Here is a 45,782-nt window from a genome sequence, read left to right as displayed (position 1 = left end):
TTGTTTTTATGAAACTAAACCTGCCGCTTTTATTAAAAAATAATCCCGAACTCACGTTAAGTTTAATTTTCTCAGTGCTATTGCCTAAGCTATTGAACGGATTACAGACTACTATTGATAGGCAAAAAAAATTAGAGAATGACCTAAAGATGCAACAGGATATTCTGGAAGGGAGCGGAAAACGATTTCGTTTATTAGTAGAAAATGCAGGAGATATAATTGCTACATTCGATTGTGAAGGGAATTTTATTTATATAAGCCCTGCTTTTGAAAGAATAACAGGATATACTATTGAAGAGTTAATAGCTAAATCCTTTATCGGAATTATGAGTCAGGAGCAGGAGGAGCGGTCGAGACAATTTTTTGAGAAAATTCTATTAAGTCCGAATGTTCCTGTTCATACTATTTTCCCTTTAAATCATAAGAATGGACAAATATTGTGGATGGAAGGCATTGTTACTAATTTATTGAATGAAAAGAATATCAGTTCTATTATAGGTAATTATCGTGATATTACAGAAAAGAAAGAAGCTGAAGAGAAAAAAAGAATCAGTGAGATAAGGTACCAGACACTTTTCGAACAGGCACCTGATGCTATTTCTATAACTGATGCAAGTGGCCGGTTTATCGAAGTAAACTCCAGTAAGTGCACTCTACTGGGGTATTCGAATGAAGAATTTAAGCATTTGAAAATAAGAGATATCCTTTTTGAAGAAGATTTACTATTGAATCCGCCGAGAGTACAAAATCTAAAGCCGGGCGAGAAGATTCGATATGAGCGACGCTTAAAAGCTAAGAATGGTACAACAGTATATGTAGACTTAAGTGGCGGAACAATGAATAATGGTCAGCATTTAGTTTTTGTGAGAGATGTGACAGAGAAAAAAATCGCCGAACGCCAGAAAGAGTTTGACCGGAAGAATTTCTATGCTCTGATTAACAGCACTGATGACCTGATGTGGAGTGTAGATAAAAATATGGAATTAATTACCTCTAATAAGGCGTTTGATCAATTAATTCAGCAAGTAACCGGAAAGGCGCTTTCGGAAGATAATTCTATCATTAAATCTGAATTCACTAAAGAGCAGCTTAATCGTTACAGTGCTTTTTTTGAAAGAGCTTTTGCCGGAGAGGTGTTCAGTGCGATTGACCACCTGGCTACTCCTATTGAAATATGGTCGGAAATTTCTTTTTACCCAATTATACAGGATAATGAAATCATCGGGTGTGCTTGTTACTCCAGAGATATCACAGCACTAAAAATGGCTGAACAGGAACGTGTTAAAATGACAGATGATATCGTTATACGTAACAAGAACCTGGAACAGTTTGCGTATATTGTCTCTCATAATCTCCGGGCACCTGTAGCCAATATCAGCGGGATAATCTATGTTCTGCAAACGATGAATTTAGACAAAAGGCAGGGGAAACTCATGATAGACGAGCTTTCTAAATCAATCAATAAACTGGATGAAGTAATTCTGGATTTGAATGATATTCTGCTCAGGAAAGACGGGCATCTGTATCAGTTAAAGGAAACAGTTTATTTTTCAGAATTGGTTGAAAATATACAATTGAGTATTAGCAATATGATTGTCGAAGGGCAGTTTGCTATCGTCAGTGATTTTTCAGCAGTCAATGAATTTATGACGACCAAGAGTTATTTATATAGTATTTTTTATAACCTTATTTCAAACAGTATCAAGTATAGAAGATCAGATATTGATTCTTTTATAAATATTAAAAGTAAGCTTGGCAATAATAAGCTTATACTCATTTTCGAAGATAATGGCCTTGGGATAGATTTAAATAAGAAAGGAGATCAGGTATTTGGATTATATAAGCGCTTTCACGACCATACCGAAGGAAAAGGCATGGGACTGCACATGGTGAAAACGCAGGTCGAAGCCCTGGGTGGAAAAATATCTTTAGAAAGTGAAGTCAATAAAGGAACTACATTCATGATTGAATTCGAAAGGAGTAGTCTCACCTGATTATATAATTAGATGACATCTTCATTTTCTGGTTTGTATATTTTGTTTGTCTCACACTTTTTGATACGATTTCTATTTTTGGTAATAAACCCATAATTATTCTTTGTGAGGTTATTTTAGCATAATTTTCCATTAATTAACGCTTTGGCAACCATTAATTAATAGTTTCTTTATATAGGAGAAGTAGTTTTGCAAGTAGAAGTTTATGGAAATCATACATATAGGATTTTCATTAGATTATTTTAATTTTACTATACTTATTCTAATAAATCCTCAAATCCAGCCGTATAAGTCCTCCATTAATCTGATTTGGTTCTGTTCGCTTTAAGAAACTTTAAATACATGAAAAACGCAGTCATAATTCTAATAATTTTAGGCCTCATAATAGGCTGTAAAAACCAGAAGACAAACAGTCCGGGTGGCTCTGTTAGCAGCTCGACTGTTAAAAAACTGGGCTTAAAAAGAGTGAAACTCAGTAATGGTTGGTCATTAACCCCTGTTGGCAAAAGCCTGAAATTGCAGGATTTACCACTAAACTTAGTAGTTTCTCCTTCAAAAAAATATCTGGCTGTCACTAATAATGGGCAAAGCACGCAAAGCATTTCACTGATTGATGTGGCAACAGAAACAGTTTTAGATGATGAGATTATCGAAAAATCATGGTTAGGTTTGGCTTTTAGCCCTGATGAGAAATTCCTTTATGCCTCAGCAGGGAACGACAATAAAATCAATATCTATAAAATTGAGAACAACCAGTTGCAGAAAGATGGGGAGATTATTCTGGATAAGCCCTGGCCTGTAAAGGTTTCTCCGGCAGGACTTTGCGCAAATGAAAAGAATATTTTTGTAGTGGCTAAAGATAATAATACCCTTTATCAATTGGATATTGCCTCCAGAACTATTGAGAAAAAAATACCTTTGGCAGCCGAAGCCTATACCTGTATACTTTCACCTGATAAAAGTATGCTTTATGTATCTCTTTGGGGAGGGGCAAAAATCTTGATTTATGATATTGCTGCTTCAAAAATCATCGATGAAATTGCAGTAGATAAAAATCCGAATGACATGGTACTTACCAAAGATGGCCAGTACTTATATGTTTCTCACGGGAATGATAATACGGTATCTATCATTGATACCAAGCAAAAACAACGTATCGAAACACTTTCTTGTGCATTATACCCTGAGTCACCTATTGGTTCAACACCTAATGGAGTGGCTTTGAGCGAAGATGAAGAATATCTTTTCATTGCCAATGCAGATAATAATTGTTTGGCTGTTTTTGAGGTAGAAGAAAAAGGCAAAAGCCGTTCTTTAGGTTTTATTCCTACGGGTTGGTATCCGACTTCTGTCAAAACAATCGGTAATAAAATTTATGTAACCAACGGCAAAGGGTTTTCTTCTTCGCCTAACCCGAAAGGCCCCAATCCGGTAAGTTCTAAGAGCCCGCAATTTAAAGGTGCCAATCCTGAGGCTGTTCGAGGTACACAATATATTGGTGGTTTATTCAAAGGTACATTGTCGATTTTTGATTTTCCGGACGAAAAAACTTTAGCTGAATATTCAAAAATTGTTTACGAAAATACACCTTATACCAAAACCAAAGAACTCGAAACCGAAGGCCAGAAAGGCAATCCGATTCCAACAAAATTAGGTCAGAAATCACCCATCAAATATGTTTTTTATGTCATTAAAGAAAATCGTACTTATGATCAGGTATTGGGTGATGTAAAAACCGGAAATGGAGATACAACCTTATGTTTGTTCCCTGAAAGAATTACACCAAATCAACATGCTTTGGTAAATGAATTTGTTCTGTTGGATAATTTTTACGTAGATGCCGAAGTAAGTGCAGACGGACATAACTGGTCGACGGCTGCCTATGCCAACGATTATGTAGAGAAAACCTGGGTAACTAGTTATGGTGGTCGTGGTGGTACGTATGACTATGAAGGAAGCCGCGAAATTGCCTACCCGAAAAATGGCTTTATCTGGGACTTTGCGCATCGTGTAGGTGTAACTTTCAGATCTTATGGTGAATTTTCTGAGCAACGCGCAAAATTGCCTAATCTGAAAGAGAATTGTAGTCTGAAATTCCCCCCATATAATCTTTCTGTCAAAGATATTACGCGCGTTGAGGCATGGAAAGCCGATTTTGATTCTTTATTGGCTATAAACAAGGTGCCTAAGTTAAGCATTGTTCGTCTTGGAAATGACCATACTGCTGGCGCAAGAGTAGGAATGCCAACTACCGAGGCTATGGTTGCCGACAATGATCTGGCAGTTGGGAAACTGGTAGAGCATATTTCCAAATCAGGTATCTGGGAACAATCGGCTATATTTATTCTGGAAGATGATGCGCAGAATGGTTCAGACCACGTAGATGCGCACCGCTCAACAGCCTATGTTGCCGGAGGATTTGTGAAACGCGGCTACGTTGACCATACGATGTACTCAACCTCAAGTATGTTACGTACAATGGAGCTGATTCTGGGAATTCCTCCGATGAGTCAATACGATGCAGCAGCTACACCTATGTGGCGTAGTTTTAGCAAAACGGTGGATAGCAAAGGATTTGTGGCGCGAAAAAATAATATTGACCTGAATGAACGCAATGTGGCAGTGAATAGAAATTCAATCAAATCGGCTGAGTTTGATTTATCTAAACCTGATTTAATTAATGATCTGGAATTCAGCAGGATTGTATGGCAGACGATAAAAGGCTTAAACAGCCCAATGCCTGCTCCTAAGAGAAGCGCCTTTCTGGTGTTGAAAGAAGGAGATGACGACGATGATGATGATGATTGAGATGATACATCGGTTAATATTAAGCAAGGAACTCTTTCAATAGCACTGAAACGATTATGCTAAAAAAAGAAAGGGTTTTCTAAATGATACAATAGCCTTTTAACAAGTATACATTATTTGTTAAAAGGCTATACTTTTTATAAGGTAGCTTTAGCCTGACTTTCAATTACACTCATCTGTTTCAGCCTTAAAAACATTGCTTGTCTTGTTGTAAAATATAACTTGTAAGAATATCCTTTTACTTATAGCAGTACTTAACCTGCCGGAATCGTTTGTGTAGTGGTGATACTATCATGATTTTTATTAAATCAGATTTTCCTGTATAGGTATCTATATTATTGCTATACTGAAGATGAGTAAGTTAACTCTTGAGTCAAATAAAATATAAACTGGGGTGACACCTTTCCAATAAATTAATTCGAAAAGTGTTAACTTCGTATACCATTGAAAACACTAAACTATTTAAACATGAAACTCCTTTTGCACTATGCCCTCTGTCTGATTATCTTTCTTTCAGCTTGCCAACAAAAAACTGAAAATACTAAGGATACAACCTCTGCTTCAACCATGTCAGTCTGTACCTTACCTGAAGTGATTGATAAAAAATGGTATTCTTCTAATAAAAAGGCGCCGCTTTTACCTGGTCTGGAAGGGATTGATTTTACCATCACTACCAAAAGTGCTGAGGCGCAAAAATACTTTAATCAGGGGCTTATGCTGGCTTATGGATTTAATCATGCCGAATCGGCCCGGTCTTTTTATGAAGTGACGCGACAGGATTCAAGCTGTGCTATGGGTTGGTGGGGTTTTGCTTATGTATTGGGGCCTAACTATAATGCAGGAATGGAGCCGGATAATTTCCAGCGGGCTTATGATGCTGTGCAAAAGGCTCTGGTGCTTGTTGGCAATTGTACGTCCAAAGAGAAAGATTTGATTCAGGCATTAAGTACGCGTTATGCTAAAGATTCAAGCATTCCACGTTCCAGACTTGATTCGACTTATTCGGTTACCATGAGAAGAGTTTATAGAAAATACCCGAACGATGCAGATGTTGCCGCACTTTATGCTGAGTCAATGATGAATTTACACCCGTGGCAGTTATGGAAAAGTGACGGAACTATACAGCCCTGGACGCCCGAAATTATAGCTGTACTGGAAAAAGCTTTACAGGTAGATCCGAAACACGCTGGTGCCAATCACTTCTATATTCATGCGCAGGAGATGTCGCAGCACGCCGAAAAAGCTTTGACAAATGCCAAACTGCTTGAAACACTTGTGCCCGGAGCAGGTCATTTGCTCCATATGCCCTCTCATATTTATATCAGGATAGGAAAATATCATGAGGGGGTATTGGGCAATCAGCAAGCTTCGCTGGTTGATAGTTTATATGTCGAAGCTTGCCATGCACAAGGGGCTTATCCATTGGGATATTATCCGCATAATTACCATTTCATTGCGGCTTGTGGCACTTTAAGCGGTGAAAGCAAGAGTGCCATGATTGGTGCGATGCAAACGGCTAATCATGCGCATAAAAAACTGATGTTAGACCCTGTCTGGGGTACTTTGCAGCATTATTATACGATTCCGTGGTACATTCAGGTAAAACTGGGTTTGTGGGAGAATATTCTGAAATCTAAGGCTCCGGAGAAAATCTTAAAATATCCTTCAGTAATCTGGCACTATGCAAATGCAATGGCTGCGCTTTCACAGAATAAAACAGCTCAGGCTAAGCAACATTTAGCTGAAATGAAAACCATTCTGAAAGACACTAGCATAAAAGCCATAACCATCTGGAATATCAACAATGTATACGATTTATGTATGATTGCTTCAAAAACAGTAGAGGGAGAGATAAATGCAAAAGAAAAGAATTATGCGCAAGCAATTGCTTTTTTAAGAGAGGCGGTTGCCAAAGAAGATGCGCTCAATTATAATGAACCTGCTGATTGGTTCTTTTCCATCCGTCACCATTTAGGGGCTGTATTGATTGATGCCGGGAAATATGAAGAAGCTATTACCGTTTATGAACAGGATTTAAAGACATATCCTAAAAACGGGTGGGCCTTGAAAGGCCTGACGAATGTATACGAAAAAACGGGAGACAAAAAGAAATATAACCAGATAAAACAACAGTTTGACGAGGCCTGGAAATATGCTGATATTAAAATTGCCTCTTCACGACTTTTGTAAACTTGATTCTACGCGCAATAAAAAGACCGATGAATCGCTCCATCGGTCTTTCTTATATTTATGAAATGAATTTCCTTATTTAGGAAGCGTTGTGTACATTTCCTTACGATTCTGATAAGGATTCTCAGATTCGTTTACTTTTAATGCTTCAGTTTTCATTTCGGTAACGGATACACGAGCATTAGGTGCTATTTGTTGCGTAGCTACCTGACCAGTGATTAACTCCAATGCTTTTTTCAACAATGTTTCGCTTTCATCACCCCATGCTTTATACGGAATCACATTATCAGTTACTGCGTAGTCAGGAGAAAAACCCTCTTTTGTGCCGTAGTTTGATTCTCCTTTTGAGTTGACTGTTTTTAATACGATTGGTTGCATACCCCATTTCCAGCGTTTTTGTGAATCTGTTATCGTTACTGAACCTACATTTTTACCATAAGTATGCGCACCAATCAGGTATACATCCATATAAGGTTTTAATCCGTTAATTACCAATTCACTGGCTGAGGCTGTTCCGGTAGAAGTCAATACAAATACACGGCTCAATGTACCCAAGTTATTCGGCTCATTTCTGAATTTGGATGGAGTAGAATAAGAAGGACGATCTTTGGTTACATTGGCATTCCAGAGGTCGGTATGAATCACATTATCTGTATTAAGGTTCTTTACAATCAATGAAGCCAGAACATCAGCAGAAGAAATATATCCACCCGGATTCAATCTTAAATCAAGTACCAATTCATTGACACCTTTGCTTTTAAACTCAGCAAATACCTGGCGAAGATTATCGTCGAAAGTACTGATAAACTGGCTATAAACCAGATACCCAATCTTCTTATTCCCTTTTTCAAAAACTGTCCAGTAGTGAACCGGATTATCCTGTACTTCGGCTTTGGTTACTTGCACAGTTGTACCTGTTGTAGAGAAAACACCACTGGCAACTTTACCTAATCCGAAAGTAGCGGTTTCGGCAGTAGTTAGTGTGCTGTAATTATTTTTATCCAACTGTGTGCCATTCACTGTTAAAATAATGTCACCACGTTTTAATCCGGCTTTTTCAGCAGGGCTACCTTTGATTACATAAGTAATAAAAAAGCCTACATTAACCTGCGAATTATCCAGATAGTAGATGGTATATTTCATGCCAAATACCTTATTGATACCATTAAGCGAGTTGGTTAACTCATCTGAGCTTTCCTGAATCCACGAAAAACGGTCTGTATTCGGATAATCGTTCAACAAAGTATAGAAATAATCGTCGGGAGCATCGTTCGTAGTTTTCTTGGCAGGCATATTGTCTGTCCAAAGATACCAGTATTTCAAATTATCGTAAATCCAGGCATTTACAGCTTCGTTCGCATTATCGGTACCGGTAGGCGTAGGGTCAGTCGTTTTATCTACTTTACAAGACAAGATACTTCCTGTCAAAAATAGACCCAAAATCAGAGATTTTGCAGGTGTAAATTTCATATTCAAAAGTATTATTTAGCGTTCAGTTATATTGACGTAAGTAATTAACGATAAGTTGCGACAATTGTTTTATTTTAGTAAATATACTTGAGTTCGGCTGAAATAACTATAATATTTCTGCCAGATTGCCCTTTATATTTTTTACCATTTTATCCAGCTCTAAATCATTCGGATCAGTTCCGAAAGGCTCTTCTATTTCTTCGGCCATAATTTCTATTCCGGCAAATGCATAAAATACCAATGTAACGATAAAAACCGACCAGAATTTGAATTCCAGAACGGCTGTAATCGGCATGGTAAATACATAAATAAATATTATCTTCTTGATAAAAATATTGTAAGAAACCGGAATCGGGGTGTTCTTAATACGCTCGCAGGCGCCAAGGTTATCCGTAAAAGATGAAATTTCGTTGTTCAGCACAATCAACTGGTCTCCATTGATAATGCCTGATTGATGTAATTGATGAATTTCATTATAAATAGCCTGAAATACTCTATTCGGGATATGCTTGAAATCCTTATAATAAGCATCATTATACGTTTCAGTAAAAACCAGATGCTCTATATGTGCTTTTCCTCTCAGATGATCCTTGACGGCCTGTAAATAATTGCCAATCATGATTTTTAAAGTTTCTTTGGCCCGATGATTTTGAGGAAGAAAAGTAGCCAGTTTTAAGGCAAAATTTCTTGAATTGTTGGTAAAACTGCCCCATATTTTGCGCCCTTCCCACCAGCGGTCATAAGCAGTATTAGTTCTGAAAACAAGTAATAAAGACAAAACAAAACCAACTAATGAATGAATAGTAAGTGGGTTCTTGATCGGAACATAATGCAAAATATCATTTTCTATGTAGGCAAATGCGGCAGTATAGGCAGCCAGACCCAACATGGCAGGTAGTAATTTACGGAAAGTGTCTGCTTTGTGGAAGTAGAAAATGAGTTTCCACCAATTCTTTGGGTTATAATCTATCATAAACTTGTGGGTAGTTGAGCTGGTATTTTTAGGATAATTAAATTGTTATGGGTGCAAATATAATTTTTTTGACGAATACAATTAAAACTGAAAAACAGAATCATTGTTCTTTTGGTTGTACTAATAAAATTAAATTTCGATGATTATTTTTAATGAATAATTCAGAAAAAAATCAGTTAATTTCTAAGAATGCTTGTATATTCGTGCCAAAACCGTTGAAAATATGAAAAAACTGCTTTATTTGGTTCGTCATGCCACCGCTGAAGAAGGAGGTAACACCCCAATGTTTCGGGATTTTGATCGCAACCTTACCTCGCATGGTATCATCGAATCGGCCCGCATGGGAAAGTTTTTAGCAGAAAAAGGAGTTAAAATTGAGTTATTAGTAAGTAGTGCTGCTGACCGTTGTAAGTCGACAGCCAAGATTTTTGCTGAACAATTACATAAAGATGCCGACGAAATTGTGTTAGATGAGGCTATTTATGGCGGAGGAGCAAGGGCTTATCTTGCTGCCTTGAACAACCTGAACGAAAAGGTAAAAACAGTGGCTATTTTTGGGCATAACCCAGATATTACTTTCTTTGCCGAATATCTTACCCGTGCCGATATTGGTGGCTCAATGGAAAAGGCTGGGGTGGTGGTCATAGAATTTGAGAATGTAAAGTGGGCTGAAATCTCGAACAAAAGTGGCAAGTTTTTGAACTATTATTCTCCGAGTAATATTGTAAAGACAGAATAGTAATTAAGTTTTGGTTTTAATCTGATGGCAAATAATACGCAGGGCAATAAAAACCGCCTAATCTTTAGAATAATCTTTATTGCATTTATAGCAATTGTACTCTGGTTTCTATATGATTTATCACGCCAGACTACTGCCCCTTGGAATAAGAAAAAACAGCTTGAACGCGCTTTCTAAAGCAACGTTCAAGCTGTTTTTATATAGTTATCTCAGCATGTGGTAAAGGAGTTGATTTAATGTATTAATCACTAAATCACTGCGCGGCAGACTGCTTATTCGCTCAATCACCGCACGGTGGACCGCTAAATTATCTAAAACGATAGCGTTGCCAACACCGGATGATGGTCAGAGGCAAATCTTCCATTCCACGACATCGAAATCGTTGCGTGCTTCTTTACTTTGAAATCAGCGTTTTTCAAAAAGATATAATCTATCCGCATACCATCCTGCTCTCTTGACTGAAAACCTGTAAAAGAACTATAAGGTCCGAAATGAGGTGTCAATGTCAGTGCTTCAGAATCCATTAAATAATCTGTTTTACTCATATCTGTCAGAATCTGGATAGGCTCCGAACTTGGTGTGGCATTGAAATCTCCGGTAATAATAGTAGGCGTAATACCAGCAATTTCTTTGATTTTGGCTAGTAATAATTTAGCACTTTCCCGGCGGGCTACTACTGCCTCGTGATCGAAATGGGTATTAAAAACAAAGAAAATTTTCTTATCGGCCATGCGCTCAAACCTGGCATAAGTAACAACACGATTATACTTGGCTTCCCAGCCCAAGCCTACTGTTTCTGGATGCTGATTCAGCCAGAAAGTGTTGGTTTCTAGCATCGTGAATTTATCTTTCCTATAAAAGATACAAGAGAATTCTCCGGCTTCTTTGCCATCATCGCGCCCCTTGCCAACCCAGGCGTAAGTGTCTGGCAATAAAGTTTCAAGGTCTTGAATCTGACTGAAAAAGGCTTCCTGCATTCCGCAAATATCAGCTTCAAAATAGGTCAGGATACTCGCCAGATTTTTCTTGCGGTTATTCCATTGATTATCTCCGTCAGAGGCAATCCCCAGACGGATATTATAAGTCATGACATTCAGGTCTTTTTGTGCAAAACTCACTTGTGTTAAACTTAAAATAAGAACGATGGGAAATAGGATTTTTTTCATAAAGCTTAAAACCAAATAATTGGATTTCTTATAGGTAAATTTCTGATTACTTCTTCTGTGCCTGGATTGTGCTCTAAAGTTTTCCAGGTTTGCAGCCATTTATCCTGCCCGAATTTAGCTGCCCCAAAAACCAGAAAAGGTTGCGCTATTGGCCAATCCTGCCAATACATTACATCTTGCTTAAAAGGCCATTGGCTTTTGTTAGCTACATAAGGATACAAAAATTCAATTCCTTTTCTGATGGTTTGCCCCTCAGGTGCCTGATATTCCCAAAGATTATCCTGTGCCGTAGAAAGAATCTGGCATAGCATCACCATCGCATCTAAATTAAACAACGAATAGCCATAAGGTTTGGTACGACTTAATTCTAAAGGGAAACTCCCATCAGCCGCCATCTGTTTAGGTAATAGGACAGTTTTATAACGATTACGGCAAAAATCAAGCAAAGTTTGATTACGAGTTAATTTAGCAAATGAAGCTACCTGCATTACCCAACAAGTACCATGATTATTCTTCGCTTCCATTTCTTCTTTGCCGTAAGGGTGGGTCGTTAGCCAGTTCAGGTATTCGGCAAACCAGTTTTTGATATTTGCCAATAGTTGCTTATCGACATTGGCAGCTTTTTCCATTGTAATAGTTCCTTGTGCTACTTCCATCAGATGAATCGTATCTATAATACCAATTCCTCTGCCGGATACTTTTCTTGTAATGGCTTGCGCATAGAGCAAGGATGGATTCATTCTGGTTGCAGGATTAACAAACCAGGCTTCCAGATGTGTAAAAGCCTGTTTTACATATCGGGGATTATTAGTCAGGACGTAAGCCGAGGCAAGAGAACCAACGATTTTGCTGAACCGAATCATGGCTAAACGATGGGCAACAAAATTATCGGGGTTAGTCATCCCATCTTTCTGAATATAAGGCCCGTCAGGATTGGTGGGGTCTGGCCACCAATAATCTCCTTCGGAATAAAAATCGTGGATGGTGCCCTGGCTACGGCTACTACTGCTAGCCGTAACGGTAATGGGAGCTTGCTGCATAGCCCAATCCGCCTCTGTCAATATCTGTTTTCTGAGGGTTTCTTTAACCTGCTGCAGGGGTTGTTGTGCCAGGACAGCCTGTGTGAATAAGAAACAATAAATGAGATATAATAAACGCATGAGGTCAATCTTATTTCGTCATAAATTTCCAGCTAACATTAGCAATGGTATTGGGTTTACCTGATTCCGTAGCAGAAATACTGCCTTTCCATTGCCCGTCAGCTTGTTTTTCTACCTTTAGTGTTCGCCATGAATAAACTCCTTTTTCATAATCAAAAGTTTCTCCATCATCATCGTATAGTCGACTGAGGCCATTTGATTTTCCATAATGACGAATCTCTAAATCCACTTTTTGATTCGGCTCAGGTGCATGCAGCATGGGTGCCATCATCGGGATAATACCACCATCTTTTACAAAAACCGGAATTTTATCAAGAGTGGCTGTAATCGTGATAATTTCTCCATTGCCTGCATAATCTCCGGTATAAAAATCATACCAGTTACCCTTGGGCAGAATCACTTTACGTGAAGTCTGCCCTGTGAAAACCGGAGCTACCATGAGGTATTCACCTGCCATATACTGGTCTTTAATTTCTTTATTCAGGGCTTCTTCATATGGATTCTCTTCCAGACTTTTCGTGTTTTTTTCTTTTCCTGATTCAGCCACAAAACCGTCTTCTAAATTAATAGCTCTGAATGGCGGTGTACCTTCAAAATGGTATTTAGCGAATTCGGTATACCAATAGGGCATCATCTGCAAGCGTAGTTGCGCTATTTGTTTTACCTCATTAGCCACATCAGGAAAAGACCAGGGTTTAGTACTGCTCGACCAGGCATTAATCATAGCCATTGGCGAAAAACAAACCGTTTGCATTCGTCGAAGCCATTCTTCACTCGTTTTTGAGGCTCTTACTTCTGGTGTCCACAATACTCCTGCAAAACCGCTATTGATTAAGGCCGTAATAAAATCCTGATGGCTGTAATTATCGTTATAGATAACATAAGGAAAAGAGACCCCTCCGGCGTTTGAACCGCGTACTAAACCATAAGTCCGGCGGTTTTTCTTGCGGAAAACTTCTGTACTGTACTTCTGTACCAATAAGCCATAAGTTTGTCTGATTTGCTCAGCGCTTCTACCTGATGGGAAGGTGGTTACATCAGGAAAAAGATAAGAATCATAGCCATCTACTTCATCAATTTTATAACCGCTTACACCAATATTAATATGGTCCTGCTCAAATTTATCAAAGAATATTTTACGTGCCTGTGGTAATGTTAAATCAGGAATGGCACCAACCCAAACTGTGTGAGAAGCTGTGAAAGGTTCAATTTTTGGATAGATTGAGGCTTTCGGAGAAACATAAGGATTGGTCCATAAATTCAGGCGAATATGCTTTTCGCTCATTTCCTTGACAAATCTGGCCGGGTCGGGGAAACGGGTTTTATCCCATTCAAAAGTGCAAGGATAGGTAGCACTTTGCCAGCCCGGTTCTAAACCAATAAAATCTAGCGGATAGCCTTTTTCTTCAAATTCTTCGGCTTCTTTTTTTACATCATCAGCTGTATAGAGGCGATTGACTCTTTGTGTGAAACCTAAACCCCAGCGTGGTGGTAAGCAACCGCCGCCATTAAAGAGATTGAAACGACGAATGACATCCATAGGCTTTGGCCCTGCAAAGACATAAAATTCAACGCCTTGTGCCGGAACCAGAATTTCTACGGCATCAGAATAGGGCTTTGCTGACCAGTTTTTATCAGTATTCCGATCCTGCAATTCTGGCGGATTTTTGCTGTCTTTTCTTACATTTGAGCCAGCGTACACATCCAGATAACGAGCTGAGTTAATGAAAACACCATATCCATTGGATGAAACATAAAATGGAGTAGGGGAGTGTGTCCGGCCATTATCGCTATTGCCATAGTGGTCAACGTGCAGGCGTAAGATTCTCCCTCTTTGGTGAATGGTCTGGAAGTTCAAGCCAAAACCATACAATTGTTCCTCTCGTGTCAGAGGAAATCGTAAATAGGTTTTTCCATCCTGAAACCTGACTACTATATCATTTTTAACTAGTGGAAAAGCTGATTGAGGTAGTTTTTGTATGGCGACTGTATTGGGCTTTACATCAGCAGCCTTTAATAAATCATAGTTTTCGGGTTTACCTACTGAAACTTTCCAGATGCCATTGCTTACTTCAACCCATTTTAAAGGTTGCGCATGGATAGAAAATGAGATAAGTAGTAAGGTGAATAGTAGTGGTTTCATAGAGGTGTAGGTTGTACCAGATTGAGGCAGAAAGGTACAACTTTTTTCTATTTTGCCAATACAATCTTACCCGATTCCAGCACAGGTTCTAGGGTAATCACAACCGACTTTGAGGTTGGTGTCTGGCTAACGTCTGCATAACTATCAATAGGTACTAATACATTGGCCTCAGGAAAATAAGTGGCTACGCATCTGGATGGAATACTGTAAGGAACCACAATAAATCTTTCAGCACTACGGGTTATACCCCCAAAATGATTGTGTAAGTTAATTACCTGATACGTCTGTAAACAGGCCTCTTTTATATCTTGTTCGTTCATCAGAATAACCCTTCGCTCATGATAAATACCTCTATAACGGTCATCCAGACCATAGACGGTTGTATTAAACTGATCATGGCTTCGAATGGTCATCATCAGATATTCGTTTTCTTTCAACTGAATTGTGTGCAAGACATTTACACTAAATTGGGCTTTTTTTGAAGCAGTAGTGAATTTTCTGTCACGTGGCGCATTGGGGAGATAAAAGCCTCCTTCTTGCCGGACTTGCCTGTTATAATTTTCAAAGCCCTCAATGCTCTTTTCAATCAAATCTCTGATATGGTCGTAGTTTGAAATGAGGAAATCCCAACTCACAGTGGAGGGCTTATTGGTGAAAGTTGCATTCGCAATTCCGGCAATAATAGCTGGTTCGCTTAGCAATGTTTCAGCTGGTGGGGTTAGTATGCCTTTGCTACTATGTACAACTCCCATCGAGTTTTCTACACTCACAAACTGATGCCCGGTAGCTTGCAGGTCAATATCGGTTCTGCCCAGACAAGGCAATATCAAGGCGGTTTTGCCATGCACTAAATGGCTACGATTAAGTTTGGTAGATACGTGCGCAGTTAAATCACAGTTTTGCAGCGCTTTAGCGGTAAATTCAGTATCAGGCGTGGCTGATAAGAAATTACCTCCCACAGCTAAAAAGACGCTCGCTTTCTTTTCGGCCATCGCTTTAATGGCTTCTACCGTATCATATCCATGCTTGCGTGGGGGCGAAAACTGGAAAACTTCTTTTAACTTATTCAGAAATTCGGGTTTAGGTTTTTCATAAATACCCATCGTGCGGTCGCCTTGCACATTTGAATGCCCGCGTACCGGACAAGTACCAGCACCCTCTTTGCCTATGCTACCTTTGAGTAATAGTAAATTCACTACTTCTTTGATCGTGGGAACAGAATTCTTGTGCTGGGTAAGGCCCATAGCCCAGCAAACGATAATCTTATCGTGTTTAATGAGCAATTCAGCCGCTTCTCTTATTTCACTAAGTGGAATACCACAATCAGATGCCAGTTTTTCTAAATCGTATTTTTTGAGGTTTTCTATTAATTCATCATATCCCTCTGTATGTTCTTTGATAAATTCTTTGTCCAGCACATTGCCTTTCTTTTCGTCTGCCTCTAATAATATTTTATTAAAAGCTTTTAATAAGGCTAAATCTCCATTAATGCGAATCTGTAAGTAGATATCTGTGAGTTTCTCTCCACCAAATACCAAATCGCGCACTTCTTGTGGGTGATTAAATTTCAATAATCCGGTTTCAATTAAGGGATTCACCGAAATAATTTTTACTCCTGCTCTTTTGGCTTTTTCAAGAGTGGTCAGCATTCTTGGGTGATTAGTACCGGGGTTTTGTCCCAGAATCATAATTACGTCTGCTTTCTCAAAATCATCCAGTTTTACTGAGCCTTTTCCCAAACCCAAAGTTTCTCCCAAAGCAGAACCGCTGGATTCATGGCACATATTGGAGCAATCAGGTAAATTGTTAGTGCCGTACATTCTCACAAAAAGCTGGTATAAGAAAGCCGCTTCATTGCTAGTTCTGCCGGAAGTGTAAAAAATCGCTTCATCAGGTGATGCCAATTGATTGAGATGTTGCCCAATTAACTGAAAAGCGTCTTCCCAAGCTATTTTTTCATAATGCGTTTGCCCTTCCCGAAGAATCATCGGGTGGGTTAAACGCCCTTGTTGCCCGAGCCAGTAATCAGATTTCTGAGAGAGTTCGGCCACTGAGTATTTCTGAAAAAATACAGGAGTTACTTTGAGCGTAGTCGCTTCTTCTGCAATGGCTTTAGCTCCGTTTTCACAGTACTCTGCTATTCTGGAACGTTCACCATCGGGGTCAGGCCATGCACAACTAGGGCAATCAATTCCTCCTTTCTGATTCAGATGCAACATTGCTTTTAACCCTCTGTTGACAGGCATTGCTCCAAAAATGTGTTTAAAAGAAGATAGTACGGCTTTTATTCCAGCCGCTTCTTTGGCAGGGTTTTCTATTTCTATACCTGTAAAATCGGTGGGTGTAAGCGAATTAACGCTTGCTATATGCTTATTTATCTGTTCTTGTTTCATAAGTTCCGGTAATTACTTCTGGGTTTCCGCTATACATATTAAAGCTGTTTTTTCTGGAAAAACCTATCAAAGCCATTCCAAAAGTCTGAGCGGTTTCAATGGCTAAACTGGAAGGTGCTCCTACACATACCATTATAGAAATACCTGCCATCACTGCTTTCTGAATCAGCTCAAAACTTGCTCTGCTGCTCATAAACAGCAAGGTATCTGAGAGTGGCAAGAGATTACGCTGCAAGGCTGCGCCGATTACTTTATCCAGCGCATTATGTCTGCCAATATCTTCACGTAGCAATAATAATTCACCTTTCTCCTGATTCTCCAGTTTTATCAATGCTGCTACATGTGAGCCGCCAGTATGTTTAAAGAAAACCTGTTTTTCTTCAACAATGTTTGCCAACTGATAAATAAAATCGGCAGAGACCTTCAATGACGAAGTGATAGGAGTGGCGCATTCCGACTGAATAGCCTCAATCGAGGCTTTGCCACAAATACCACAACTGGAAGTTGTGTATGAATAGCGTTCCAGTTTCTGAAAGTCTATTTGAATATGGGGCTGTAATTCTATTCTGACAATATTCTCCTGCAAATTTTGTTGATTATCGGTGCAATAGTGAATGGAGAGAATCTGGTCGAAATGATTAATAATGTTTTCAGTAAACAGAAATCCCATAGCCAGTTCAAAATCATGCCCTGTGGGTGTTCGCATCGTTACAGATATACTTTTTTGTTGACGGTTATCAGCTGCACCATAGCCTATTCTGATTTCCAGCGGTTCTTCAACCACTATTAAATCAGGCTTTTCAAACGGCTCTTGACCATTAAATTTAATTATATTATCAGATTTGACCGGATTGACCATGTGGCAGGATTGAATACTGTTTTATTTCGAATAATATAAGTTGTAGAATTTACAGCGTTGCAGTCTATTTAACTACCACTGAATAAACCACCGTACTCTATCAACCCCTGATTTTTGCGAATTTAAGAAATATTGAATATGTTTATGCATCATATCCATGTATTAACTAAATCGCCAGCGTTCTGTTATCCGTTGAACCCAATTTCTTCTGACCTAAACTCCTATGCAACAAAGAATTCTGATAGCGGTTTTGCCCGATAAAGACAAGCAATTATTAAGTGCAGACGAATTCATTTCTTCAAAGGATTATACAGAGCAATATATTGAAACCAGATTAATACTTACTAACGCGTCACTTCTAAATCATTTTTCTTCATCAGAATATCTTTTGCTTATTGAAACCGAAGAAACAGGCAAAATTCATAAAGTAGTTTTTGAATATGCCCGAGCAAAGAATTATGATTTTGTGGCTTTACTTTCCACTGCTCAATACCATAACCTGAAATTAGCTTTACCTAAAATTATTCTGCCGATGCAGGAGGGGAAAGCTTATATTACAATTGGTGATAAAGTGCCTGTAAGAATCGGTCTTGTTAATTTTATTCAGCGCAAGGTATTTAAAAAGAAGCTCAATCTCTTCCCGCAAATATGTATTTATCATATTGAGCATCTGGCAAGAATTCCTTACCTGTTTAATGCAGACGACGAAACCTTTGTCAATGAAATTGCTATTCAGATTGTTTTGTCAGATTTTGCCTACCAGGAAATCAGAAGCGAAGTGCCTGTTGCGATTACCTATCAGGCTAAACTGAAAATTATAGGCGTATTGCTAAGAGCGTACTTGCATACGCTGGGTATTTTTTATCTGGATAAATTCGATATTATTAAAGATAACCTTCAATATAGTTTAAAATTAGGCTATGCGAGTTCGCATACTTATGCCATTGAAGGAGTGCCCGCAGGATCGAAAGTAATTGATATAGGTGCGGGGCCGTATGGCATTGGGCATGAGCTAAAAAAGAAAAATTGCAGTGTGGTAACCTTAGATCAGTTTGATATTCCGGATGAGTTTAAATTGGATAAACATATTATTGCCGATTTGAATAAGTCCTTTTCGGTCCCTACACAGGAATACGATTGCATTCTGTTTCTTGATATATTGGAACATATCGTTAATCCTGAGCAGTTTATGTTTCAGCTATCTAAATCAATGGGGCAGAAGAAACAGAAGTTGATATTGACAACGGCGAATATTGGCTTTTTTGCGCTCAGAATTATGCTGTTTTTGGGCTATTTTAATTATGGCAAAAGTGGGATTCTTGATAAAACCCACACGCGTTTATTTACCTTCTCAACTTTTAAAAGACTCATTACCGATGCAGGGCTGAAAATCACCAGAGTAAGGGGTATTCCGGCGCCGTATCCGAAATCAATAGGAGATAATTTTTTTTCAAGAGCCTTGCTGGCTATCAATCTGGCAGGTATCTGGCTATGGAAAAATATGTTTTCGTATCAGATTTATATAGAGGCCGAGAGTACGCCTTCTGTTTTATATATGTTCCAAGAATTACTGAAGGCTGATGAAAAAAATACGATCAGCTAATTTTTTGAACTTAACCTGAATTTATTCTGAAATACTATAAATTTTCTAATTTGTGAATAAAAAGCTACTTTATTCCGCCATTGCCGTTATAACGCTCTTCAAACTTTGGCTGGCAAGCCATACGTTTGGTACTAATGATATTCTCTATTGGCGTACCTTCATGCATACTGTTGCAGAGAATGATGCAGTTTCTATTTATCGGCTCATAGGTATCTATAACCATCCGCCAATGATGAGTATGTTTCTGCTCTTTTTGAATAAAATACTGGGAGCTAGTGATACCTATTTTCCATTGCTGATGAGGATTCCAGCTATTCTGGCTGATATAGGCAACAGTCTTTTGGTTTTTTTACTGGCAAAAGAATTTATGCCTGAAAAAAAAGCAATGATATGTGGTCTTCTGGTAGCATTTAGCCCCGTATTGGTTATGGTAAGTGGATTTCATGGCAATACCGATCCGGTATTTATCTGTCTTATTCTGCTATCCTTGTATGTAATGCTAGTGAAGAAACATCTATTATTGGCAGGATTTGTTTTTGGTTGTGCTTTCAATATCAAGATTGTTCCATTGATTTGTGTACCTGCTTTCTTTTTCATTTGTCAGAACTGGAAATCCCGTATACAGTTCTTTAGCACCATGTTGATTCCACTATTTCTGGGATTTGCCTATAATCTAATCAAAGACTCAGGCGGTATTATTACCAATGTATTTTTATATAAAAGTCTGCTCGGTAATTGGGGATTTACTAAGTTATTAAGCCAATCAATAGCACTAAACAAACTGGATAGTGTGCTCAAAATCTATATTTTACTGTTTATCTCAATCAGTAGCTATCTTCTGGCTAAACAGGCTCAATATTCACAACAACCAGATAAAATACGATTGGCAGCTTTTAATAGTGGCCTTACATTCTTGATTTTCCTGGCATTGACGCCCGGTTTTTCAGTACAATACCTGAGCTGGCTTGCCCCAACGGCTATATTTTTAGGAATAGAATTATATATGGTATATAGCCTACTTGGAGGTATATTCTTATTTTCGGTGTATACATTCTGGAGTGGCGGTTTCCCCTGGGACTATGCAGATTCTCTTACCAGAGGCACATGGAGAGGGTTTTCAGAAACAATGGATGTTATATTATGGCTCTTCTTATGTATCTGGCTTATCGTTTTATTGGTAAGAGTCGCCAGACCTTTTGTTAAAGAAGAAGTACCTCTGATTTAACACCTGATTCCTATTCTCATTATTTGTAAAATAGTATTTACTTTGTAGCATAAAATTCATCTCTTACTATGAAAAAACCAATTAGCATACTCACTACCGCGTTTATTATGGCTCCATTTTTTTTGATGGCTCAATTGAATTATCCCACAACCAGAACAATAGACCAAAGGGATAATTATCATGGCACTACCGTTGCAGACCCTTACCGTTGGCTGGAAGACGACCGCTCGGCTGAAACTGCTGAATGGGTGAAGCAACAGAATCAGGTCACTTTCAGTTATCTGGAAAAAATTCCTTATCGTGAAACTTTGAAAAAGCGATTGGAGAAAATCTATAACTACGCTAAATATTCAGCGCCAAGCCGCAAAGGTGAATGGTATTATTTTTATAAAAATGATGGGTTGCAAAACCAGTCAGTATTATATCGCCAGAAAGGATTGAATGGTACACCAGAGGTCGTACTAGACCCTAACAAATTGTCTAAAGATGCTACTACCCGTCTGGCACAATTTCAATTATCGAAAGATGGTAAATATGCTGCCTATGCTTTATCAAAGGGAGGCTCTGACTGGCAGGAAATCTTTATCATGGATATGGCTACAAAAAAAGACCTGTCGGATAAAATTGAATGGGTAAAAGTTTCAGGCATTGCCTGGCAGGGAGATGGGTTTTATTATAGCCGCTATCCAAAACCGGATGGTAGCGCTCTGGCCGCAAAAAACGAAAATCATCAGGTGTTTTTTCATAAACTAGGTACTTCGCAAGAGGCTGATGCTTTGGTATTTGAAGATAAAGCCAATCCACAGCGTTTTCATACAGTGGGTACTACCGAAGACGAGCAGTTTGCTATACTTACAGTAAGCGACCGTGGTAAAGGGAAAGATGGGAATGCCTTGTTTTATAAAGAAGGCAATGCCAAAGCATTCAAGCCAGTAGTAGCTGAGGTAACAGATTTCTCGTATGGCGTACTTGAAAATGTAGGTAAAACCCTGTTGATTCAAACGAATAAAGATGCTAAAAACGAAAAGATTGAAAGTTTCGATACTGCTAACGGTTCATGGAAATCAGTAGTGGCTGAGCAGCCTGAGCCTTTGCAATCATCAAGTGTAGCAGGTGGGAAATTGTTTTTGACTTATCTGAAAGATGTAACTACCCGTGCTTATGTGTATGATGTGAAAGGAAAGCTGGAGAATGAAATCAAATTGCCGGGCTTAGGAACAGCCTCAGGTTTTGGGGGTAATGCCGACGACAAAGCAGTGTTTTATACCTTCACTTCGTTCACATCACCTTCTACTATTTTCAGCTATGATATAGCTACTAAACAAAGCACTGTTTTCCGTGCACCGGAAGTTGATTTCAAAGCATCTGATTTTGAAACCAAACAAGTGTTTTACCCAAGTAAAGACGGCACCAAGATTCCTATGTTTATTGTTTATAAAAAAGGAATCAACCTGAATGGGCAAAACCCTACATTATTATATGGATATGGGGGCTTTAATATTAGTTTAAATCCTGCCTTTAGTCCTTTGTTGATTCCTTTTCTGGAACAAGGTGGTGTTTTTGCACAAGCCAATTTAAGAGGAGGTAGCGAATATGGTGAGAAGTGGCATGAACAAGGAATGAAACTGAAAAAACAGAATGTATTTGACGATTTCATTGCAGCAGGCGAATACCTGATAGCACAGAAATATTGTGATAATGCACACCTTGCCATTCGTGGTGGTTCAAACGGTGGGCTTTTGGTAGGTGCAGTGATGAACCAAAGACCAGAATTAGCCAGAGTAGCGATTCCACAGGTAGGGGTAATGGATATGCTTCGTTTCCAGAAATTTACTATCGGCTGGAACTGGATTGCAGATTATGGCTCGGCTGATAATGCGGATGAATTTAAAGCATTGTATGCCTACTCTCCCTTACATAATATTAAAGAGGGAGTAAATTATCCGGCCACATTGATTACAACTGCCGACCATGACGATCGTGTTGTGCCTGCGCATTCATTCAAATATGCAGCTACTTTACAAGCAAAAGCTGGCAAAAGCAGTAGCAATCCTTTGTTAATCAGAATTGACACCAATTCAGGTCATGGTGCCAGTAATACCGCTAAAAACATAGAACAAATAGCCGATATTTATGCCTTCATCTGGTGGAATATGGGGACAGTATTAAATTTGTAAATAGATATTAAGCAAGAGAAGTCAAACTACTTCTCTTGCTTTTATTTCCACCAATAGCCTAAAGAAACTATTCAACCATCGATGAAAAAAAATCAGGATTTTCCTTGGCTTTATTTTGCCTTAGTTATTGTTGTCGCCTGTGTTGTTTACAGCAATCACTTTAACAATGCTTTTCATTTTGATGATTCTCATACCATTGAAAACAACCTTTATATAAGGAATCTGAAAAACATTCCTTCGTTTTTCACAGATGCTACTACCTTTAGTACCCTTCCCTCCAACCAGTCCTATCGTCCGATTGTAAGTACTTCGCTGGCAATAGATTATTGGTTAGGAGGTGGATATAATCTGTTTTATTTTCATCTATCAAGCTTCATTCTATTTTTACTACAAGGGGGAATGATGCTATTCTTTTTTTTGAAAATATTCAATATTTCCTACAAAAACGATTGGAATATTTATCTGGCTTTGGGTGGAACAGCCTGGTATTTATTGCACCCGGCTATGGCTGAAACGGTAAATTATGTCATTGCTCGCTCAGATATCCAATCTACTTTTTTTGTTATACTGGCTTTTCTCTTATATACTTATTCTCCTTTTTGTAAAAAGACATTTCTTTACCTCATTCCCGTGGGCATTGGTGCATTGGCTAAGCCTCCGGCAGTAATGTTTGCACCGATATTATTTTTTTATATTACCTTATTTGAGAAAAAACTGAGTTTGACAGACTTTTTCAGGGCTGCAAATTTTAAACAAGTCGGTAAAAGTATACTAGAAGTTATTCCGGCGTTTGTTTTTTGTGGCTTAATGTATTGGTGGGTTGATAAATTTACGCCACATACCTGGCAGGCAGGGGGCAATTCTCCATTACTTTATCTGATTACTCAGCCTTTCGTAATCGGCTATTATTTTGTTACGCTTTTCTTTCCGATTCATTTAAGCGCTGATACTGACTGGCAACTTTTATCAAATATCTGGAATATCCGTTTTTTTATTGGTTGTGTTTTTATTGTATTGATGCTGTGGGTAGCCATATTTACCTCAAAAAAAACAACTAACCGACCAATCAGCTTTGGTATTGTATGGTTTTTTCTGGCGCTTATTCCAACTTCCAGCATTATTCCTTTAGCTGAGGTAATGAACGATCACCGGATGTATTTCCCTTTTGTAGGACTTATACTGAGTGTTATCTGGACAATTGGCTTGATATTGATGAAGTATCAAACATTCTACCAGAAGTATGCTACGTTCATCTTTTCAGGCATCGGGATTATTCTGGTAGCTTATGCCGTGGGCACTTATCAGAGAAATAAGGTATGGGCAACAGAAGAAACCTTATGGTATGATGTAACGGTGAAAAGTCCCGGAAATTCAAGAGGTTTGATGAATTATGGACTATCCAAAATGGGCAAAGGAGAATACACAGAAGCAGATAAATACTTTACTCAGGCATTGGTACTCGCACCTGATTACCCTACGCTACATATCAATATGGGTGTACTGAAAGAGGCAACGGGAGATAAACTTAATGCTGAACAATATTTTAAAAGTGCCTTAGCTGCCAATAGCCTGACGGCTGAACCTTGGTTTTTTTATGGTCGTTTTCTATTTAATCAATTGAGATATTCAGAAGCTTCACCATATTTATCAAAAGCTATTGAGATTTCGCCGGCATATTTACCGGCGCGGGAGTTGTTGATGAAAATATACGATCAGCAAGAAGATTTTGCCAAATTGAAAGCACTAGCGGAATCTACACTGCAAATAGCACCTGCTAGTATTGATGCCCAACTTTTCAAACAATCTGCTGAACTAAGAAAGAGTCAACTAGCTTTGCAAAGAGACGAAGTCAGCAAGAACCCAAGCCCTGAAAAATTTCTGAATCTGGGGCTGGCCTATTATCAGGTAGGGAAGTATAAAGAAAGCATTGAGGTAAATAGTGAGGCTATTCAGCTAAACCCTGATTATGCAGAAGCCTATAATAATATCGGCTCGGCTTATAATTTGCTCAAAGAATATGATAAAGCGCAGGAATATCTGAAAAAAGCGATTCAGCTAAAACCTGATTTTCAACTGGCAAAAAATAATCTGGCAGTTGCAGAAAACAGTATAAATGAGGTGGGTAATGCAGAAAAATTGGCCCAACAAAAACCGTCACCTGAGAATTATATCAGCCTGAGCCTGGTATATTTTAATCATAATATGTTTGAAAAATGTATCGAAGCCTGTAAGAAAGCATTAACCTTGAAACCTGATTATGATTTGGCTTATAACAATATCTGTGCAGCCTATAATAGATTGAAGCAATGGGATATGGCTATTGCCGAAGGTGAGAAAGGATTGAAGATTAATCCGAATAATACTTTATTAAGAAATAACCTTACAGAGGCTTATCAGAACCAGAAAAGATAATCAATTTTTAAGATTTCAATTATATGGAAGAAACGACATCTACTGCGCCTAAATATAAAAAAAGTTTGATTATAGGAGGAATTATCGTTCTATTATTATTGCCCTTATTGCTATTATTTAATAATACATCTGATTCCGCGTCTACTGGAGTAGATAAAGCCTCAGAAATACCTGCTCTGGAAAATAAGGTAAAAACACACCCTGATTATGCCAATTTAGTTAATCTGTCGGTAGCTTATATTAATAATAATATGCCTACTAGCGCTACTCCGTATCTCGAGCAGGCGCTGCAATTGATGCCTAATAGTGCGGTAGTGTATAATAATCTGGGTGTGGTAAATATTATGACCCGAAATTTCTCTTTGGCAATAGATTATTGCCAGAAAGCCATTGCATTGGATGCTAATCTGGAGTTAGCCAAAAATAACCTGAAATGGGCTAATAATGAAATAGCAAATACTCAAAACCAGATAGCAGAACTGGAAAAAAAGCCTGAGGCTGAAAAGAATACAGATTATTATATTCAGCTAGGACTTTTGCATCTATATCTGGGAAGCTATGACAAGAGTATAAGTGTTTGGGAAGAAGGACTCAAAAAAGAAAATAATAACACGTCTTTCATCAATAATATCGGAACGGCTATGGTGCTGAAAAAACAATATGATGAAGCCATCGTAAAATTCAATCAGGTTTTAGCGATTGAACCCAACAATCAATTAGCTAAAAACAACATAGATTGGGCTAATGCTGAAAAAATGAAAGTTGGCGTCGCTAAGGAATAATCTTCTCTGTTCTGAGCAAGTCGTAACTGATTGGATCATAAATCTTTCTTATTACAAAAAACTTGCGATAATTGATGATGTCGTAAGACATCAGAATCAGGATTATAGCTACTAAACCAAAGTTTTTTCTGGCTGCTGGAAGTTTAATATAAGAAAGGGTATTGATAAGGAAAAATATGCTACAAATTCGGATAAGTACATCTAGCTGAACAACGTATCTTACATTCTTAGGGAGAAAGTTATAAATAACTAAAGAATAGGCTATATAGAGAAGAATGATAGAAATAACCGGATGTTTTTTGGATTGAATAAGGTAATAAGTAATAGATACCAAAAACAGAAGGATAGTCAAAGGCGATAATAAGAGAAAATTGATAATATATAGATACCAGGGTCCTGAATTATAGTTTTTTACATAATCTATCAATGTATTGCTGGAAACATTATTTCGTATAAGCACTTTTACAATTGCAATAATCGAAGAAAAATCTCCTACCAGAAGCATGACGATTAATCCGCTTATCAGAACGGGTAATACTACTGAACCTATGATATGCCAGTTTAAGATGGCTGATTTTTTTTGAGAATATCTATAATAGAGTAGGGTTAGTGTATAAAATGGAATCAGAAATCCTCCTGTCTCTTTTACCAAAATATTAAGTACCAGTGCACTTATGAAATAGATAAATCGCTTATTGCTGGGTGATTGAATGTATTGGATAAAGGTGAATAATACCAGAATATGAAAAAAACAGGAATCTACATCTGATAAAGCCCGTCCTGAAAGACTACAAAGCAATGGAGAAACCGTTACGATACACGACATAATGGTTGCCGTCTTTTCGTCGAACCATTTTTTGAGAAATATAAATAAGGTTGTATTTAAAAGGATAAAAAAGAAAAGAGAGAGAAAAGACAAAGATTGAATAGAGACATTGAAACTAACGGCAATAGTAGCCAGAAGAATATGCCCCACACGCAACGGATTCGGGAAAAGTTGCTCCTGATTGGCATTTTGAACAAACTCATCACACAAAATCTTGAATCCCGAAAAACCTTCTACTTTTACCTGTAAAGCCTGTCTGAAATATGTACCTTCATCTGCCCCATAAAAGTATTGATTAAGTGCCGGGAAATTGGAGTAGATATAAATAGCTATTGCATACAAAACATAAGTCGATAGCAATAAAAACTGATATTTTCTGAAACCCGATTGTTTTGTAGTGGCCGATGGACTCATGTCAGGAATGGGGCATTACGGATAAATAATAAAAGAACCGACTATCTTGCAATTATAGGGGTTTATTTCCGGATATAAGAGAAAAACATAGCAATGCTTACTTTAATCATATAATAAATACTGGATAAAGAACGAATGGATGATTGCCCTCCCTGACGTTCTTTCATCACTACTGCTATTTCTTCAATAGCCAGTTTTGCCTTGGCAAATACCACTAATGATTCTGGCTCAGGATATTCATCAGGGTAGTTTTGAGCAGCTATAGCGATTGCTTTTTTATCAAACAAACGGAAACCGGAAGTAATATCCAGCACGCGTTTACCTGTAAATAATTGATTGAGCATATGAAAATAGGCTATGCCGCTACGACGGAGAAGCGAAGATTGAAAACCTTCTCGGGCAATAAACCTTGAACCTATAATAACATTTGCCTGAGTTTTTTCATGATGTGCCAATAATTTGGCCAGTTCGGCAGGAGGATGCTGCCCATCTCCATCCATTTGTACGGCTAAATCATAATTATTCCTATAAGCATATGTATAGCCTGTTTGCATAGCCCCACCAATACCCAGATTGACGGGTAGATTGAGCACAATAATAGGGAATGAGCGTATAACGGAGAGCGTATTATCAGTTGAGCAATCGTTTACAACGGCGATGTCTAAAGCATAAGCCGTTTTTAAAGCCAGAAGTTCGGTCAATAGCTTAGCAATAGAAGCCTCTTCATTGAAACAGGGGATAATGATTAATAATTTCTTTTTATGGTGTGGCATAATTAGAAGAGATTAATGCGCCTTGGCATGAACAGCTGCACTTTGCATAAAACCTTTTAGTAAATCCTGATATTCTTTGATATTTCTTTCTTTCTGTTCTGCTGCCCAGCCTAATTGTTCAGCCATCAGGTCGGCAACTGGTTGTATCGTTTCATAGGTTGCGTGCCAGTCTTGTAATTCCATGCGTATGCGTCGGGCAAGAAAATCGCGAAGTGTACAAGCCATTTCTTCCTTTGCTGTATACACTACCTCCGCTTTGATGAAAGGATATTTCGGGTGAAGTCTTTCTTTTTCTCCTCGCTTCAATACTTCTTTTGCTTGCGTACCGTATTTCTGCAAAAGGTGTTGGCAAATATCTGCTTCCAATTGATATTCTTGCTGAATAGTCTGCCAATCTTCAAAATGATAGTTTTCTCCGCCTATCAGATAATGATGTTCGGTAGTACAAGGCTTGTCAATGCCCAATAGTTGGCAGGCATCATCAATCGTATCTTTTGCCATTAATCGATAAGTTGTCCATTTGCCACCCAAAAGGCTCAATAGATTTGACGTATCATCATGCTCTACTTCATGGTCTCGCACTAATTTTTTGGTCGCTTTAGAACCTGATGAGGCAATAAGCGGACGTAATCCTCCAAAACCAGATTTGATGGCAGAGCGGTCAGGTACTTTAGCGAGATAGGGGCGAAGGGTATCGAGAAGAAAATCAATTTCCTGACTTTCCAGAATCGGCTCTTTTTTCAGGTCTTTATACTCATCATCGGTAGTACCTACCATCACATCCCCCTCAAACGGAATCACAAAAACCACACGCCCGTCTTTCGTTTTGGGAATCAGCATGGCATCTTTGCTTTTCAAAACATCAGCAGGCAGTATCATATGTACTCCCTTACTTGGTCGCAAACGCTTTTCTAAAGAAGGATTAGCCAATAATCGGATATGGTCACCGAATGGCCCTGTGCAATTGATAAAAAGCTTTGATTTGATGGTGACTGAGACATCTCCCAATAAATCTTTTATATCTGCTGAAATAATCTTTCCTGATGCATCTTTACCAAAACTCACCACCTCTGCATGATTCACCACTGCTACACCTTGTTCATCAGCGCTATGCGCTAAACCCAGACAATAGCGGGCATCATCTAATTGCCCATCATAATACATTACCGAACTATGTAACTTAGGCGTAAGTGTCGGGATTCTTTCAAAGGTTTCTTTTTTGCTCAGCCATTGAGCTTTAGGCATGGTGTCATTCTTAGCAAAAAAGCCATAAATCGTGAGGCCAATGGTAAAATACATTCCTTCAATCCAGCTGAAAACAGGTGTAATCAATGCCAATGGATGAGCTAAATGAGGGGCATTTTTAATGACAATATGGCGTTCTTCCAGCCCATGTCTTACCTGACGTAACTGTCCGAAATCTAAATTCTTGAATGCTTGTTCTAAATATCGTACACCTCCATGTATAAGCTTGGTAGATTTTGAAGAGGTTTCGGCCGCGAAATCATTTTTTTCGATGAGTGCTACTTTCAAACCACGCAACGCTGCATCTAAGGCACAACCTGCTCCACTTGCACCACCACCTATGATACAAATATCAAATTCTTCATTTTGTATACGCGCCAAATTCTGAGTTCTATTCATAATAGGTTGTAGTGTTGTCTCTTACACAGATATATAACATATTCAATTCTTATTAAACAAAAATCATACTTGTAATGCCACCCAGCATGATAATTTTACAGATTCGGCTCAATAGTGTAAAATCTTTCTTACGGTCGGCCCAATAGAGTCTATTCATCAGCCAGGTAAAGACGATAATCGAGCCACTGAAAATAATTATCAGATACCTGTTATGCAGGCTATAAGCCATAAAGAACAGGATAGAGACAAAAATCACGATGAATACATATAAAAGGATTTTTGTCCGTCTGATACCCCAGATAATAGGGAGTGTCCGACAGCCATATCGCGCATCACCTCTGATGTCTTCCATGTCTTTAATGATTTCTCTGATTAATGAAATAGAAAAAGCAAAGAGTGCGTATATATTGACATACATCTCATTTTGTTTATAAAACACCGCCAGCACTATCAGCGAAAAAGAGGTAAGAAATGCTACCAGAAAATTACCGATAAATGCCTGTCTCTTAAATCTTTCAGAATAAAACCAGAGCGCAGATACGGCAAAAACATTAATTAAAAAAACTTTTAATCCTAAAAAGAAGCCAAGTGCCACACCAATAAAATTGAGCATCTGATGAATAAGAATAGCCCAGCGGCGCGTAATAAGCCTACCAATAATGACTTCTCGTGGTTTATTGACCATATCAATTTTTATGTCGAAATAATCATTGATTATATAGCCTGCGGCAGCAATACAGACGGTGGCAGATACGAGCATAAATTGCTTGTAGTCAAATATGTATGATAACCATTCTGCTTTCGGGCCAACTAAAAAGATGCGAGCCATGTATTGGGTCAATACAATAATGAGAAGGTTGTTGACACGAACCAGTCGAAAAAAAGCGCTTATCGTTTTCAGGGATTCTGTAGTGTTCATTTTCTCAAAAATACTAAAATTGTTTGAAACAAATGGCATCCATTCAAAAAACACAAATTCTTAATGTGATGATTTGAGATTTTTTTCAAAAAAAATTGTTGTACTAGAAACAGGTATATAAACCGCATCTATGAAAATTGGAATCGTTTGTTATCCCACCTTTGGAGGGAGTGGGGTTGTTGCTACTGAATTAGGCAAAGGACTCGCAAAAAATGGTCATGAAGTACACTTTATCACTTATACGCAGCCGGCAAGGCTAGATTTTTTCAATGAAAATATTTTTTACCACGAAGTAAACATCGCTAGTTATCCGCTTTTTCAATACCCGCCTTATGAGTCTGCTCTGGCAGGGAAGATGGTCGATGTGGTGAAATACGAAGAGCTGGATATTCTTCACGTACACTATGCGATTCCGCATGCTACTTCGGCATTTCTGGCGAAGCAGATATTAAGATGTCAGGGTATAAATATACCAGTTATTACAACCTTACATGGTACCGATATTACCATCGTAGGCAAAGATTCTACGCTATCACCTGTGGTTACGTTTAGTATTAACGAATCTGATGGCGTAACTACGGTATCAGAAGATTTGCAGAAAGAAACGTATAATGCTTTCAGGGTAAGAAAAGAAATAGAGGTGATTCCGAACTTTGTTGATTTGGAACGCTTCAAAAAACAGAAGAAGGAGCATTTTAAACGCATTATCTGCCCTAATGACGAAAAGCTTCTGGTGCATACGTCTAACTTCCGTCGTGTTAAACGTATTGATGACATTATCAAGGTTTTTGCCAAGTTGAAAACGCTTGTGCCAAGTAAACTATTACTCGTAGGTGATGGCCCTGAACGTCCGGTTATGGAGCAACTAAGCCGTGATTTGGGCTTAGGTGAAGATATTCGTTTTGTAGGTAAATTAGATGCGATAGAAGAAGTACTATCAGTAGCTGATTTATTCCTGATGCCATCTGAAAAAGAAAGTTTTGGTTTGGCAGCTTTGGAGGCAATGGCTTGTGAAGTTCCGGTTATTTCTACGAATACTGGAGGTCTACCCGAATTAAATGTACATGGTGTAACTGGGTTCTTGAGTAATGTGGGAGATATTGAAGATATGGTAAAAAATGCTTATTATATCTTACAGGACGAAAACTTGCCAACATTTAAAGCTAATGCTTTGGCTCGTGCTCAGGAATTTGATATTTCGAAGATTGTACCGAAGTATGAGGCTTACTACGAAAGGATATTGAAAGAACAGGAAGTTGTTCAGTAAGAATTATATAAAACGAACGCGCCTCACAAGTCATTTGTGAGGCGCGCTCGTTTTATATACAATGTCAATTAAAGCGCTGCAACAGTTCTTTCTACAAACTTGGTTAAATCACCACCTGATAGCATACCTTGTGCCAATAGCGCTAAATCATACAACTGTTTAGCCAATTGTTTTTGCGCATCAGCATCAGTCGTTTTCAATAGTTTATCAACTAAAGCATGATTGGTATTTACTACCACATTGTTTCCCATTGGCATCATCCCAAACATATCGTTCTGACCACTTATACGAGACATATCTTTCCAACGACGCATAAACTCTGGTTGGGTGATAGTTACAGGCATTTCATCTGTCGGAAGCGATTCCAATTGGATAGTGTTTGCGCCGGCTACTGCCTTAAACAATTCTTCTACCTGTTTTTTCTCGTCTTCGCTCAAGACACTTTCCATTGCCAGACCTTTGTCAATCAATTTCTCGATGCTGTCTGAGTCAACACGTTTGAAAGTTACTTTCTCTAGTTTAGACTCTAAAGCATTGATAAAGTGGGCATCCAAAGGAGAATCCATGATTAATACATCATAGCCACGTTTTTTAGCTGACGAAATAAAAGCATCTTGTTGATTAGCATCATTGGCATACAGGAATACCGCTTTCTCTTCTTTATCGCTCTGATTAGCCTGTACTTTTTCACGATATTCATCAAGCGTGAAGTATTCATTATCGACATTCTTCAATAATGTAAATTCTTTGGCTCTGTCGTAGAATTTATCATCTGATACAATACCATATTTAGCAAATACACCTACGCTTTCCCATTTCTCTTCAAATCCTTTTCTGTCCTGACGGAACAATTCCTGTAGTTTATCCGCTACTTTCTTCGTAATGTGTGAGTTGATTTTCTTTACATTGCTATCAGCCTGTAAATAACTACGGGAAACGTTTAAAGGAATATCCGGAGAATCAATCACCCCGTGTAACATTTGTAAGAATTCCGGTACAACGTCTTTTACATCATCTGTAATAAATACCTGACGGCTATACAGTTGTACTTTTTCACGATTTAGCTGGAAATCTTTCTTGATTTTCGGGAAGTATAATACCCCGGTCAGATTGAACGGATAATCTACATTCAGGTGGATCCAGAACAAAGGCTCTTCGCTATATGGATAAAGCTCTTTATAAAAGTTTTTATAATCTTCTTCTGTTAATTCAGATGGAGATTTTGCCCAGATTGGATTCGGATTATTAATTACCTTGCCATCAAACTCAATCTCAACAGGTAAGAATTTGGCATATTTTTCAAGAATCTGCTGGATTCTGAAGTTTTCCAGGAATTCTTCTGAATCTGGTGCAATGTGTAAGATAATATCAGTACCACGCTCTGCTTTCTCAACCTCCGAAATCTCAAATTCTGTACTACCATCACATATCCAACGGGCAGCAGGTTCATCGCGGAATGATTTAGTGATAATCTCTACATTCTGAGCCACCATAAAGGCTGAGTAGAAACCTAAACCAAACTGACCGATAATCTGATTAGTATCTTGTGTATCTTTGTATTTTTCTAAGAACTCTTTTGCTCCGGAGAAAGCAATCTGATTGATGTATTTCTTGATTTCTTCGGCACTCATACCAATCCCTTTGTCAGAGATAGTAATAGTTTTAGCTTCTTTATCGATTGAAACCTTTACGGTCAATTCTCCTAATTCACCATTAAACTCACCCATTGAAGCCAGTTTTTTTAGCTTTTGTGTGGCGTCGACAGCATTAGAAACCAACTCACGCAAGAAAATCTCGTGGTCAGAATAAAGAAACTTTTTAATGATCGGAAAAATGTTTTCGGTGTTAATCGAAATTGTACCTTTTTCAGCTACCATAAGTATATCTAAATTTTATGTTGTTTTAAAACGATGTTCAGCCTACAACAATTAGTATTCCAAGCACCAGAAAAAGCCTTAAAAACTGACATATTGGCAGAAATATCAGAAGTATGAACTGAGCGTTTAAGTCAAAAGGGCAAAGGAGAGACTTTAATGTCAAAAAAATATGTATTTTAGTAAACGCTTTTTTTTCGTATTTTCGTTAAATCAGGAACGGTGGCATAGTTTTGGGTGTTATCGTACATATCTAGTAAGTCTATCTCAGGCATAGAGTACATTTTAAAGAATTAACTATGAATAAGCTTTTCTTTCAGCATCTCTTTGATAAACACCAGCATGCTGAGCCAGTGCCACCTACCAAAGAGATTTCAACATGGGCTTTGCGGATTGTACGCTTGCTTTTTCCGGAGCAAACGAAGGAATATTTTCATTCAGAAGAGGAAATAGAAATTCATTTCAAAAACCTTGAATTAGAATTAAGAAATATTCTGATTTCTACCTATCAATGCAAAGATTGCCAACCAGAAAGAAGAGCGCATGAGTTTTTTGAAAGAATTCCTTTTATTTATGAAACGCTGAAAACCGATATTCAGGCAATCCTGACAGGTGACCCCGCCGCTAAAAGCGAATTTGAAGTAATAAGAGCCTATCCGGGCTTTTATGCCATTTCTTTTTATCGCCTGGCACATGAAATGCACCTGCTTGAAATTCCTTTATTGCCTCGTATCCTGACAGAATACGCCCATTCAAAAACGGGAATTGATATACACCCGGGCGCTCAGATTGATGAATATTTCTTTATTGACCATGGCACTGGAGTAGTTATTGGTGAAACGAGTGTGATAGGCAAACACGTAAAATTGTATCAGGGAGTAACCTTAGGCGCTTTGAGCGTTGATAAATCAATGGTGAATATCAAACGTCACCCGACGGTAGAAGATTATGTAGTGATTTATTCAGGCGCCACCATTTTAGGAGGAAATACCGTTATCGGACAACACTCCATTATTGGTGGTAACGTTTGGTTGACTAAATCGGTACCTGCCTATTCGACGGTCTATCATAAGCCTGAAATTAAGGTAGTAGAGCGTGAAGCGGTTTAATTGAAATCTTCTTAGAAAACAGATACGTACAACAATCTTAAAGAAATAAAATAGCTTAGTTTGGCATGGCAACAATTATTGACCTGGTAGGTAATACCCCATTAGTAGAGTTGAAGAAACTGAATCCGAATCCGAATGTAAAGATTTATGGTAAATTAGAGGGGAATAATCCAGCAGGAAGTGTAAAAGACCGCCCTGCATTAAATATGATCAGAAGTGCTGTTGAGCGCGGAGACATTAAGCCGGGAATGAAACTTATTGAAGCAACGAGTGGAAATACAGGTATTGCCTTAGCTATGATTGCCCGTTTATTCGATTTGGAGATAGAACTGGTAATGCCATCCAACTCAACTCGTGAACGTACACTCACCATGGAAGCCTTCGGTGCAAAAGTAACTCTACTCGAAAATATAGAGAAATGTCGCGATTATGCTGAGGATAAAGGTGCTACCGGAGAATATTTTTTATTGAATCAGTTTGCCAATCCTGACAATTATCTGGCACATTATAAAACTACCGGCCCTGAAATCTGGCAGGATACCGAGCAACAGATTACGCATTTTGTGAGCTCTATGGGTACTACGGGTACAATTATGGGAACATCTATGTATCTGAAAGAAGTAAATCCTGACATTCAGATTGTGGGTTGCCAGCCTACTGAAAATTCTTCAATTCCGGGTATCAGAAGATGGCCTACTGAATATTTGCCAAAGATTTTTGACCCCAGTCGTGTAGATAGGGTAATGGATATTTCAGAGGCAGAAGCGACAGATATGGCTCGCCAATTAGCGAAAGTAGAAGGTATTTTTGCCGGAATGAGTAGTGGAGGAGCAGCCTCCGCAGCCATAAGACTCGCCCAGGAACTGGAAAGTGGTGTAATTGTATTTATCTGTTGCGATAGGGGAGATAGGTATTTGAGTAGCAATCTGTTTGGCGATGCGGATTGATAATTTGCCCAAAGCTAGGTAAATAAGGACTTTTAATATTCAGGGGTGTTATTAAACACCCCTTATTTTTTATTACAAGTTTTATTTGCAAGCTACTTTCTTTAAAGTCTGTCCAATAGTAGCTTTACCTGGGTTTTTCATTACCAGTTTGCCGTTTTTATCTTCTAGTTCACCACTTTTTACTAATAATTTGTCGCCCTCTAATACAAAAACTTTCTCTTCCAGTTGGTTTGAGCCTTCAATCATGTATTCATAGTCGGCTACTATTTCATTTCCTTTCTTTTCACCTATTAATGTTCCTCTTGCCTGGTCTTTTTCCCAAGGTAGCCATTCCATTCTTCCGGTTACTTTGTTTCCTTCAATTTTCAAACTGACAGTTGTGAGGTCTTTGCCAATTTTTTCTTCAAAACATAAGGTTTCAGCCGCGGGAGCTGTAGCAGTAGCTACGGTGTCGGCATTGGCTGTTGTTGTTTCAGTTGTCTGGGTTTCAGTAGTTTTTGATTTACAAGCGCCTAAGGCGAAAATAAAGCTGCAATAAAGTGCGATTTTTTTCATAAATATCAAAATAATTAAGGTGAAGTACTTGAGCAAAAGTAGATAAAATTTACCACTCGTAAATCATATTTACCGCTCTTCCCTGAAATTACATAAAAAACTATGCCATGCGTCTACAAAATCAAATGGCTATGTTTAGATAATTGATGACAACTACCGAACAAAATAAAGAAATTCAGCAAACCATCAGCGGTGAAAGACAGCGACTGTTAGGATTTATCCGGCAGCGGGTGCCCTCTTTGTCTGATGCCGAAGATGTCTTGCAGGAGGTTTATTACGAACTGGTAGAAATGTATCGGTTAACTAAACCTATCGACCAGACAGTTAGATGGTTGTTTACTGTAGCCCGAAATAAAATCAACGACTTTTATCGCAGAAGAAAAACAGATGCTTTGGAAGATATCGTGCAGGGAATGGGCGAAGATGAAGAAGGTATATCCTTATTTGATATGTTACCCGATTCATCCACACAAGATCCTATGATGCAGGAAACTATCCTGGAAGCATTGTCAGAAGCTCTGGAAGAATTGCCGAGCCATCAACGTTTTGTTTTTGAAATGCATGAATTGGAAGACAAATCATTCAAAGAAATTTCAACCATGACGGGTGTCAAGGTCAGTGAATTGATTTCAGAGAAACGGCAGGCTGTTTTATTTCTGAGAGATAAACTCCGGTATCTGTACGACGATTTATTTCTATAATCATTTGAACCGACAAACAATTAACAATTTTAATAGTATTCAATCAGGGGCAACGAGTTGCCCATTAAATAGATAAAAAAATGAGAAGATTTAAGTTTTGGTTTGCTAAAGGTTTTATTTTCATCGTGGCTTTTGTACTACTAGGTGGATTTGTAGTAATGAGCCTATGGAATTGGCTCATACCAAGTATATTTGGTTTAGGTGTGATTACTTTTGCTCAGGCCCTGGGTCTGTTAGTGTTATCGAAAATCCTTTTTGGTGGTTTCCGTGGCGGACACTGGGGTGGTGGCCATTGGGGTGGCGCTCAATTCTGGAAACATAGAATGGCCGAACGTTGGGATAAAATGAGCCCTGACGAACGTAGCGAATTCAAAAGAAGAATGAGAAGCCGCTGGGGTAAATGGGATGAAAGAAGAGAAGAAAAAGCAATGGACGAACAATAGAAAAAGCTATTTGATACAAAGCCGATGAACCAACAGGGGTGGCAGGTATGCGTACTTGTCACCCTTGTTGGTTTTTAGTGTTTTAAGCATAGTTATTTATATAACAAAAGCTTTATCTTTTTGCATTTGCGTAATATTTCTATAAATTGCCTGTCTACTCATTATCATATCGTACCCTATAAACCTATGAACAAAAGAACATTTCTTAAAACCTCTTCCGCGCTTATGACAGGAAGTATACTCTCACAATTAATGGCTTGTAAAGAAAGAGAAACCCGGACCAACTGGGCAGGTAACCTCACTTATAGCACCGACAATGTATACACTCCCAAAACGGTAGAGGAGGTGCAGGAAATGATAAAAAAATATGACAAACTTCGGGCATTAGGCTCTAAGCATTCTTTTAATGCAATAGCTGATAGTCTGGATAATCAGATATCCTCCGCAGGATTGAATAAAATAGTGTCTTTAGATAAAGCCAATAGTACGGTTACAGTTGAGGGAGGAATAAAATATGGCGAATTATGTAAATATCTGGACGATAATGGTTTTGCTCTTCATAACCTTGCTTCCCTACCGCATATCTCTGTTGCCGGAGCCTGTGCTACTGCTACCCATGGTTCAGGTGTAAAAAATGGCAATCTGGCAACGGCCGTATCTGCCATAGAATTTGTAGATGCTGCCGGAAATGTAGTAAATCTTTCGGAAGCGAAAGATGGAGATGCTTTTCATGGAGCCGTGGTTGGTTTAGGCGCATTAGGAGTAGTAACAAAGCTTACACTTAAACTACTACCTACCTTTAGTATGAAACAGGTGGTTTATAAAAATCTGGCGATGGGAGAGTTGGAGAAAAATTTTGAAACCATCATGTCAAGCGGATATAGTGTGAGTTTATTTACCGATTGGAGTAATAAAAACGTAAATGAGGTATGGATCAAAAGCCGCTTTGAGGAAACTGATACAAACACCTTTGCTCCCGAGTTTTACGGAGCCAAGGCGTATGATAAGAATGTTCACCCGATAGAAGCATTGTCGGCTGAGAATTGTACAGAACAATTGGGTGTAAAAGGTCCGTGGTATGAGCGTATGCCGCATTTCCGAATGGGCTTTACGCCAAGTAGTGGAAAAGAATTACAAGCTGAGTATTTTGTGCCTCTTGAGCATGGTTACAAAGCTATGATGGCCATTGAAAAATTACATGAACAGATAACCCCACATTTGTTCATTACCGAAGTACGGACAATGGCAGCGGACGAATTATGGATGAGCCCCGGTTATAAACAAGCCTGTGCGATTATCCATTTTACATGGAAGCAGGAGAAAGACGCAGTTATGAAGCTTTTACCTCAGATTGAACAACAATTAGCCCCTTTTAATGCTCGCCCGCATTGGGGTAAGTTGTTTACGATGTCTCCGCAGGTCTTGCAGTCTCGTATTGAGAAACTGGATGATTTTAAAAAGTTGATTGCTCAATATGACCCTAAAGGCAAATTCAGAAACGCATTTATAGGAAAGAATCTATTTGGAAGTTAATATTTTGGCATTATCAACCACGGAGTAACACCGGGCGACCGTCGCTCGGTGTTACTCCGTGGTTAAACTATCCTTTATAAAGAAACACTTATCACATCAACAGACTCCAGATAAACTACCATTAATTTCAGTTTTTCAGAGCCCATTTGTTGGTAAAGTTTACCGAAATCTCTTATCTCTTTTATATCTCTTTCTTTCTGGAAAAAATCATTGCTACGGCCGGGTTTATAATTGATGATATACACCATATCATCTTTAATTACCACCCGATCAGGGCGTTCGATTTCTCCGTTGGGCAATAAGATTTCTCTTTCGTTTTCAATAATCAGGTCTTCATCAAAAAGAGGATTCAGTGGAGGTAAATCAATAATCGTTTCAATGGCATTTCTCATGTCTCCTCCTTCTTTCGGACTAATCACTCCCTCAAACTCCAGTTCTCTCAACGCATTAGGTATATCGTTTTTCGTACGGATTTTAGCAAAAGCTACCCGTACTTTATTATGTTTATCTTTGCTTTTTTCAAGCGTTTCTGTATCAAAGATCTTCTCCGAAAGTCGTCTCAATCTTAACCGGTCACTGCGGTCTTCACTGATGATTCTTTTTAAATGTATTTTCCCTTCTTCGACAGGCTTTTTGCTGGCTTTTTTAATAAAACTACCTTTATTTACTTCATATAGATTTAATTCAGGATAGAATAAGCCTTCTATAGTAAGGAAATCTTTGATTAACTCACCGACACCCTGTACTTTTTTATTATGGTTTTTCTGAGAAATCACAAACAATTTATCTGCCGCTCTGGTAAAAGCCACATACAACATATTCAGGTTTTCCAGAAAAGTGGCTTGCATTTCTTCAGTATATTGCCCCACCAAATCAGTCATACTTAGCCTTTCGCTGAATTTGATGGGAGAGGAGAGAAGCCTCGAAGACCCTTCTTCTGATTTAAAAGAAAGCTCTTCATAATCCAGTATCTCTAAATCGCTCCACATTTCGGCATAAGCCATAGGCTTTAAAGACCAATGCGCATAAGGAATAATGACGATAGGATATTCAAGCCCTTTCGAACGGTGAATCGTAGTAATCGTAATGGCATCCTGCTCAGCAGGAGATTTAACTGATAGGCTTGGGCTATCTTTTTTCTCTTCCCAATAAGTCAGAAAGTCCTGTAAGTGATTGCTTTCTTTCAGGCTGTAATTCAATACTACATCCAGGAATCGGAACAGGTAATTCTTCTGGTCGGTACGGTTAAATAAATCAAAAGCATCAATTATTTTTTCGGCTAATTCATAGATTCCCGATTTTATCATGATAATCGGGTCGAGCTTATACCCATATTTGGCAAAAATCTCATAAAATACGAATGGGTCGCTTGCTTCTACAGCGTCGGCAATTTCAGTATTCGCCTCGCTATCGGGTATGCGATGAAGAATAGTCTGATAAAATAGATACGCTGCCTCAGACTTCACTAATCTATTATCAGGCTGATTGATAATCTGCATAAAAGCCACCAACAAACGCACGGTTGATGAGTTTTTGAGTAGCAAAGAATCACGGGAAATGATTTGGAAACCTTCATTGGTTAGGAAATTGGCAACCAAAGCAGATTCTTTATTCCTACGGCAAAGAATAGCTATATCTCCCTGACTATATCCTTCCTGCAACACTTGCTGAATCAATTCGAGCGTGCGGTTAAGCATAGCCGTATTTTCTTTTTCATATTCCAGAAACTCTAACTGAATATGCCCTCCGGCAAGCGATTTTGCTGGCTTTTCCTGTCTGAAATCTTCATAGACATCAGGCAGAAAATGAAACTGGTTGGTATATATCTGTAAGATGGCATGAAAAAAACGATTGTTAAAATCGATAATTTCCTGTGCACTCCGATAGTTGGTTGTCAATGATTTAGGCGTCAGATAATGCCCAATGGAAATAAACTGGTCTACCTGATGCATCTGAACCAGAGGATTTTGCACAAGGGCTCTTACATTGCCTTTAAACAAATGCACGATTAATTCCATCTTCCCGCCACGCCAACGGTAAATAGCCTGTTTGGCATCACCTACCACCAGATTGAAATTATTACCAGCCAATGAGTTTTCGATAAGGGGCAGCAGGTTATAAAACTGCATATCTGAGGTATCCTGAAATTCATCAATCAGCAAATGCTTATATTTTTCACCGATGCGCTCATAAATAAAAGGCACGGGTTCAGACAAAATGATGTTCAGAATCTTGCGGTTAAACTCTGCAATAAAAACCTGATTTTTTTCTTTGAGAACCTCATCAAACTCTGCTTTTATCTTCTTCAATAAAGCCAGTTTGCGCAGGTTCGGGCGGATAAGATTATAGAGTGTATATTTTTTTAGGTGATTATCCTTAAAATCCTGCATTTCATAAAAAATGCTTCTGAGTTCTTCTTTGATACTATCAATACTTGCCTGAATCGGTGCGGCAGTACCTTTGGCACTATACCATTTATCATCCCTGATGGCGGCCCAATGGTAGATATTTGGCGAAGAGTCTTTTTTATAATAATACTCGTTCTCAAAATCCTCACGCATATTATAAAAATAAGCGCCTATTCCTTTGCCTTTTTGCGTAAAATCATCAATAATCAATTCTTCACTTTCAATTAATTCGGTAGCTTTGGTAGCCAAGCCTACAATCGTATTTTCAAACCATTTCAGATAGGTATGAATATTCGTAGCTATTTCATTGAAATCTTTGTCGTCAAGCCCATCAAGTTTGATAAGTAGCGCATAATATTGATCATTAATCAGGTGATTGCCAAATTTGGCAAGTTCTTCTGTTACGAAATTCCAGCTTTGGCCATCACCTACTTTTTCTTCTATAAAGCTTTCCAGAATTTGGGTTATTTCCTGATGTTCTTCATCCCCTGCTTTCTCAATCAATCGTTCTGCTGCTTCGGTCATGACCCTATCAGTATCCAATACAATCTCATAATTGAAAGGCAAGCCCAACTCCTCAGTAAAAGCATTCACTAATTGATTGACGAAACTATCAATGGTTTTAACCGCAAAATCAGAATATTCTAAAATGATGTTTTTGAAAATAATTCCTGCCCTTGCTTGGATAATATCTGCCGGCAGATTGGTTTCTTCTACAATCTTCTCAAACAAATCCCATGATTTTGATTGTTCGTTAAAATTGGCATTATCAGAGATTTCTTTCAAAGCCTGCAAGATACGGTCTTTCATTTCTGTAGCCGCATCATTGGTAAAAGTAATCGCCAGAATTTGTTTGAAATAAAAAGGTCGTTCGGTATTAAGTACTAATTTGAGGTATTCTTTAGTTAAAGTAAAAGTCTTGCCCGACCCCGCAGAAGAACTATATATATTAAAATGAGACATTCAGGATGAATTTAAAAATCGTTATTCTAGCGCTGGTTCTACAGATACCCACATGGTCTGCAATTCCATAGGCCCGAATTGAGTTGCCAAAGCAACATCGGCAGCATCCCGACCATAAGCCAGCACTACTCTATTACCTTTTGGTTCGGTTTGGGTAGCATCAAAAGTGTACCAGCGTCCACCCAGATAAGCTTCAAACCAGGCGTGTAAGTCCATTGGTTTTAGTTCATGCAAATAACCCACTACAAAACGGGCAGGTATAGTCATACTACGGCAAAGCGCAACACCCAGATGTGAAAAATCACGGCAAACACCTATTTTGCTTTGAGCCGTATCTTGTGCCGAAGTAGAGGCATTACTGTTCCCATATTCATAAATAATATTTGCATTAATCCATTTTCTGATGGCTTCAACCTGCTCATATCCAGTCTCCACATGTGCTACAATTGATGAAGCTAAACTCCCCAGTTTATCAGACTCACAATAACGGCTAGGAAGTAAATAAATTAAAGCATCATCAGGCAATTCTTGTACAGGTACAAAATTAGCACTAAAATCTACATCTATCTGGTCAGATACTTCTACGATTGCCGAATTTTTGATACTAAAATTTCCTTGTGGAGTAAATACCCGTTGGCAAAGATTACCGTATAGATCGGTGTACTCAGTTACAGGTACATTTGGTTGTAACAGATATTCTTCTTTCGTTACCCATTGTCCGGATCCGCTACGGGGGCGAAGCATCAGGATAAGTGGTGTACTTTCCTCAATCTTATAATCAAGCTGGCAGCTGATAGCAAGTTTCATGGATTAATTTTACGGTTTAGCGATTTTTTCTGATTCTTGTATAAAGATAATAAAAAATACTGTGCCAAGCCCTGAAACTTATTTAATGATACTATTTCAGGTGGTTTTTTACCCAAGCTAGCATATCATTAAAAACATCTTGTTTTTTCAATTCATTATGTATTTCATGATAAAGCCCTCCATAAGTTTTAAAAGTAACATCGCCTGATAGTTGAGAAACTAATTGCTTACTTGCTTCGTAGCTAGTCAGTTTATCTTCTGTGCCGTGCATGATTAAAACAGGAACTGGCGTCTGTCTGGCATTTTTTAGTAACCACTCACCCCATTCTATCAGACCAATACCAACTACCCCCGAAGCTTGATTATGCACCAGCGGGTCTGCCTTATATTTCTCTATTACTTCACGGTCATGTGATAGATTTTCTACATCCAATGAATTGGGTTGAGTAAATGATGGAGCAATGACACGGGCTATTTTGCCAATGGCTAACAATAGTTTAGGCAATTCAAAACCCGGACGAATGGCAGGTGCAGTGGCGATAACGCCGCTGATAGTAGGCTTATGTCTGAATAAATAATTCAAAACCAAAGCCCCACCCATACTATGGCCATACAAGAAAATGGGTTTATCGGGGACAGTTTGTTTGGCCAGTTCAAGTAGACGACTGATTTGTTCCATATATACTTCCATTGAGTCTGCGTGACCTCTTTTGCCTGTGGTTTGCCCGTGCCCGTAAGTATCAACGGCTATAATGGCCAGACCTTGTGAGGTGAAGAAATCGGCTACGTGGGCATATCTGCCACTATGTTCTCCCAGGCCATGTACCAAGGCAATAATGCCTTTGGCTTCCTGTTCGGGTAGCCATTTCTGGAAGAAAATTTTACGTTGCTTATGATCGGTTTCAAAGAAAGATTCGTGAGTCATAGGTAGGGTTAATTATTATCTCAAATGTATTCAAATTCTCTGAATAATGGAAGATTGGGTAGAATTTCATAATTTGATAATCTTCTGAATTCTTCCGTCAAAATGTGACTATACTAAGTGTTTGAAAATCAATCAGAAACGATATATTTGTTTGATGAAACCTATCGTAAAACTATTATCTATTCAAACCTCACATTCGATGAAATACTTTTATTCTCTTGTTTGCCTTCTCTTATTATATCATGCTTCTTATTCTCAAACCCTAACCATTGGTACGCCCGAAAGCCAGGGTATGAGTAGCCAAAGGTTACAGCGGATTGATAAAGTAGTTAATGATTATATTGATAAATCTTACCTATCAGGAGTAGTAGTTCTGGTAGCACGTAATGGCAAAGTTGTGTATCATAAGGGCTTAGGCTATGATGATATAGAGACCAAAAAAGCAATGGATAAAGATGCTATCTTCCGTATTGCTTCTCAAACGAAAGCCATAACCAGTGTAGCCGTCATGATGTTGTATGAAGAGGGTAAATTTCTATTAGACGATCCTATTTCTAAATATATTCCCTCGTTCAAAAATCCAACCGTATTAGATAAATTTAATTCCAAAGATAGTAGTTATACGACTGTGCCGGCTAAAAGAGAAATTACTATCAGAGATTTATTGACCCATACTTCGGGTATCAGCTATGCCGGTATCGGTACCAGAGAAGCCATTGCTATTTATGCAAAAAATAATATTCCCGGTGGGGTTGATACACCTTTTTATACCTTAGAAGATGCCATTAACCGATTGGCAAAACTGCCTTTAGTCCATAATCCGGGTGAGAAGTTTACTTATGGATTAAATACTGATGTACTGGGCTATTTTGTAGAAGTTTTGTCAGGCATGAGTTTCGATGCGTTTTTGCAGGAGCGTATTTTTAAACCTATAGGTATGAACGATACTTACTTTTATCTGCCAGAGTCTAAATTCGGAAGATTGGCATCTTTATATACAGAGGATAAGAACAAAAAAGTATTGAAAGTTACCTTAGATTATGGTAACTATTCAAAGAAAAAAGGTACGTATTTCTCAGGTGGAGGAGGATTGGTTTCTACTGTTACAGACTACGCTATGTTTCTGCAAATGCTACTTAATGGAGGTAGATACAAAGGACAACAATTATTAAGTCCTGTTACAATAAATATGATGATTCATAATCAGATTGGGGATATTAAACTGGGTAATAAAAAGTTTGGGTTAGGCTTTGCCTTAACTACAGAAGCAGAAGCAGCAAGGTTAACACCCTCAGAAGGGACTTTTGATTGGGGAGGAGCCTACAGCACCGCTTATTGGGCTGACCCCAAAGAGGGGATCATAGGTATGATTATGACCCAGAAAATACCCAATAGCTATGCAGATATAGGAGAGAAGTTCAAGGTAATGGTATATCAGGCTATTACAAAACCCAATTAAAACTAATCAGAAGCAATATATTTATCTCTTTAAGCGTGTGTAATTCTCTATTCAAACCATAAACATCATGAAGTATATTTATTCATTCGTTTTTATCCTCTTATCACATCATTTCTCTTTT

33 protein-coding genes (1 of these 33 only partly in view) are annotated in these 45,782 nt (G+C 38.4%); 17 read left to right on the top strand and 16 right to left on the bottom strand.

Going from position 1 to position 45,782, the window contains the following annotated elements; translation table 11 throughout:
- The 3 genes from ACYVFA_RS08540 to ACYVFA_RS08530 form a co-directional block, all read left to right on the top strand.
- Positions 1-1,994 (top strand): PAS domain-containing sensor histidine kinase (locus tag ACYVFA_RS08540; RefSeq protein ID WP_460471398.1); only part of this gene is annotated, 1,994 nt, incomplete at its 5' end.
- A gap of 342 nt (positions 1,995-2,336) precedes the next feature.
- Positions 2,337-4,802, top strand: a complete 2,466-nt coding sequence (locus ACYVFA_RS08535) for a beta-propeller fold lactonase family protein (RefSeq protein ID WP_460471397.1) — start codon at positions 2,337-2,339, stop codon at positions 4,800-4,802.
- A 468-nt stretch (positions 4,803-5,270) separates the two neighbouring features.
- A complete protein-coding gene (locus ACYVFA_RS08530) occupies positions 5,271-6,992 on the top strand; it encodes a tetratricopeptide repeat protein (protein ID WP_460471396.1) in 1,722 nt (573 codons plus the stop codon).
- 75 nt (positions 6,993-7,067) lie between these two features.
- Here the strand turns inward: ACYVFA_RS08530 and ACYVFA_RS08525 are convergent, their stop codons facing one another.
- Positions 7,068-8,462, bottom strand: a complete 1,395-nt coding sequence (locus ACYVFA_RS08525) for a S41 family peptidase (protein WP_460471395.1) — start codon at positions 8,460-8,462, stop codon at positions 7,068-7,070.
- A 106-nt stretch (positions 8,463-8,568) separates the two neighbouring features.
- Entirely contained in the window at positions 8,569-9,435 is an 867-nt protein-coding gene (locus ACYVFA_RS08520) for a bestrophin family protein (protein WP_460471394.1), read from the bottom strand.
- A 223-nt stretch (positions 9,436-9,658) separates the two neighbouring features.
- On the opposite strand from ACYVFA_RS08520, the gene ACYVFA_RS08515 reads away from it, so the two are divergent.
- The gene (locus ACYVFA_RS08515; protein ID WP_460471393.1) at positions 9,659-10,174 is read left to right on the top strand and encodes a SixA phosphatase family protein; all 516 of its coding nucleotides are present in this window, start codon (positions 9,659-9,661) and stop codon (positions 10,172-10,174) included.
- Positions 10,175-10,485: 311 nt separating this feature from the next.
- Here ACYVFA_RS08515 and ACYVFA_RS08510 read toward each other — a convergent pair whose 3' ends face one another.
- From ACYVFA_RS08510 to fdhD, 5 genes are read right to left on the bottom strand one after another with little or no spacing between them, the layout of a single operon-like run.
- Positions 10,486-11,340, bottom strand: a complete 855-nt coding sequence (locus tag ACYVFA_RS08510) for an endonuclease/exonuclease/phosphatase family protein (protein ID WP_460471392.1) — start codon at positions 11,338-11,340, stop codon at positions 10,486-10,488.
- A gap of 5 nt (positions 11,341-11,345) precedes the next feature.
- On the bottom strand, positions 11,346-12,500 hold the full coding sequence (locus ACYVFA_RS08505) for an alginate lyase family protein (RefSeq protein ID WP_460471391.1): 1,155 nt from the start codon (positions 12,498-12,500) through the stop codon (positions 11,346-11,348).
- A gap of 10 nt (positions 12,501-12,510) precedes the next feature.
- Complete coding sequence (locus ACYVFA_RS08500) at positions 12,511-14,643, bottom strand: glycoside hydrolase family 31 protein (protein WP_460471390.1); 2,133 nt, start codon at positions 14,641-14,643, stop codon at positions 12,511-12,513.
- A 47-nt stretch (positions 14,644-14,690) separates the two neighbouring features.
- Positions 14,691-17,036, bottom strand: a complete 2,346-nt coding sequence (locus ACYVFA_RS08495; RefSeq protein ID WP_460471389.1) for an FdhF/YdeP family oxidoreductase — start codon at positions 17,034-17,036, stop codon at positions 14,691-14,693.
- The gene (fdhD, locus tag ACYVFA_RS08490) at positions 17,014-17,895 is read right to left on the bottom strand and encodes a formate dehydrogenase accessory sulfurtransferase FdhD (protein ID WP_460471388.1); all 882 of its coding nucleotides are present in this window, start codon (positions 17,893-17,895) and stop codon (positions 17,014-17,016) included. The genes ACYVFA_RS08495 and fdhD overlap by 23 nt, the downstream gene beginning before the upstream one ends.
- Before the next feature lie 223 nt (positions 17,896-18,118).
- On the opposite strand from fdhD, the gene ACYVFA_RS08485 reads away from it, so the two are divergent.
- The 5 genes from ACYVFA_RS08485 to ACYVFA_RS08465 all read left to right on the top strand — a co-directional run bounded on the left by ACYVFA_RS08485 (position 18,119) and on the right by ACYVFA_RS08465 (position 26,094).
- Positions 18,119-19,498: a class I SAM-dependent methyltransferase gene (locus ACYVFA_RS08485; protein ID WP_460471387.1), complete on the top strand. Its 1,380-nt coding sequence runs from the start codon at positions 18,119-18,121 to the stop codon at positions 19,496-19,498.
- Positions 19,499-19,550: 52 nt separating this feature from the next.
- Positions 19,551-20,723, top strand: a complete 1,173-nt coding sequence (locus ACYVFA_RS08480) for a glycosyltransferase family 39 protein (RefSeq protein WP_460471386.1) — start codon at positions 19,551-19,553, stop codon at positions 20,721-20,723.
- A gap of 107 nt (positions 20,724-20,830) precedes the next feature.
- Positions 20,831-22,900, top strand: a complete 2,070-nt coding sequence (locus tag ACYVFA_RS08475; protein WP_460471399.1) for a prolyl oligopeptidase family serine peptidase — start codon at positions 20,831-20,833, stop codon at positions 22,898-22,900.
- A gap of 81 nt (positions 22,901-22,981) precedes the next feature.
- Positions 22,982-25,312 (top strand): tetratricopeptide repeat protein, encoded by a 2,331-nt coding sequence (locus ACYVFA_RS08470; protein WP_460471385.1) that lies wholly within the window; start codon positions 22,982-22,984, stop codon positions 25,310-25,312.
- Between the two features lie 23 nt (positions 25,313-25,335).
- The gene (locus ACYVFA_RS08465; protein ID WP_460471384.1) at positions 25,336-26,094 is read left to right on the top strand and encodes a tetratricopeptide repeat protein; all 759 of its coding nucleotides are present in this window, start codon (positions 25,336-25,338) and stop codon (positions 26,092-26,094) included.
- On the opposite strand, the gene ACYVFA_RS08460 is transcribed toward ACYVFA_RS08465, so the two are convergent.
- From ACYVFA_RS08460 to ACYVFA_RS08445, 4 genes are all read right to left on the bottom strand, one after another.
- Positions 26,084-27,334 (bottom strand): hypothetical protein, encoded by a 1,251-nt coding sequence (locus ACYVFA_RS08460; protein WP_460471383.1) that lies wholly within the window; start codon positions 27,332-27,334, stop codon positions 26,084-26,086. The two genes, ACYVFA_RS08465 and ACYVFA_RS08460, sit on opposite strands and share 11 nt — an antisense overlap.
- Positions 27,335-27,396: 62 nt before the next feature.
- Entirely contained in the window at positions 27,397-28,107 is a 711-nt protein-coding gene (locus ACYVFA_RS08455; protein WP_460471382.1) for a glycosyltransferase family 2 protein, read from the bottom strand.
- A gap of 12 nt (positions 28,108-28,119) precedes the next feature.
- The gene (locus ACYVFA_RS08450) at positions 28,120-29,751 is read right to left on the bottom strand and encodes a glycerol-3-phosphate dehydrogenase/oxidase (protein WP_460471381.1); all 1,632 of its coding nucleotides are present in this window, start codon (positions 29,749-29,751) and stop codon (positions 28,120-28,122) included.
- A gap of 52 nt (positions 29,752-29,803) precedes the next feature.
- Positions 29,804-30,670 carry a geranylgeranylglycerol-phosphate geranylgeranyltransferase gene (locus ACYVFA_RS08445; RefSeq protein ID WP_460471380.1) on the bottom strand — a complete coding sequence of 289 codons (867 nt, stop codon included), beginning with the start codon at positions 30,668-30,670 and terminating at the stop codon, positions 29,804-29,806.
- 130 nt (positions 30,671-30,800) lie between these two features.
- On the opposite strand from ACYVFA_RS08445, the gene bshA reads away from it, so the two are divergent.
- The gene (gene bshA, locus ACYVFA_RS08440; RefSeq protein WP_460471379.1) at positions 30,801-31,937 is read left to right on the top strand and encodes an N-acetyl-alpha-D-glucosaminyl L-malate synthase BshA; all 1,137 of its coding nucleotides are present in this window, start codon (positions 30,801-30,803) and stop codon (positions 31,935-31,937) included.
- Between the two features lie 68 nt (positions 31,938-32,005).
- On the opposite strand, the gene htpG is transcribed toward bshA, so the two are convergent.
- Entirely contained in the window at positions 32,006-33,814 is a 1,809-nt protein-coding gene (htpG, locus tag ACYVFA_RS08435) for a heat shock protein Hsp90 family protein (protein WP_460471378.1), read from the bottom strand.
- A 296-nt stretch (positions 33,815-34,110) separates the two neighbouring features.
- Here htpG and epsC point away from each other — a divergent pair, with 296 nt between their 5' ends.
- On the top strand, positions 34,111-34,920 hold the full coding sequence (epsC, locus tag ACYVFA_RS08430) for a serine O-acetyltransferase (protein ID WP_460471377.1): 810 nt from the start codon (positions 34,111-34,113) through the stop codon (positions 34,918-34,920).
- Between the two features lie 65 nt (positions 34,921-34,985).
- Entirely contained in the window at positions 34,986-35,867 is an 882-nt protein-coding gene (gene cysM / locus ACYVFA_RS08425; protein WP_460471376.1) for a cysteine synthase CysM, read from the top strand.
- An 81-nt stretch (positions 35,868-35,948) separates the two neighbouring features.
- Here cysM and ACYVFA_RS08420 read toward each other — a convergent pair whose 3' ends face one another.
- On the bottom strand, positions 35,949-36,422 hold the full coding sequence (locus tag ACYVFA_RS08420; RefSeq protein WP_460471375.1) for a hypothetical protein: 474 nt from the start codon (positions 36,420-36,422) through the stop codon (positions 35,949-35,951).
- 146 nt (positions 36,423-36,568) lie between these two features.
- On the opposite strand from ACYVFA_RS08420, the gene ACYVFA_RS08415 reads away from it, so the two are divergent.
- The 3 genes from ACYVFA_RS08415 to ACYVFA_RS08405 all read left to right on the top strand — a co-directional run bounded on the left by ACYVFA_RS08415 (position 36,569) and on the right by ACYVFA_RS08405 (position 39,099).
- On the top strand, positions 36,569-37,123 hold the full coding sequence (locus ACYVFA_RS08415) for an RNA polymerase sigma factor (protein ID WP_460471374.1): 555 nt from the start codon (positions 36,569-36,571) through the stop codon (positions 37,121-37,123).
- Between the two features lie 80 nt (positions 37,124-37,203).
- A complete protein-coding gene (locus ACYVFA_RS08410; protein ID WP_460471373.1) occupies positions 37,204-37,566 on the top strand; it encodes a hypothetical protein in 363 nt (120 codons plus the stop codon).
- A 186-nt stretch (positions 37,567-37,752) separates the two neighbouring features.
- Positions 37,753-39,099: a D-arabinono-1,4-lactone oxidase gene (locus ACYVFA_RS08405; protein WP_460471372.1), complete on the top strand. Its 1,347-nt coding sequence runs from the start codon at positions 37,753-37,755 to the stop codon at positions 39,097-39,099.
- Positions 39,100-39,173: 74 nt separating this feature from the next.
- Here the strand turns inward: ACYVFA_RS08405 and ACYVFA_RS08400 are convergent, their stop codons facing one another.
- The 3 genes from ACYVFA_RS08400 to ACYVFA_RS08390 all read right to left on the bottom strand — a co-directional run bounded on the left by ACYVFA_RS08400 (position 39,174) and on the right by ACYVFA_RS08390 (position 44,202).
- Complete coding sequence (locus ACYVFA_RS08400; protein ID WP_460471371.1) at positions 39,174-42,470, bottom strand: UvrD-helicase domain-containing protein; 3,297 nt, start codon at positions 42,468-42,470, stop codon at positions 39,174-39,176.
- A gap of 21 nt (positions 42,471-42,491) precedes the next feature.
- Positions 42,492-43,277 (bottom strand): transglutaminase domain-containing protein, encoded by a 786-nt coding sequence (locus tag ACYVFA_RS08395; protein ID WP_460471370.1) that lies wholly within the window; start codon positions 43,275-43,277, stop codon positions 42,492-42,494.
- 91 nt (positions 43,278-43,368) lie between these two features.
- A complete protein-coding gene (locus ACYVFA_RS08390) occupies positions 43,369-44,202 on the bottom strand; it encodes an alpha/beta hydrolase (protein WP_460471369.1) in 834 nt (277 codons plus the stop codon).
- 199 nt (positions 44,203-44,401) lie between these two features.
- Between ACYVFA_RS08390 and ACYVFA_RS08385 the strand changes: the two genes are divergently transcribed.
- Together ACYVFA_RS08385 and ACYVFA_RS08380 are read left to right on the top strand one after the other, a co-directional pair.
- A complete protein-coding gene (locus ACYVFA_RS08385) occupies positions 44,402-45,661 on the top strand; it encodes a serine hydrolase domain-containing protein (protein ID WP_460471368.1) in 1,260 nt (419 codons plus the stop codon).
- A gap of 67 nt (positions 45,662-45,728) precedes the next feature.
- A protein-coding gene (locus tag ACYVFA_RS08380; RefSeq protein ID WP_460471367.1) for a serine hydrolase domain-containing protein crosses the window boundary here: on the top strand, positions 45,729-45,782 show its 5' end (the start). 1,206 nt of this gene lie beyond the right edge of the window; the window shows 54 of its 1,260 coding nt (coding positions 1-54); its start codon is at positions 45,729-45,731; its stop codon lies beyond the right edge, outside the window.

The sequence above is a fragment of the Emticicia fontis genome (assembly GCF_054779675.1).
This window is presented reverse-complemented; position numbering and strand designations above follow the sequence as displayed.

What these genes read in the sequence shown, in the direction of transcription:
- ACYVFA_RS08415 (WP_460471374.1), top strand. Translation starts at nt 36,569, where the DNA reads ATGACAACTACCGAACAAAATAAAGAAATTCAGCAAACCATCAGCGGT.
- ACYVFA_RS08475 (WP_460471399.1), top strand. Translation starts at nt 20,831, where the DNA reads ATGGCTCCATTTTTTTTGATGGCTCAATTGAATTATCCCACAACCAGA.
- ACYVFA_RS08495 (WP_460471389.1), bottom strand. Translation starts at nt 17,036, where the DNA reads ATGAAACAAGAACAGATAAATAAGCATATAGCAAGCGTTAATTCGCTT.
- ACYVFA_RS08385 (WP_460471368.1), top strand. Translation starts at nt 44,402, where the DNA reads ATGAAATACTTTTATTCTCTTGTTTGCCTTCTCTTATTATATCATGCT.
- ACYVFA_RS08395 (WP_460471370.1), bottom strand. Translation starts at nt 43,277, where the DNA reads ATGAAACTTGCTATCAGCTGCCAGCTTGATTATAAGATTGAGGAAAGT.
- ACYVFA_RS08390 (WP_460471369.1), bottom strand. Translation starts at nt 44,202, where the DNA reads ATGACTCACGAATCTTTCTTTGAAACCGATCATAAGCAACGTAAAATT.
- ACYVFA_RS08410 (WP_460471373.1), top strand. Translation starts at nt 37,204, where the DNA reads ATGAGAAGATTTAAGTTTTGGTTTGCTAAAGGTTTTATTTTCATCGTG.
- ACYVFA_RS08420 (WP_460471375.1), bottom strand. Translation starts at nt 36,422, where the DNA reads ATGAAAAAAATCGCACTTTATTGCAGCTTTATTTTCGCCTTAGGCGCT.
- ACYVFA_RS08530 (WP_460471396.1), top strand. Translation starts at nt 5,271, where the DNA reads ATGAAACTCCTTTTGCACTATGCCCTCTGTCTGATTATCTTTCTTTCA.
- ACYVFA_RS08465 (WP_460471384.1), top strand. Translation starts at nt 25,336, where the DNA reads ATGGAAGAAACGACATCTACTGCGCCTAAATATAAAAAAAGTTTGATT.
- ACYVFA_RS08535 (WP_460471397.1), top strand. Translation starts at nt 2,337, where the DNA reads ATGAAAAACGCAGTCATAATTCTAATAATTTTAGGCCTCATAATAGGC.
- ACYVFA_RS08485 (WP_460471387.1), top strand. Translation starts at nt 18,119, where the DNA reads ATGCAACAAAGAATTCTGATAGCGGTTTTGCCCGATAAAGACAAGCAA.
- ACYVFA_RS08515 (WP_460471393.1), top strand. Translation starts at nt 9,659, where the DNA reads ATGAAAAAACTGCTTTATTTGGTTCGTCATGCCACCGCTGAAGAAGGA.
- fdhD (WP_460471388.1), bottom strand. Translation starts at nt 17,895, where the DNA reads ATGGTCAATCCGGTCAAATCTGATAATATAATTAAATTTAATGGTCAA.
- ACYVFA_RS08455 (WP_460471382.1), bottom strand. Translation starts at nt 28,107, where the DNA reads ATGCCACACCATAAAAAGAAATTATTAATCATTATCCCCTGTTTCAAT.
- epsC (WP_460471377.1), top strand. Translation starts at nt 34,111, where the DNA reads ATGAATAAGCTTTTCTTTCAGCATCTCTTTGATAAACACCAGCATGCT.
- ACYVFA_RS08450 (WP_460471381.1), bottom strand. Translation starts at nt 29,751, where the DNA reads ATGAATAGAACTCAGAATTTGGCGCGTATACAAAATGAAGAATTTGAT.
- bshA (WP_460471379.1), top strand. Translation starts at nt 30,801, where the DNA reads ATGAAAATTGGAATCGTTTGTTATCCCACCTTTGGAGGGAGTGGGGTT.
- ACYVFA_RS08445 (WP_460471380.1), bottom strand. Translation starts at nt 30,670, where the DNA reads ATGAACACTACAGAATCCCTGAAAACGATAAGCGCTTTTTTTCGACTG.
- ACYVFA_RS08460 (WP_460471383.1), bottom strand. Translation starts at nt 27,334, where the DNA reads ATGAGTCCATCGGCCACTACAAAACAATCGGGTTTCAGAAAATATCAG.
- ACYVFA_RS08500 (WP_460471390.1), bottom strand. Translation starts at nt 14,643, where the DNA reads ATGAAACCACTACTATTCACCTTACTACTTATCTCATTTTCTATCCAT.
- ACYVFA_RS08525 (WP_460471395.1), bottom strand. Translation starts at nt 8,462, where the DNA reads ATGAAATTTACACCTGCAAAATCTCTGATTTTGGGTCTATTTTTGACA.
- ACYVFA_RS08510 (WP_460471392.1), bottom strand. Translation starts at nt 11,340, where the DNA reads ATGAAAAAAATCCTATTTCCCATCGTTCTTATTTTAAGTTTAACACAA.
- htpG (WP_460471378.1), bottom strand. Translation starts at nt 33,814, where the DNA reads ATGGTAGCTGAAAAAGGTACAATTTCGATTAACACCGAAAACATTTTT.
- ACYVFA_RS08405 (WP_460471372.1), top strand. Translation starts at nt 37,753, where the DNA reads ATGAACAAAAGAACATTTCTTAAAACCTCTTCCGCGCTTATGACAGGA.
- ACYVFA_RS08470 (WP_460471385.1), top strand. Translation starts at nt 22,982, where the DNA reads ATGAAAAAAAATCAGGATTTTCCTTGGCTTTATTTTGCCTTAGTTATT.
- ACYVFA_RS08520 (WP_460471394.1), bottom strand. Translation starts at nt 9,435, where the DNA reads ATGATAGATTATAACCCAAAGAATTGGTGGAAACTCATTTTCTACTTC.
- ACYVFA_RS08505 (WP_460471391.1), bottom strand. Translation starts at nt 12,500, where the DNA reads ATGCGTTTATTATATCTCATTTATTGTTTCTTATTCACACAGGCTGTC.
- cysM (WP_460471376.1), top strand. Translation starts at nt 34,986, where the DNA reads ATGGCAACAATTATTGACCTGGTAGGTAATACCCCATTAGTAGAGTTG.
- ACYVFA_RS08400 (WP_460471371.1), bottom strand. Translation starts at nt 42,470, where the DNA reads ATGTCTCATTTTAATATATATAGTTCTTCTGCGGGGTCGGGCAAGACT.